Annotated in this window: 48 protein-coding genes and 2 pseudogenes (2 of these 50 cut by a window edge); 14 read left to right on the top strand and 36 right to left on the bottom strand. The window is 46.1% G+C overall.

Annotated features, from left to right (window positions below; translation table 11 throughout):
* Together ACFSVM_RS00525 and ACFSVM_RS00520 are read right to left on the bottom strand one after the other, a co-directional pair.
* On the bottom strand, positions 1 to 277 hold the beginning of the coding sequence (locus ACFSVM_RS00525; RefSeq protein WP_379259817.1) for a HupE/UreJ family protein. It extends 929 nt beyond the left edge of the window; the window shows 277 of its 1,206 coding nt (coding positions 1-277); the start codon lies at positions 275 to 277; its stop codon lies beyond the left edge, outside the window.
* Positions 278 to 436: 159 nt separating this feature from the next.
* On the bottom strand, positions 437 to 8,353 hold the full coding sequence (locus ACFSVM_RS00520; RefSeq protein WP_379259815.1) for a lamin tail domain-containing protein: 7,917 nt from the start codon (positions 8,351 to 8,353) through the stop codon (positions 437 to 439).
* 272 nt (positions 8,354 to 8,625) lie between these two features.
* On the opposite strand from ACFSVM_RS00520, the gene ACFSVM_RS00515 reads away from it, so the two are divergent.
* From ACFSVM_RS00515 to ACFSVM_RS00505, 3 genes are all read left to right on the top strand, one after another.
* A complete protein-coding gene (locus ACFSVM_RS00515; protein ID WP_379259813.1) occupies positions 8,626 to 10,239 on the top strand; it encodes a helix-turn-helix domain-containing protein in 1,614 nt (537 codons plus the stop codon).
* A 223-nt stretch (positions 10,240 to 10,462) separates the two neighbouring features.
* Complete coding sequence (locus tag ACFSVM_RS00510; protein WP_090726541.1) at positions 10,463 to 10,732, top strand: hypothetical protein; 270 nt, start codon at positions 10,463 to 10,465, stop codon at positions 10,730 to 10,732.
* Positions 10,733 to 10,903: 171 nt separating this feature from the next.
* Positions 10,904 to 11,653 carry a GNAT family N-acetyltransferase gene (locus ACFSVM_RS00505; protein ID WP_379259810.1) on the top strand — a complete coding sequence of 250 codons (750 nt, stop codon included), beginning with the start codon at positions 10,904 to 10,906 and terminating at the stop codon, positions 11,651 to 11,653.
* An 84-nt stretch (positions 11,654 to 11,737) separates the two neighbouring features.
* Here ACFSVM_RS00505 and ACFSVM_RS00500 read toward each other — a convergent pair whose 3' ends face one another.
* The 15 genes from ACFSVM_RS00500 to ACFSVM_RS00430 all read right to left on the bottom strand — a co-directional run bounded on the left by ACFSVM_RS00500 (position 11,738) and on the right by ACFSVM_RS00430 (position 31,081).
* Positions 11,738 to 12,319 carry an LOG family protein gene (locus tag ACFSVM_RS00500; RefSeq protein ID WP_076312409.1) on the bottom strand — a complete coding sequence of 194 codons (582 nt, stop codon included), beginning with the start codon at positions 12,317 to 12,319 and terminating at the stop codon, positions 11,738 to 11,740.
* 215 nt (positions 12,320 to 12,534) lie between these two features.
* Complete coding sequence (locus tag ACFSVM_RS00495; protein WP_379262813.1) at positions 12,535 to 13,278, bottom strand: SDR family NAD(P)-dependent oxidoreductase; 744 nt, start codon at positions 13,276 to 13,278, stop codon at positions 12,535 to 12,537.
* A 152-nt stretch (positions 13,279 to 13,430) separates the two neighbouring features.
* The gene (locus ACFSVM_RS00490) at positions 13,431 to 14,183 is read right to left on the bottom strand and encodes a superoxide dismutase family protein (protein WP_090726538.1); all 753 of its coding nucleotides are present in this window, start codon (positions 14,181 to 14,183) and stop codon (positions 13,431 to 13,433) included.
* A gap of 147 nt (positions 14,184 to 14,330) precedes the next feature.
* Entirely contained in the window at positions 14,331 to 15,038 is a 708-nt protein-coding gene (locus ACFSVM_RS00485) for a DNA alkylation repair protein (RefSeq protein WP_076312413.1), read from the bottom strand.
* Between the two features lie 25 nt (positions 15,039 to 15,063).
* The gene (locus ACFSVM_RS00480; protein ID WP_379259806.1) at positions 15,064 to 16,233 is read right to left on the bottom strand and encodes a DUF4317 domain-containing protein; all 1,170 of its coding nucleotides are present in this window, start codon (positions 16,231 to 16,233) and stop codon (positions 15,064 to 15,066) included.
* Between the two features lie 216 nt (positions 16,234 to 16,449).
* The gene (locus ACFSVM_RS00475; RefSeq protein WP_379259804.1) at positions 16,450 to 17,433 is read right to left on the bottom strand and encodes a tRNA dihydrouridine synthase; all 984 of its coding nucleotides are present in this window, start codon (positions 17,431 to 17,433) and stop codon (positions 16,450 to 16,452) included.
* Positions 17,434 to 17,719: 286 nt separating this feature from the next.
* On the bottom strand, positions 17,720 to 18,880 hold the full coding sequence (locus tag ACFSVM_RS00470; RefSeq protein WP_076312416.1) for a cobalamin-independent methionine synthase II family protein: 1,161 nt from the start codon (positions 18,878 to 18,880) through the stop codon (positions 17,720 to 17,722).
* 172 nt (positions 18,881 to 19,052) lie between these two features.
* Entirely contained in the window at positions 19,053 to 20,207 is a 1,155-nt protein-coding gene (locus ACFSVM_RS00465; RefSeq protein WP_379259801.1) for a DUF418 domain-containing protein, read from the bottom strand.
* A gap of 186 nt (positions 20,208 to 20,393) precedes the next feature.
* On the bottom strand, positions 20,394 to 20,984 hold the full coding sequence (locus tag ACFSVM_RS00460) for a TetR/AcrR family transcriptional regulator (RefSeq protein ID WP_076312418.1): 591 nt from the start codon (positions 20,982 to 20,984) through the stop codon (positions 20,394 to 20,396).
* 193 nt (positions 20,985 to 21,177) lie between these two features.
* A complete protein-coding gene (locus ACFSVM_RS00455) occupies positions 21,178 to 21,747 on the bottom strand; it encodes an SF0329 family protein (protein WP_076312419.1) in 570 nt (189 codons plus the stop codon).
* A gap of 163 nt (positions 21,748 to 21,910) precedes the next feature.
* Positions 21,911 to 23,968 (bottom strand): sugar-binding protein, encoded by a 2,058-nt coding sequence (locus tag ACFSVM_RS00450; RefSeq protein WP_379259798.1) that lies wholly within the window; start codon positions 23,966 to 23,968, stop codon positions 21,911 to 21,913.
* Between the two features lie 151 nt (positions 23,969 to 24,119).
* The gene (locus ACFSVM_RS00445; protein WP_379259796.1) at positions 24,120 to 28,580 is read right to left on the bottom strand and encodes an endo-1,4-beta-xylanase; all 4,461 of its coding nucleotides are present in this window, start codon (positions 28,578 to 28,580) and stop codon (positions 24,120 to 24,122) included.
* Positions 28,581 to 28,855: 275 nt separating this feature from the next.
* Entirely contained in the window at positions 28,856 to 29,575 is a 720-nt protein-coding gene (locus ACFSVM_RS00440; protein WP_379259794.1) for an ABC transporter permease, read from the bottom strand.
* Positions 29,575 to 30,363 carry an ABC transporter permease gene (locus tag ACFSVM_RS00435; protein ID WP_379259792.1) on the bottom strand — a complete coding sequence of 263 codons (789 nt, stop codon included), beginning with the start codon at positions 30,361 to 30,363 and terminating at the stop codon, positions 29,575 to 29,577. Before ACFSVM_RS00435 ends, ACFSVM_RS00440 begins: the two co-directional genes overlap by 1 nt.
* 1 nt (position 30,364) lies before the next feature.
* Positions 30,365 to 31,081 (bottom strand): ABC transporter ATP-binding protein, encoded by a 717-nt coding sequence (locus ACFSVM_RS00430; protein ID WP_379259790.1) that lies wholly within the window; start codon positions 31,079 to 31,081, stop codon positions 30,365 to 30,367.
* Between the two features lie 210 nt (positions 31,082 to 31,291).
* Between ACFSVM_RS00430 and ACFSVM_RS00425 the strand changes: the two genes are divergently transcribed.
* The 4 genes and pseudogenes from ACFSVM_RS00425 to ACFSVM_RS00410 all read left to right on the top strand — a co-directional run.
* A complete protein-coding gene (locus tag ACFSVM_RS00425; protein ID WP_379259788.1) occupies positions 31,292 to 32,008 on the top strand; it encodes a LytR/AlgR family response regulator transcription factor in 717 nt (238 codons plus the stop codon).
* On the top strand, positions 32,005 to 33,297 hold the full coding sequence (locus ACFSVM_RS00420) for a sensor histidine kinase (protein ID WP_379259786.1): 1,293 nt from the start codon (positions 32,005 to 32,007) through the stop codon (positions 33,295 to 33,297). Before ACFSVM_RS00425 ends, ACFSVM_RS00420 begins: the two co-directional genes overlap by 4 nt.
* 63 nt (positions 33,298 to 33,360) lie before the next feature.
* Positions 33,361 to 33,654, top strand: coding sequence for a PQ-loop domain-containing transporter (locus ACFSVM_RS00415; RefSeq protein ID WP_379259784.1), 294 nt, complete (start codon positions 33,361 to 33,363; stop codon positions 33,652 to 33,654).
* A gap of 291 nt (positions 33,655 to 33,945) precedes the next feature.
* A pseudogene (locus ACFSVM_RS00410) lies at positions 33,946 to 34,113 on the top strand (methyltransferase domain-containing protein); the annotation flags it as partial.
* A gap of 163 nt (positions 34,114 to 34,276) precedes the next feature.
* Here the strand turns inward: ACFSVM_RS00410 and ACFSVM_RS00405 are convergent.
* Together ACFSVM_RS00405 and ACFSVM_RS00400 are read right to left on the bottom strand one after the other, a co-directional pair.
* On the bottom strand, positions 34,277 to 34,456 hold the full coding sequence (locus ACFSVM_RS00405; protein ID WP_379259782.1) for a hypothetical protein: 180 nt from the start codon (positions 34,454 to 34,456) through the stop codon (positions 34,277 to 34,279).
* Between the two features lie 311 nt (positions 34,457 to 34,767).
* Positions 34,768 to 34,878: pseudogene (locus ACFSVM_RS00400) on the bottom strand (phosphotransferase); the annotation flags it as partial.
* 180 nt (positions 34,879 to 35,058) lie between these two features.
* Here ACFSVM_RS00400 and ACFSVM_RS00395 point away from each other — a divergent pair.
* Together ACFSVM_RS00395 and ACFSVM_RS00390 are read left to right on the top strand one after the other, a co-directional pair.
* Positions 35,059 to 35,268 carry a YuzF family protein gene (locus ACFSVM_RS00395; protein WP_047912829.1) on the top strand — a complete coding sequence of 70 codons (210 nt, stop codon included), beginning with the start codon at positions 35,059 to 35,061 and terminating at the stop codon, positions 35,266 to 35,268.
* A 24-nt stretch (positions 35,269 to 35,292) separates the two neighbouring features.
* The gene (locus ACFSVM_RS00390) at positions 35,293 to 36,183 is read left to right on the top strand and encodes a manganese catalase family protein (RefSeq protein WP_076312422.1); all 891 of its coding nucleotides are present in this window, start codon (positions 35,293 to 35,295) and stop codon (positions 36,181 to 36,183) included.
* 73 nt (positions 36,184 to 36,256) lie between these two features.
* Here the strand turns inward: ACFSVM_RS00390 and ACFSVM_RS00385 are convergent, their stop codons facing one another.
* On the bottom strand, positions 36,257 to 36,706 hold the full coding sequence (locus ACFSVM_RS00385; RefSeq protein WP_379259779.1) for a VOC family protein: 450 nt from the start codon (positions 36,704 to 36,706) through the stop codon (positions 36,257 to 36,259).
* A gap of 109 nt (positions 36,707 to 36,815) precedes the next feature.
* Here ACFSVM_RS00385 and ACFSVM_RS00380 point away from each other — a divergent pair, with 109 nt between their 5' ends.
* Entirely contained in the window at positions 36,816 to 37,754 is a 939-nt protein-coding gene (locus ACFSVM_RS00380) for a helix-turn-helix transcriptional regulator (RefSeq protein ID WP_379259777.1), read from the top strand.
* A gap of 392 nt (positions 37,755 to 38,146) precedes the next feature.
* Here ACFSVM_RS00380 and ACFSVM_RS00375 read toward each other — a convergent pair whose 3' ends face one another.
* Positions 38,147 to 39,334, bottom strand: a complete 1,188-nt coding sequence (locus tag ACFSVM_RS00375) for an ornithine--oxo-acid transaminase (protein ID WP_379259775.1) — start codon at positions 39,332 to 39,334, stop codon at positions 38,147 to 38,149.
* A gap of 175 nt (positions 39,335 to 39,509) precedes the next feature.
* On the opposite strand from ACFSVM_RS00375, the gene rocF reads away from it, so the two are divergent.
* Positions 39,510 to 40,421 (top strand): arginase, encoded by a 912-nt coding sequence (gene rocF / locus ACFSVM_RS00370; RefSeq protein WP_076312426.1) that lies wholly within the window; start codon positions 39,510 to 39,512, stop codon positions 40,419 to 40,421.
* Positions 40,422 to 40,598: 177 nt separating this feature from the next.
* Here the strand turns inward: rocF and ACFSVM_RS00365 are convergent, their stop codons facing one another.
* From ACFSVM_RS00365 to ACFSVM_RS00355, 3 genes are read right to left on the bottom strand one after another with little or no spacing between them, the layout of a single operon-like run.
* Positions 40,599 to 41,321, bottom strand: a complete 723-nt coding sequence (locus ACFSVM_RS00365; RefSeq protein WP_076312427.1) for an amino acid ABC transporter ATP-binding protein — start codon at positions 41,319 to 41,321, stop codon at positions 40,599 to 40,601.
* Entirely contained in the window at positions 41,314 to 41,973 is a 660-nt protein-coding gene (locus tag ACFSVM_RS00360; RefSeq protein ID WP_076312428.1) for an amino acid ABC transporter permease, read from the bottom strand. The genes ACFSVM_RS00365 and ACFSVM_RS00360 overlap by 8 nt, the downstream gene beginning before the upstream one ends.
* A 40-nt stretch (positions 41,974 to 42,013) precedes the next feature.
* Positions 42,014 to 42,784 (bottom strand): transporter substrate-binding domain-containing protein, encoded by a 771-nt coding sequence (locus tag ACFSVM_RS00355; RefSeq protein ID WP_256209879.1) that lies wholly within the window; start codon positions 42,782 to 42,784, stop codon positions 42,014 to 42,016.
* Positions 42,785 to 42,957: 173 nt separating this feature from the next.
* On the opposite strand from ACFSVM_RS00355, the gene ACFSVM_RS00350 reads away from it, so the two are divergent.
* Complete coding sequence (locus ACFSVM_RS00350; RefSeq protein WP_379259773.1) at positions 42,958 to 43,839, top strand: LysR family transcriptional regulator; 882 nt, start codon at positions 42,958 to 42,960, stop codon at positions 43,837 to 43,839.
* Here the strand turns inward: ACFSVM_RS00350 and ACFSVM_RS00345 are convergent.
* Complete coding sequence (locus ACFSVM_RS00345) at positions 43,836 to 44,810, bottom strand: threonine ammonia-lyase (protein WP_256702771.1); 975 nt, start codon at positions 44,808 to 44,810, stop codon at positions 43,836 to 43,838. The genes ACFSVM_RS00350 and ACFSVM_RS00345 overlap by 4 nt on opposite strands.
* A gap of 374 nt (positions 44,811 to 45,184) precedes the next feature.
* Here ACFSVM_RS00345 and ACFSVM_RS00340 point away from each other — a divergent pair, with 374 nt between their 5' ends.
* Complete coding sequence (locus ACFSVM_RS00340) at positions 45,185 to 45,814, top strand: CatA-like O-acetyltransferase (RefSeq protein ID WP_379259771.1); 630 nt, start codon at positions 45,185 to 45,187, stop codon at positions 45,812 to 45,814.
* Between the two features lie 247 nt (positions 45,815 to 46,061).
* Here the strand turns inward: ACFSVM_RS00340 and rlmD are convergent, their stop codons facing one another.
* The 4 genes from rlmD to ACFSVM_RS00320 all read right to left on the bottom strand — a co-directional run bounded on the left by rlmD (position 46,062) and on the right by ACFSVM_RS00320 (position 50,391).
* Positions 46,062 to 47,900: a 23S rRNA (uracil(1939)-C(5))-methyltransferase RlmD gene (rlmD, locus tag ACFSVM_RS00335; RefSeq protein ID WP_379259769.1), complete on the bottom strand. Its 1,839-nt coding sequence runs from the start codon at positions 47,898 to 47,900 to the stop codon at positions 46,062 to 46,064.
* Positions 47,901 to 48,029: 129 nt separating this feature from the next.
* Positions 48,030 to 48,911, bottom strand: coding sequence for a diacylglycerol kinase (locus ACFSVM_RS00330; protein WP_047912947.1), 882 nt, complete (start codon positions 48,909 to 48,911; stop codon positions 48,030 to 48,032).
* A 412-nt stretch (positions 48,912 to 49,323) separates the two neighbouring features.
* A complete protein-coding gene (locus ACFSVM_RS00325; protein WP_076312658.1) occupies positions 49,324 to 50,097 on the bottom strand; it encodes a sirohydrochlorin chelatase in 774 nt (257 codons plus the stop codon).
* Between the two features lie 3 nt (positions 50,098 to 50,100).
* On the bottom strand, positions 50,101 to 50,391 hold the full coding sequence (locus ACFSVM_RS00320; protein ID WP_047912825.1) for a YerC/YecD family TrpR-related protein: 291 nt from the start codon (positions 50,389 to 50,391) through the stop codon (positions 50,101 to 50,103).
* A gap of 475 nt (positions 50,392 to 50,866) precedes the next feature.
* On the opposite strand from ACFSVM_RS00320, the gene ACFSVM_RS00315 reads away from it, so the two are divergent.
* On the top strand, positions 50,867 to 51,481 hold the full coding sequence (locus ACFSVM_RS00315) for a hypothetical protein (RefSeq protein ID WP_047912824.1): 615 nt from the start codon (positions 50,867 to 50,869) through the stop codon (positions 51,479 to 51,481).
* Between the two features lie 110 nt (positions 51,482 to 51,591).
* Here ACFSVM_RS00315 and corA read toward each other — a convergent pair whose 3' ends face one another.
* The 7 genes from corA to ACFSVM_RS00280 all read right to left on the bottom strand — a co-directional run.
* Positions 51,592 to 52,557, bottom strand: a complete 966-nt coding sequence (gene corA, locus ACFSVM_RS00310) for a magnesium/cobalt transporter CorA (RefSeq protein WP_076312433.1) — start codon at positions 52,555 to 52,557, stop codon at positions 51,592 to 51,594.
* 303 nt (positions 52,558 to 52,860) lie between these two features.
* Complete coding sequence (locus ACFSVM_RS00305) at positions 52,861 to 53,847, bottom strand: inorganic phosphate transporter (RefSeq protein WP_047912822.1); 987 nt, start codon at positions 53,845 to 53,847, stop codon at positions 52,861 to 52,863.
* A gap of 14 nt (positions 53,848 to 53,861) precedes the next feature.
* Complete coding sequence (locus ACFSVM_RS00300; RefSeq protein ID WP_047912821.1) at positions 53,862 to 54,479, bottom strand: DUF47 domain-containing protein; 618 nt, start codon at positions 54,477 to 54,479, stop codon at positions 53,862 to 53,864.
* 374 nt (positions 54,480 to 54,853) lie between these two features.
* Positions 54,854 to 56,719, bottom strand: a complete 1,866-nt coding sequence (locus tag ACFSVM_RS00295) for a heavy metal translocating P-type ATPase (protein ID WP_379259766.1) — start codon at positions 56,717 to 56,719, stop codon at positions 54,854 to 54,856.
* The gene (locus ACFSVM_RS00290) at positions 56,716 to 56,955 is read right to left on the bottom strand and encodes a hypothetical protein (protein WP_047912819.1); all 240 of its coding nucleotides are present in this window, start codon (positions 56,953 to 56,955) and stop codon (positions 56,716 to 56,718) included. Before ACFSVM_RS00290 ends, ACFSVM_RS00295 begins: the two co-directional genes overlap by 4 nt.
* 69 nt (positions 56,956 to 57,024) lie before the next feature.
* Positions 57,025 to 57,204 carry a hypothetical protein gene (locus ACFSVM_RS00285; protein ID WP_047912818.1) on the bottom strand — a complete coding sequence of 60 codons (180 nt, stop codon included), beginning with the start codon at positions 57,202 to 57,204 and terminating at the stop codon, positions 57,025 to 57,027.
* A gap of 19 nt (positions 57,205 to 57,223) precedes the next feature.
* A protein-coding gene (locus ACFSVM_RS00280; RefSeq protein ID WP_379259763.1) for an ABC transporter ATP-binding protein crosses the window boundary here: on the bottom strand, positions 57,224 to 57,671 show its 3' portion. The gene runs 161 nt beyond the window's last position; only the last 448 of its 609 coding nucleotides appear in the window; its start codon lies off the right edge, out of view; its stop codon occupies positions 57,224 to 57,226.

The following is a 57,671-nucleotide window of genomic DNA, read 5'->3' as shown; positions in this document are numbered from 1 at the left end:
CCCCGCCAGATCGGACATCCATCCACTGGGCTACCTCCTGCAGATCAAGCTCTATTTCGTATATCAATCCGCTCTGCTCCACCTGGATATTGGAATATCCCAATGTATTCATGTGTGCACTTGCCGGTTGAGCAAAAATAGTTGATGTCATTACAAAGAGGATGAGGGCCGCAAGCCACTTGGTATATCCTCTCAAATCAACGAAGGGCAAGCTTCTGCGCAAACTCGAAGCACCCGATTCATCCTCTGTCCTGCCGCATTGATCATATAATTGCATGCCATATCCTCCTGTAGCGATCTCTTGTACCTCAAATGCAATCAATATAGCATCCTATGTTTATCCGATGATGAAATCATTGTTTAACAATGTAAAATATTCACCTCTTAAAAATAGAAAGGGAGAAAGCCCTTCGTGCAGGCCTTCTCCCTAACCGTGTTATTGCATTTGCTCCAGCATCAGAGCGAGAACCTTCGCTGTCTCAGAACGCAATGCCATGCCTTTAGGATCAAAGCTGTTGTTTCCTTTACCTGCAATGAATCCCAATGCCGTTGCTTTCTTGACTGCTCCCTTGGCCCAATCGCTGATCTGATTGTCATCGGTATAGGCCGTTCCGTTTCCGGTCTCGAGCTCCTTGCCGCTCATATGCTCCAGGGCACGCACAATCATGACAACCATTTCTTCCCGGCTTATCGACTTGCCTGGTTCAAATTGGTCTGCACTTGTGCCATAAACAATGCCTGCCTCATAAGCTGCTTGTACAGCTTCTGCATACCAGCTTCCAGCCTTAACATCGCTGAAAGTATCGACGCCTGTGGATGCTGTAAGACCAAATGCTCTTGCCAGCAGCGTTACGAATTCGGCTCTTGTCGTCGATTTTGCAGCGCCAAATGTAGTGTCGTTAATGCCGTTCGCGATACCTTGGAAGCTGAGCAGTTGTACATAAGGGTGAGCCCAATGCCCCTCGGTTACGTCCGTATAGAGCTTGTTAAATTCCAGTACGACATACGTACCCGCCTCTTCTACTGATGCCGTATAGCTTCCGTCTGCATAACTTCCGCCAACCCATGTTACTGTACCGTCTGCCGCAATCTGATAAATACCGGCCAGAGCAGTATTCTTCACGTTATCGGCCGTAAGCTTAATCGTTACCGAAGCATCCAGCGGCTCCGCTGCGCCATTCACACCGCGTTTGCCAATCTCCACCTTAGCTGGATTGCCGACCACCTTAAAGCTTGCTTTTTGTTCTCTGCTGTAATCTCGGACTGCTCCGTCGACAGCTTCTTCCGAAGCTGATTCTGTAGAAACATACAGTTGTTCATTCGCACCAAGCTCAGCAGCCAATGCCGTTCGTTCTTCTGCACTCAAGGTGATCACGGCCCCGTCTGCAAGCGTAATCGTCAAGCTGCGGTTTCCAATACGGGTAAGCGCTGCTGAGGTGAAGATCAAGCCTGTCGTATCATCCTCTGCTCTCAGGCTTACACTGTCACCATCTGCTGAGATATCTTCCGGCGTAATTTCGGTCCACCCTCTGTCTGTCGATGTACCATCACCAGAGCCGTTGATATTATTACCCTTACCATTACCATTGCTATTTCCGTTACCGTTACCATTTCCGTTACCATTTCCGTTACCATTACCATTTCCGTTACCATTTCCGTTACCATTTCCGTTACCATTACCATTTCCGTTACCATTTCCGTTACCACCGGTTCCCGTGGAGAATTTCCAGATAGGCGAGAGTGTTGAGCTGCCGGATGGATCCGTTGCTTTGGCATACCAGAAATAATCCTGATTTGCGTCAAGTGAAGACCAGGTCGTGCTCGCCCTGCTTCCACTTTCGACGGCTTGCTGTGCCCCGATCTCGTTTGTACTATAGAGATTCACTCCGATATAATCCGTTGCTACCCGCTTGAGAGGATCCTGTGTCTCAAAAGGAATGTAGAAATCGTCGGAACCGTCCTCAAAATAATTCCAGTCATCGAGATAAGATGAATAGGTCTTCACATGAATTTGTTCTTCCGCTGGATCAAATTCCAGGAAGCGCATGTATCCTAAACCGCCCATCGGTCCGGATTGATAATCTGCCAGCATCTCTACGACAACGCGGCCGTCTTCCAAATGCTTGACGTTATAGCCTACGCCATGAATATGACCGCAAAGGACCATTTTTACATTCGGATTCTTCGCTACAATTTCATCCCAGATCATTTGACCTTGACCAGAGTAGGCCCCGGATGGAGAGATGTATTCATGCGTTCCGATAATAGCGTAACGATCCGGGTATTTCTTCAATACTTCATTTGCCCACTCCACTGTATCCTCCTGGATGCTCCAGCCCAGATACAAAATGATGAAATCCTGACCGTTGGCAGATACAAGATCATAGTGGTCACGGTTGTTGTTCAAATCGTCTCCGTAAGTCGGCTGATTCTCAAACCGATCACGTCCAAAATATTTCCAGTACTCCGTATAATCGGCAGCATTGAAGTTAACATCATGATTCCCTGCAACGACACCATATGGAAGACCGGCTTCTTCAATAATCTTAAAGCTCTCATCGGCTATCGCCCATTCGTCCGGTCGATACCAGTCGTCAACAATATCCCCGGTATGAATGAGATAGCGAATATCCATTTCTTCCTTCATATCAGCGATGTACTGCATCTGTGACCGGAAAATATCCGGATAGGAATCTGCATAGTACTGCGTATCTGTAGAGAAAGCAAAGGTGAATTTGCCATCCCCGTCCGGATCTTCGGAAGCGGAGGCATCTTCAGCTACAATCAAATCCTGAATAAGCACTTGAATCTTCTCGTCTCTTACCATGTCCGCAGCGTTTACGGCAGCTCTCAGTTCGAAGTCTTCAGCACCTACGCCTCTCGCTGCAGCTTCCCATTTGCCCGTGTTATAGTTCCACGTATACATGGTCACCTGACGGCCTTCAACCGAGTGCCCCTGCCACACGACTTCAACGGATTCAATTCCACTTGCATCTTCGTCCAGCTTGAATTCATAGCGCTGATAAGGGAACAGGCCGCTCGCATCTGTGACGTAATATTCCCCGTCCTGCTTCGAGACAAGTGCTTCTGCTTCCGCTGTAAATACTTCCTCACCTTCTGGATTCAGCTCAATTGGCGGCTCACGGTCAACGGCATTGGAATAGGCTTCAATATCCGACTGCTCGTTGAAATCATAACGATAGCCTTGACCAAAGGAAACATCCACTGCATCTCCATTCGGATCACTTGCAGTTACGCTGAGCACTGCATCACGGCTCACACCTGCTGCACCATCTGCTGGAGTCGGATCCTCAGGAGCGTTCGGTGCCGTTTCATCCGTAGTAAACACACCTTTACGCGTCACCGTATTTCCTGCTGCATCCGTTGCCACAACTTCGAAGATATGCTCTCCTACTGTAAGTTCTGAAGCATGGATGACAGATGGCAGCTCTATCGCTGAGCCGTCAAGAGCAGCTGTTACCGAAGCTACACCTGATACAGCATCCACAATATTCGCATTTAGCTCAAATTCACCAGTGTACAGCTTGCCGTCCTCAATAGAGAAGCTCTCAAATACAGGCGCGGTATTGTCAACAACAGCGGTTACCTCAGCTGAGTTACCCGAACCCGAAGACAATGTAAATAGATGATCTCCATCAGTTAATGCTGTTGTGTCTACCTCCGCGTAGATGCTGTGGAATACATCTGCCGGTATGTTAAATGTAATCTCGATATATTCGACATATCCGCCGCTATCACCAATCTTGTGGCGGTCAGCCGGATCAATATCGGTAAAGCTGTCTGCATTTAATGTCTTGGCACGTGCTGAGGTCCAATCGGCTGAAGTACCGTCTGGCAGCAGCAGCTCCACTCCTTCAATTCGATAGTCATCGTTGTTGTTCGAGGTACCGAACTCCAGCGGGTCATCTTTCGTTCCGGCCGTAATTTTAATCGTATTTTCTCCTGGCTGCAGAACGTGCTTCGGAATATCAACGTACTTTTGCTGATAGTAAGTACTCACTGGCAACAGCGTAACCAGCTCATCATTGATGAATAAACCATTCTGGAAGCCGCTGTTTATATCGTCAACCCGATAGGTTAGTGTTGGCGCTGTATGCATCGCCGGACTAGTGCTGAGCTCATTTCCATCGACCGAGAGGGTCAACGTCTCGCCCGCAGCTTCCGTATTGCCCTGAACAACAGCTGTTCCACTTAAAAATTCGACATTTGCAAAATCAATCCACAAAGGTCCATGATTCACAAAACCGAGGCTGTAGTTGTCAGATTGGACGATATTCTGCCCATCCGTTGCTTCAAAGTAATAATCAACATGCGCTGCCCCAAGCAGAAGTGCCTTGTTCACTTCAGCGGACATGAATACATCCGAGCCTTCCGCTGTGCGCTTCATATTGACTTCAGTATAATCCGTATCCATATCCCGTTTGAAGAACAAGGATACCCGTTTTGCCATTTCATCATCTGTCACCGTTGCTTCAAATGTCTGCGAGCCAAAAAGCGTATCTTCTACTTGTTCTTCATGAATAATGACCGGCTGGTTCGTATCATCCGGCACTTCGACAAGCTGTTCAGGTACCTGTGCCTCAATAAGCTGGCCTGGTGTAGCTGTCATGCGTGCAGAACGCTTCACCATTTTGGTAGAACCGTCCTTAGGATATTCATATACGACACTCGTACCGTCATTCTCTACCTCATCGATACCGACGCTGAACCAGGCTTGTACGATCGGATTACGGGCATGGTCGACTGCATAATGCGAATCCTCGGCAAGAATGATCCGCCCTTCATTCGTATTGTTCATACCGATGGAGTAGATCGACATGACCCGATCCTCCGGCAGGTTGACACCCCAGTGGCTGTTAAAGCTGCTCACCGGCTCGTCCTTGCTCAGATCAGACTGCACCCAGATGACTGCCGTTTCTCCAGCCGGAAGCTCCAGGTTATGCGGCAGATCCCAAGCGTCCGTTCCGCCATGATAATAGCCATAAACAATCTGATAATCTTTGAGATTCACCGTTTGGGTCGAATTGTTGTACACCTCAATGTACTCATACATGTCGTTTCCCGTACTGTCCGGCACGAGCTCTGTAATAAGCAGCTCTGGAACTACAGAGGATATGGACTCGAGCACTTTGATTTCAAAGGGCTCATTCTTCACATCCTTTTTCACTGTAGTATGAACTCCGTCCGTTGCTTCGAAATAATAGTATAGTCGGCTTGCGCCTGTCAGTACTTCTTCCGGAACAACAGCTTCGTATGAATTTCCTGTTTGCTGAGTCATCGCCACAGAAGTGAAGTCTGACATCACATCTGTCTTATAATAGAGCTGCGCTTCTGATACGACGGCATTATCCGTGATCTGAGCGGAGATTGTATAGTCGTGCATCCCGATACTTCCTGCCCCGCGAGTGTGTTCAATGACTGGAGGCAGATAATCATCCGGGAGTGTAACCGTTGTTGAAGGCTTCTGTTCATCCAGTACATAGCCTGGTGTCGGCGTTACTTTAACGCCCCATTTAACCATATCCTCGCTTACATAATTCGGTAAATACGTAACAGAGGTATCCGTCAAATTATCAGGCGCTGGATTATCTGGAGTTGCATTGTCGTTATAAGCCGCGGATACAACCTTATGTCCTGATTTGGTTACAACGTTAACAATTCTTGAGGATGTATTCGCAAGGCTGCTGTCCCCTCTGAGATTAACGAGATCCGCTTCCTCAATCTGCTGATCGCCTGTCAGCTTGTAAGCAGCGTTGAATTTGTCCACCGTGCCGTTCGCATCTGTCGGCTCCATCCGCAGCACCAGTGCTCTGCCTGGCTCCATCTGAACGTTGTCAGTGAACTGCCAAGTATATTGGGTAACACCGCTTAGATCTGTGTAATCAATGTAGTAATCCTGCAGAGAAATGACCTGATCACTGTTATTGTACAGTTCAATATATTCCCATGCAGGGACATCGGCACCGTTAATATTCGGTCCGTTGAACACCATTTCCGTAATCAGTAAATATGGAGGCTCTCCATCAAGCTCGACCTGAAGCTCATAGATTTCGTCTGCCACAGACGGACTCCGTGAAGTACCATATTCATTCTGAATCGTGAAATAATATTGAATTTGCTGTGTGCTTGCCATCGCCTTAGCCGGAATAACACCTGCTACGGAATAATTCCCTTCGGCGCCCTCTGTAATGGTCATCTCCACACTGCTGTACAAGGTCTCGTAGTCGGCCTTGTAATACAGCTTGGCAGCAATCACAGCCGTATCACTTGTCACCTCAGCTTCAATGGATACGTCCTGAGGATTCGTGGTCGTCACCGATGGCTCGTAGCTGATTTGAGGCAGCTGTTCAGGGTCCTCTACCTGTGGTAGAGGAACTTGTCCTTCCCGAATACTTCCCGGTGTAGGGATCTGCTTGGTTACCAGCTTGTCCATCAGAGCACCGCTCGCCGGATATTTATAGACGACGCTGGTTTTGTCTCCGCTATCCGTCACATCCTTCGGTCCAATGACAATATCGTTATATCTTGCAGATGATACAACCTGGTTATCACTGCTCTTTTTGATGGAAGCAGTATAAGTTCCTGTATTAACTAGGTTGCCTGAGGGTTGATTCATGATCAGAATTTGATCCTGGGTAAGGGATACTCCATATTCGCTGTTGACGAGCGCAAGGCTGCTGTCTTTTCTGAGCAGAACAACTGTTTCCCATGGCTGCAGCTCCTGATCGCCCAACGTCCAGTTATATGCGGTTGTACCATTGTAGTTCTCGTAAGATACGTAATAATCTGATAAATTAATCGTCTCGGAGCTGTTATTGTAAACTTCAATATATTCCGAGTATTCATCATTCGGAGCGTTAAACACAATCTCAGTGATCAGCAGCTCCGGAATTTCTCGGTCAACAGTAAGTCCATATATCTCTGTGCGGCTCAGCCCTTCTTCATTCCGGGCCGTTATGTAATAATCGATGCTGCCTGAATAGCCAATAGAGATAAGTCCAATCGTTCCTGAGAGGCTGTAATTCCCTGCTTCACCTGTTTCTACAGACATTTCAACAGCTGTATAAGTTGTCGCTGAGCTGTCTTTGAAATACAGCGTAGCCGATTCCAGAGGGGATGGGCTGTGTACGGTAGAGGTGACCACAACATCCTGCAGAGGCACCGTGCCGGCAGATTGATGGCTGATCACCGGAAGCAGAGACGGATTCTCAGCTGATGGATCCGGCACTTGACCATCCAGCAGTGTTCCTGGGGTAGGGATGCCGAAGCTAAACCATTTTTCCATCATGGCGCTGTTCGTGTTAAATTTATAAACCACGCTCGTTTTATCCTGATCGTCACCGTTCTCCGAGCTGTTCACTGCTGCATCGTTGTAACGAACCGATGATAAGGTCTCGTTATCTGCAACCGTCTTAATAGATGCGGTGTACGTACCTGTGTTCACCAGGTTGCCGCTAGGCTGGGTCATGACTGCAATCTGATGCTCGGCCAGTGAAACACCGTAATCACTGTTCACTTGGGATAGACTGCTGTTCTTGCCAAGCAAGACTACTGTCCCCCAGGCTCCTACTTCCTGGTCTGGAAGCGTCCAATCCCGAACTGTGCTTCCATCATGATTCTCGTAATGCACATAATAGTCGGATAAATTAATGCGCTGTGGACTGTTATTGTAAACTTCAATATATTCGGATACCTCTCCAGAGCCCGGAGCATTAAATACAATCTCCGTAATCAGAAGACTCGGCGTCTCTTCTGCAGGTGGCTGCTCAATCAAAAGATCATATACCGCCCCGTCTTCAGCTGGACTCCGAGTTGTTCCGTTCTCGCTTGTTACCTCAAAGTAATAATTCACCATTTCGGCATCGTGCATGACGGACTCGGGAATCATGCCGGATAATTCCGTGGATCCCTGAGCGGGATCGCCGATGTTCATGGGCGCAGCTTCGAATGTTTCATCATTGCTATCCTTATAGTATAGTGTCCCTGTAGTAATCGCAGTTTCACTATATACAGACAATGTAACCGACATGTCCATAGGTACTGTTGACTCCGCTTGCTGCTCATAAATAACCACCGGTGCTGCACCAGGAGCTTCAGTTGGAGCTTCAACTGGAGTCTCAGCAGGTGCTTCGGCAGGAGTCTCGGCAGGTGCTTCAGCTGGAGCATCAGCAGGGGTCTCGGCTGGTGCTTCGGCAGGAGTCTCAGCAAGGACTTCAGCATATGCTGACTGTACGCCAAGCCATGGGACCACTCCTCCAGCCGTGCCTGTCACAACCAATACGGCTGTCATACATACGGCTGTCCATCGCTTCATTTGGTTCAAACTAAACATTCCCTCATCTTCATCTCCTCATAATTGTATAATGATGAACCTTTTAAAGGGTATCCGAAGAGGAAGGAGTACGACAATAAACATTTGATTGGAACCTATGCATTTTTTTAGCTGTTTACCGCGAAAAAGCATGAAAAGAAAAAAATGCACAAATTCTGAAATATCGACAATAAATTTCTTAACATTCCCATTACATTTCATACACATATATGAAACAATTCTCTATTAGTATTTTGTAAGATACAGCTTGTTTTCGGGGGAGGTTCTTTGAGATGAGAATGAGGTGGGACGGCAAATCCATAATGACCATGGCGACGATATTTGCACTTATTGCTATCCTGCACCTGTTAACCACCTCCCTGCTGAATAGAGCAACGACTAATGAATCGATCAAAGAACACTTATTCCAGCTGGAGCATACCGCCGAACGGATAAGTGCCTCGCTATCTTCATCGACACATATAGACCCTTCTCATCAACTTACAGAAGCAGCCCGTCATGGATTTCTTCCTGATCACCTGATCGTGCTCGCTGCAGATGGAAAGGAACTGTACCGTTCAGACAATGCAGCACTCTCCCTGTCTATCCCTACATTCCAGCCTGGCCAAAATATAGCCCAAATGAATAACCAATACTATTTTTATACGGACACAATAAATGGATTGAAATGGATAAGTACCGTTGGTAATAAGGCAATACAAGGTTTATCCCTCTTTTTCAATGTGATCTTAGCCATTTTGTACTTTTTACTCGCTGTATGCATCTCAGGGCTGTTCCTGTTCTATACTCAAATTCGTAATCCGATCAAAGCGATCGGACAAGCAGTAGCTATTCATATGCCAATGAACAGGGATTCCCGGCTTCAACTCCATTCTGCTGCACTTGAAGTGACCCGCCTGCTAGAAGAACGCGACCATTATATGAAATGGAAAGCCAAGATCATGCCTTCCATCATCACCTTAGATCATATCAATGAAATCAAGCAGCTAAATCCTGATTTGGAAAGAGCCGGAGTCCATCCCTCTACCAGCAGCACTATTATGGTTGTGTATAACGTCCTCACGGATATAGAGGCAGAACCAAATGACAGAGACCGAATATGTAATGCTTCATACAGCGATACCGTGCACCATTTGATCCTTACGATGCGCCAATTCGCCGAAGCATGCGGTCCTTCTACCCATACGTTTCAGATCGAACCGATGCACATTATCTCGATATTCTATAACATAGATCGGGATGTCCTCATTGCCAATCTAGAAAAACAAATTCCTGCATGGGAGCAAGAGCTGCGTCATGACGGGAAACTGCAAATCGGTGTCAGTGAGCTGTATCCTGAACCGTTCCAGCTCAGCGAGATCTACGAGCAGACCCTGCACCGGATTGAGCATGCCTCCAGATCTCCGTTGGTTCGGTTGATTCAGTTGATCACCGAAACGGTCGAAGGCCCGTCAACCGATCTAATTCTGTCAGAGCAGCATTCAACGGTTCCTGTTCAAGCCTCAGATAAGGTAGACGAGCTGGGCGAACCAACGGTTGAAATTAAAGACACGCTTGCCGTATATGTGCTTGATATTATTCAGCAGAAGTATCACCAGGACCTGTCACTTAACTATCTGTCTGATCTGCTCAATATGTCGAGTACTTATTTATCAACCTATATCAAAGAAAAAACCGGCAGTACCTTCAGCGAGCATCTGCATCGTGTCCGAGTGGAAAAAGCACAGGAGCTGTTAATAACGACCGACATGACGATCAACCGGATTGCCGCTCAGGTGGGATATGTCAATTTCTCTTCCTTCAATCGAATGTTCAAGAAAGAAACCGGCATGACACCTGGACAATACCGCAAACAAGAGATTATATATATTCATAAAAGCATTTGAAGCAAATTCATAACTTAATAAAGGCAAGATAAGGTAATCTGAAGTGGGATCGTTTATGAAAATATTACCTAAGCCTAATTCGACATAAGGCGACAAAATTCTCGACTCTGAGAAGGTATGATGTATACGAGAATGTTAATTTCTGATTTATATGAAAAACCGATGAAGAACCCCTAAGCAATAACGAACTTAGAATAATGGACATCAACTGGAGGGCTTAGCGATGGTAGAACAAATGATGAAGGATGCTTTTGAAAAAAGATCACAGGATATGGTAGAGATCTGCGAGAAGGAACACAATAACCTTTATATGCTCTTCCGCGAGAATTTGGAAGCGATTAAAAATCAAACCCCCGATCAATTGGACAACAGCATCGGATTACTAGAGGATCTCTTCTTGCAGAGCAACACCCGTGTAATGAAGACCGCATATAAAATCGGATTCAAAGATGCTCAAGCGATAAATAAAGAGTTCATTAACTTTCAAGGATAATCCTATCCCCTAAGTGAAGAACGGACTTCACTACGGCCCATATTCCTGCATTGGAGTTTGGGCTGTTTTGTTATGTCATGCTTGATTCTATATTTCATTTCTTTATACCTCATTGTATATTTATACACTATTAATTATAATAATTCATTATACACATGAAAGGATTAGGACATGAATAATAAATATATTGAAGAGCTCTCTCTGAATCATTGGCCGTCCTTATCCACCCTTCTCTACGACGGCTGGCTGCTGCGCTTTGCGAACGGCTTCACGAAGCGGGCAAACTCCATTCATCCCCTATATCATTCAACGGGTGAAACACTCCACAAAATCACAGAATGCGAGAAGATATATTCAGCTAATGGTCTCCCTGCTGTTTTTAAAATCACACCCTTTATTCATCCTGAGGATCTGGATTCCGCATTAGATCAAGCCGGTTATTCCGTGGTTGATGCAACAAGTGTTCAAACCGTAGATCTGGCGCATATCCGTAAGCCTCGGCTAACTTCAGTCCAAATCTATGAACGTCCCCACGATGAATGGTTAAACAATTACTATAAGCTGAATCAGGTAAAGGCAGCAGATCGGATCACCATGGAACGCATGTTATCCAACATTAAAACCCGAACAGGATTCATATCCTTATATGACGATGAACAAGTGGTTGCCTGCGGACTTGGCGTGGTGGAGAGAGAATATATCGGGCTGTATGATATTGTGACGGATGCCAGATATCGCAATCGCGGCTTCGGTGAACAGATGATATTAAATCTTCTGAGTTGGGGTAAGGAGCATGGAGCCCGGTTCAGCTATTTGGCAGTTGTTGCGAACAATGCACCTGCACTGAGACTTTATTCTAAGATCGGTTATACGGAGAATTATAAGTATTGGTACCGGGTAAAAGCTTTGATCCCATCCTGACTGAAGACTAAAAGGCATGAACCGAAAAGGAGCATCGATCCATGCCTTACATATTTCATATTCGTAGTGGTCTGACTATAAAGACTAAGTCCGTTCTTCCGTAAGGTAAGTCTTAACTGACGGAGCCCTGTAGGCTGCGAACTGCTGGAGAATACCTTCCGGGGTATGGTCAGTAAGAACCATCGAGCGATATTTCGGCTGCATGAATTGCTCACGCTCCATCACATCAAACATAGATACCAGCGAATTGAAATATCCATTGATATTCAGCAACCCGCATGGCTTTTGGTGTAAACCAAGCTGTCCCCAAGTAAATATTTCAAAATATTCCTCCATCGTTCCGGGTCCACCCGGAAGAGCAATAAATCCGTCCGCCAATTCAGCCATCTTGGCTTTACGCTCATGCATGGAATCTACCATAATGAGCTCGGTTAATCCCTTATGTGCAATTTCACGAGCTTGCAGAAAATGAGGCAGTACACCAATTACCCGTCCGCCATGTTCCAAGACCGCATCAGCAACGGCTCCCATCAGACCTACATTAGAACCGCCGTAAATCAGAGTGATCTGTTGCTCGGCCAACACCTTACCCAGCTGTGCAGCACTTTCTTTGTATATCGAAGAGCTTCCTTCACTGGAGCCGCAGAATACAGCGATTGATTTCATTACCCCACTCTCCATTCCTATTATTAAGTTACGTAACGAGCTTGAAGCTTCTCTTCATGTGCTTCTAGCTCAGCAAACATTTCCTTAAAATTTTATCATACCCGCGATCCCCAATCCATGCACGATCACCATTTGCGTCTGAAAAACCATGCCAAAAACCTAGAGCTCTCTCTTAGGAGGTGTACTCTAGGTTTTTATTATTTTGCGATATCAAATTAATGCGCTGTATATCCTCCGTCCACAAGAAGGGTCGTACCATTAACGAAGCTGGCGTCTTCACTAGCCAGGAACAATACAGCCTTGGCAACCTCTTCCGGTCTTCCAAGTCTGCCCTGCGGATGAAGTGAGGCCAAATATTGTTTCGTCTTCGCATCCACTTCTTTTAGCAGAGGAGTTTCAATGTATCCGGGACATACAGCATTAATGCGAATACCCTCCTTGGCATATGCGGTACATAAATTTTGAGTTAACAGCTTAACTCCGCCTTTGGCAGAAGAATAGGCTGTTGGATTAGGTAGAGACACAAAGCTGTGAATAGATCCTGCGTTCACGATCGCTCCACCCCCGCCTTGTTTAAGAAACTGCTCAATTGCATATTTATCGGATAAGAAGACGCCTGATAAGTTAATATCAATGGTACGCTTCCATTTCTCGTAAGACAGCTCATGAGCAGGCGCATCGTCTGCCACACCGGCGTTGGCATACATAATATCCAGCCTGCCATACTTCTCCACCGTTTGGTTGATCATGTTCTGAATGTCTTCTTCCTTCGTTACATCCGTCTTCACGAAGAGCGTATCATACCCACTCGCATTCAATTCAGCAGACAATTCCCCGCCTCGCTCCGAGAAGTCTGCGATGACCACTTTCGCACCTTCTTCTACAAAAAGACGCACGGTCGCTTCACCAATTCCACTCGCACCACCTGTAATAATCGCTGCTTTATCCTTCAGCTTCATCATTGTCTCTCCATTCCATACTAGAATATGATGCTTTTCCGATCCATACAACAAAGCGCCTGCTTCCATTAGGAGAACGAGGCGCGAAATCTTCATGGCTCATCTTTATTATTGTTGCCTTAACTCTTGGAAAATTAACATCCCAGGAGATATTATTCCGGAATGTTTCCGCCAAGTACACGCCCGCCGGAATCCCCTGACGGATCAGTCATGTGATCATCTTCTCCTGCATGAATAATGAGGGAGCGTCCGAGTACAGAATGGGCATCCTCTTTTTCAAGCGTAGCCTCCGGCAGCAGCATCTCTGCTTCTACCATACCATCCTGTCCTACTTCAAGATTGTGCATATCTCCAACATGACTTCCTTCTGGATGCTCCAGGCCATGATGCTTGTCTGTTGGGTTAAAATGTCCGCCTGCCGTCTCAAAATCTGTTCCCTGTACGGGATTCTCATGTACATGGAATCCATGCTTTCCTGGCGTAAGCCCTGTTGCGGTCACATTTACGATGACTCCCTCATCCGTCTGCTCTAATGTGGCAAAGCCTGCCTCTTCTCCCTCCGCATTAAATAACGGAACGGCTGGCACGCCTAATGATATCGAATGAGACTCCTCGTCCCAATATACTGGCTGATTGACAAGCTCAGATACCATCCGAACGGGTACATAGGTTGTGTCGTTATGAAGGATGTACTCCGGTGCAGCTGTTCCTGCATTATCGTACTCTCCATTTGCAGAGGATTTGTCCTCTCCATTAACGTATACACTTAGCTTCGCTGCCGACTGCTTCAGGCTGTCCAAGGTAAGATCTGGACTTGCTGCGGCCAGAGAAAATCCCGAAAACAATACAGCTCCGGCTAGAAATGCCCCTGCCATATGCTTGGTTTCGTACTTTCTTTTTTTCATTTCAGCGCCTCCTGTCCCTGTAGTCTCACCACCCCTTACCCTTATTTTCCAGTTATTAAACTGTTCATCTATGAGCTGACATTACTCATCCGCACGAAAAAAAGACACCCGAGGGATACCCTCGAATGTCTTATGGTGATGGGATGGCTAACATCTCACATATTTGCGTTTGAAGCCAAGCTGATTCTTGTCCACCGCTTTTTGAATATTATCGGCTGCGAGCAAGATCGCCGGCTTCTTATTGTCCCGTTTCATTTCAACAGGGCCTATGGCCTGTGCAGTGAGGACTGCCTTATCGTGAAGCGCGACATAGGACACAGCCGTTGTGTAAACAAAATTGTTCATCGAGGACTTGGTCCGCTCAGGAGATTCGTGAATCGTCTCTTTCACCATGTCCAGCATGCGGGCAATCTTGCTCTCCTCAAACTGAACGTCTGGGCGACTGCCGAGCAGCCAGCAATAGCAGCTCCATCCTGCTGACATTCTCAGCTCATCTCCACTTGCGATCCACTTATCAGCCACCTCTTGTGCAATATCGGTCTCAGCGAGGGTGACTGCAACGACGTAATCAGACAGCATGTAAAAATAAGCTCCATCGATCCAGCGCTCAAAGTCCGCTTCTGTCATCGATTTTGCATCTGCAATGATGCCCGCAAAGTACATCGCGTCATAGTTTCCTGTCGCATACAGCTGCTCAGCCAAAGGCTGATCGATCTTGATCTTCTTCGCCATGGGCTTCATCGCGCCTGTCGCCACACCAAACAATGGTTCATGGGCGCCATTGGACATGTACATCTTCTTGAGCCTTTCCTTGCCGAGAGCTTCAAGCTCCTGCATGACAGATTCAAAATTCATCGTTTACACTGCCTTCCTGTTCATCTTACTCTATCAAATTCTCCGTAGCCAGGGTAAATCCTTCGATAACGGCATCTTCGTCAACTTCAATGAGGATGCATCTTTTTCCGCGATAACTCACCTGTTTCAAATACTTTAGATCCTGCGGGCTCACTGAAATGGTAGCTACCTTCGTATCAATCTTAATGGATTTCGAGGTGAATTTCGGCATGACACTGCTCGCTTTAAGCTCATAATTTTTATCGTCAACGACCGTTTCGAACGCCAGCTCTACCTTTTCTGCTGTCACATTCTCCACACCGCTCGAAGTCAACATCCGTTCCACATCTTTATAATCCAGCCTTGGCGGCTCTTCCTGATCGCTTGTCTCAATGACCTGATGAATCTCCTCATAGACATGAGCAATCGTGGCGGCATCGAGCTGTTCTCCTGCGACTTCCTTCACGATATCCTCAAAGATCGTACGTTCCTCTTGTGCCGTCACCGTTCTCTCCGCCTTCAAGACTTCCTCGATGAATTGGTAGTTTGGTTCGTTTGCTCTCCCTGAGGAATAGAGGACACGGTTCACGTCTGAATAATTATCGGTCACGCTTGGATAGAAAAAGCCTTGCTCCGGCGTGTTCAATTTGATGATGGGATCAACGAAGACATTATACTTATATTCCCGCTCGACATAATCAAACATGAGTGTTTTCTTTTGCTGCTCTGTGGAGTTCACACTGCATAAAATAAATGAATTCGCAAAGACCTCATTCTTCTCGCTCTCTTCGACCTCTTCATTTCTTTCCTTCGTCGGTCGATAGTACTGCCCCCGAACAAAAGTAATCACTGTATCTTGCTTATAATGGGTATCGGCCATCATTCTCTCCACGAGCAGGATCATCAGATCCGTCCATTCATCCGGATCCCCGGTCACCAGCGCTTGATGAAGGAGCTCACGTGTTGGTTCCTCCGCTTCCTCCTGGAACTTTAACTCGAACAGCTTCTGATCCAGTTCACCGGTCAGCAGCTTCTTGAAGTTAGCCATGTGCAGCTCCTGCTTCTCCCGATCCAGCATCTCAAACGGCTGACGCTCGTAATGGTAGATTTCATTGCTTTCCTTCATAATATACACATTAAGAATTTCGTATAGCTTCAGCATTTCGTGGTCCATTTTAAACTGCTTGCGTATGTGTGCGAGTTCTTTTTTTATCATAATTGATCAGACATCTCCTATAATAGATTACCCCTGCCAAAATAAACGTTACAGAAGCCCTTCATCCAGAAGGGCTCCTCACTTGATATATCTAAATACGTTTGTTGTTCAACTAACTTATCATACCATAATACCTTGTATAGGGGGCCCGTAATCATCGTATCGTTCTAGTCACCAACAGCCACTGATTACGGCAAAATATTCATCAGGGAAGTCCTACTCTTGCTCGGCTTCATCATGCTGCTTGCTTGCAAAATCATCGAGCAAAGCACGCGCTTCATTCGTTGACCTGGTGTTCATTAAGTTATTTCTTAGTTCACTTGCCCCGCGAAATCCACGAACATAAATCTTAAAGAAACGAGGAAGGGGCTTGAACGAACGGGGTTCCATAGCAGAATACTGATCATGGAGATCCAGATGCAGCCGCAACAGGTTAAGCAGCTCCTCACTGCTATGCTCTCTTGGTTCCTTCTCAAAGGCAAATGGATTGTGGAAAATACCACGTCCGATCATAATACCATCCACCCCATATTGCTCAGCAAGCTTCAGACCAGTCTGACGGTCAGGAATATCTCCGTTAATTGTCAGAAGCGTATCCGGTGCCACTTCATCACGAAGCTTTTTAATCTCTGGAATGAGCTCCCAGTGGGCGTCTACTTTGCTCATTTCCTCTCTTGTCCGCAGATGAATGGATAGATTAACAATGTCTTGCTTCAGGATGTGAGTCAGCCAATCACGCCATTCGTCAACCTTACTGAAACCGAGCCTTGTTTTTACAGATACGGGCAGTCCCCCGGCTTTGGCCGCCTGAATGATGTCAGCTGCAATTTCGGGACGGCAGATCAGTCCGCTCCCCTTCCCATTCTCGGCTACATTCGCTACAGGACAACCCATATTAATATCGATCCCCTTAAAGCCTTCTTGCGCCATACCGATACTCATTTGACGGAAATATTCCGGTTTATCTCCCCAAATATGGGCTACAATCGGCTGTTCATCCTCTGTAAAAGTAAGCCGCCCACGCACACTGTGGTTCCCTTCCGGGTGACAATAGCTCTCGGTGTTCGCAAACTCTGTAAAAAATACATCCGGTCTTGCCGCTTCACTTACGACATGGCGGAAAACAACATCCGTCACATCCTCCATCGGTGCCAGAATAAAAAAAGGACGTGGCAAATCACGCCAAAAATTCGTTGTCATATCTAAAACCTCTCTATAGTAACAGGACAAATCTTTATCCCTATATTAAAAAGCAAGCTGTTCGTGCTTCTTCTACACTTATAGCATGTTTGAGCACTTTTTATCAAACGATCGCATCCATTGATTTTACAGTAAATGTTTAACAAATCAAATGATCAGGTCCTGGAAGTTCCACAGCAGAATAATCGCAGACCTCTGATCACAAGAAAAAGACTGCCTGCAATTACCTCGCCGACAGTCTGAATGGGATCTTCGCTTCCCTCTTTGCTTAATATTATTTCAAATATTAATTCGCCCAATATTGCTCCGCTATACGCTGACCTTGCTTAATCTTCGCCCATTGCTCATCTTCAGTCAATTCATTTCCTCCATCGCAGGACGCAAATCCGCATTGGTGAGATAAGAGCAGTCTGTCCTTATCAATAATTTTGGACGCTTCATCCAGCATTCTCAAGACACGCTCTTCATCATCGAGCGTATTCGTCTTGGAGGACAACAGGCCAAGTACAATCTCCGTATTCGGCTTATCTTGGAACACCGCAAGCGCCTCAAGGGAGCCAGCACGCTCATCATCCCACTCCAGGAAGAAACGGTCGTATTTGAGCTGCTTCAAGAACAGATTCGCAATCTTAGCATAGGAGCCGCCGCCCATATTACGGGAGTCATAGTTACCACGGCAGTTATGCGTCCACATTTTGAGGCCCAGGCTATGACCGAAGTCAATAACCGTGTTGTTAATATCAATGAATTCAGCAGCGAGAGCCTGCACTTCCTCTTGATTGATGTTCTCGCCCGTGTATGGGGAGTTCGGGTTATCATCAGCGAAGAGCTCCCACAAGCAATCGTCGAATTGCAGAATTTTACCGCCCGCCGCAGCAAACTCCTCAACAAATTCCTTATAAGCCTTAACCAATCCGTTCTTAAGCTCCTGTCTGTCTTTATACACGGATTCAGTACCGCCAATGTTATCCGACCAGGACAGCTCACCAAAGATATGAGATGGAGAGGGTACGCACAGCTTCGTTTCTCGATCGCCAGCCTGCGCTTGAAGCTTCTTATAAATATCAATAAAATGATGGTTCTTAGCGCTCAGTTCACCCGTAATGCGGAGTCCAATATCTCTGCGTGTCTCATATTTCGAAGATCCATCGGTATCTCTGAAGAAATACCCGTGATCTGCGATGTAACGTTTGATGCCTTGGAAGCCCCAGACGAAATCCAGATGCCACATCGATTTGGAGTATTCTCCATCCGTAATAACAGAAATATTGTTAGCAATCTCCTTATCGACTACAGCTTGAATCGCTGCGGACTCAGACTGCTCATATCCCTCGAAGTCTTGGTAAAAGGGATACGTTATATCATCGCGATGCTCGATTTGATGCTTATATTCTAATAAGTCCTTCGGACGAAGCAAACTGCCTACGATTTGAAATCTATTGCACATGATAAAAGTCCCCCTCTAGATCGCCTATGTCGTTTTTGATTCCTTTGATTCTAGCATGGAGGTTTACATCCTGTATAAGACTTAAAAGCAATATCTAGTTATAGCTAAAAGCTATAGCGAACTCAGAAATTTATCTTTTGGTTATTATGGAGGGAAGAGCTGCTCCGATTCGTCAGCTTCTGTCTAATCCTTTTCGTTCTCGATAGATGAGTCTTCTCATTAAAGCATCGATAGGGCCGTTCCACCCCCGTTTTTCCAGCCAGACTGCAAGACAGACACCCGAGAACCAGATCAACACTGCAATAACAAACACCCCCGCACTATCCAGCACACCTCCTAGTCCCAGAGCGACTGGGGATAGCAAGAGGACAAGCAGCGCTTCCTGGTAGATGTAAAATGTAAGCGATCGTCGGCCTACGGATGCAAGTGCCTGCGTTATCCTAGGAGCAGTGCCGCGGGCTGATATGCTGAACAGCGCAATAAGAGCGGTATATCCTAACCCTCCTGCAACACCCGTCATGATGTGAACGATTACAAACCAGCTGATTAGTCCAGATTCCGGATGCCACATGTTCGCGCCAGTCAGAGCGTAAGGAAGTGCCCCGATCAGCGATATACTGATTCCTCCGATGGTGATTCGTTTCAACTGGGTACGGAAGCGCTCAGGATGATCCAGCCACCGTTTGTGGGCAGACCAAACTCCTATGGTGATGATGAACAGCATCGGATAGAGCAGCAGATTGATCCATATCATCACGGGAAAAGCAATGAAGTGCTCCGAGACGAGAAGCAGATAAGTATGGGAAGGCGTGTATCCCATGCCCAGCTCTTCCCCCGTCAATATCGGATATACCGTTACCCAGGCAATCGGAATGATAACCATATACACTAGACCGATCACGATTATAGCCGTGCGTTGTATCCGCTTCGGCTTAAACAGCAGCCATCCTAGAATAAGACCAGATATGCCATACGCGGCAAGGATATCCGCTCCTCCAATAAAGACAAGATGTATAAATCCAAAAACAATGAGCAGCCACGAACGACGTCGTAACAAGCGCTTCACTTCTGTTACAGGTACACCCTTATCCTGTTGGCGTGCTGCCATAGCAGCCAATCCGTAACCAAACAATGCGGCAAACATCGGATATGCACGGTTATCCACGAACAGCAATCCAACGAAATTGACGAGGTCATCCAGCCAATGCTCTCCGAGTGGACGAGTCAGCGTAAATGGCTTCGCCATAAATAAAAATACGGGGGCATGAGCAATCACGATCAGCAGCAGCATAAATCCTCGGCCTAAATCTGGAGCAAGCGATCTCAATCCGTCAAACACCTCACTTTTGGAGTGTATAATTATTGATTGACTTGATCAGTCAATAATTATACTAAGATGTATTCCAATAATTGTCAATCGAATTTTCTGAAGGAACAAAAAGACCCTTCCGCTTTCCTCTCGGATCGCAGAAGGGCTTCGTTCGTTTATAATCAGGTTATGTAGCAAATATTGTTATTTTTGAATCACTCTGAGCAGCATACGTATATTCCAGTCCAAATTTTGATGAAGCCAATTCACATCGTCAGCAATCAGTCCAGACAATATGGTCAAATAAAGATTAGCCAGCATCTCAGGATCTTCTTTAATCATCTCTTCACGATTCTGTCCTTCAATAACGATAGGTACTAATAACGATACATATTTCTCACTCGTCTGGCTGATCAGATTCTTTGTCTCTTCATCAAGATCAGGATGCTTCATACAGCTTTGGATCATACGAAATACATCATGACTTCCTGCGGAGATGGCTGAACGGGTAAAATGCGCTATTTTGTCCAGCGGATTCGCTGACGAAGCCCGGACCTCCTCGATCAATTGATCAGCACCTTCCATTGCCCAGAGGAGGCTATGTGTAAGCAGTTCTTCTTTAGACTCGAAATAATGATACATCAGACCGTGACTTAGATCAGCAGCCTTAGCGATCATGCTCATCTTCGTGCCCTCTACCCCGTACTCCGCAAAAACCCTCAGCGCGGCATTCAGGATTTGAATCCTGCGCGCTTCCCGAATATGCTTGGATTGCTCTTCCTTGTAACGTGCCATGATTGGGACCTCTTTTTTTGAATTATGATCCAGTATAGCATATATTACAGGCAGGTTAATCTGGCAGTGATAAAAAAACAGCCAAGTGTTATTGAACTGCACCCCATTTGTTAGACACGGCTAACAATGGGGATCCTGTCCATATCATTGGCTGCTCTTCGTGTTACGAAGCTGACTAGCTATCTTTCTTTTCTTATAACGTACTGCGCCGCAGCTCATAAAAATACTGAACTATAGGATGCTTTAACTTGATCTTCTCGGCCATGTTTAAGATTCGTTTCTTGCCAAGACGCCGATCCACTAAGGCTAGTACATTCAATAAGATATCATTACTCTCCAGGCTGTCTTCAATAGAAGTAGATAAGAACTTATTCGCTGTAACGACAAAATTGGATTTACTTAATGAGGTCTGTGCTGACAATAGCTCTTTCGCAAGCACCGTGATTTTTCTGCTTCGTGCAATGACGACGAGACGATCCTCCGGGACGGTTCCTTTGGTATCTGTTCTTACTCCTTCAATTTCTTCATTGCTGATTGGAATTTGCACTTCTGGGTCACTCTTTATTTCCTGCTCTGTTTGATACCATCGGATGGAGCTGGTTGTATCACTCATATTGAAGACATTCTTTTTATCTACAGCGATATAGCAATCTCCAGATTTATTAGATGAATAACGGTAGCTGGTCGCACGGTACTCCACTCTTCCAACTAACGCAGGTGAGAGGAAACTTTCCAGCTGCTGCTTCAATTTACTCCAGGACATGTCCATGTTCCTCCTATATTCTCTTAACAAAAGCATCCCATCAATAGGCGGCCTTGATTCTGCTCTTAGGCTTCAATCATACCGTAATGTGATGAAGTCTTCAAAGCATCAAATAACCCGTACATGAACTACTCCTGGAGGGTTCTTTTTTCAATGAATCTATTTATTCAAACAAATCCGGTAAGATGTTATAAATATACTGGTTCACCCAATACCAAGCATGCGTGCCGCCGTCAGCTGCGATAAAGTAGAAATTCCCCTTTTCCTTATCCGAGGAATAGATGAAGGTATCGGTTAACTGCTTCATGGCATCGATCTGAGGCTTCAAGTTTGGATACGCCGTATCTGCACTGCCTGTAGCGCTGAATACGTAGAAATCCTTCGGTCCATATCCAGCATCTGTCGCAGCCTTCGCCAAATATTCTGCCGTTTCCATGGGTTTAATGCCCCCGCCTCTCTGTTCCACGACCCAGCTGTCACCACTTAAAGGCATGAAATATTTGAAATAATCAAGCGCATGCACAAAAGTATTCCAGGTCGTCACAGAACCCATGGAGAATCCACCGAATGCCCGGTGCGCTCTGGAAGCTTTTAAATCATCCAAACTGGCTGATTCCGAATAGGTATTATACTCGGTCTCCACCAAAGGAAGCACAATGTTAATCAATTCCTCGTGGAATGTAGCCGTGTCATTGGTCCCGCCATAGAAGGAAGGTGTCACTACAATAAGAGGCTCAATATCTCCTTTGGCAATCATGTTATCGATAATAATCTTCAGCTCTTTCGTCTGGCCAGGTCCTCCAAAGATCGTATCTACATTCTCCCCGCCGCCGTGCATTAAATATAGGACGTTATATTTCTTCGTTGTATTCGCAGGATCGTAACCATGAGGAAGGTATACATTCACTCGCTTGTCGTCTGTGCCGTTCTCTACATTAGGTGCTTTGTACGTTAAACTTTGAATCGTTCCCGGTTCTTCACTCTGCATCCGATATTCATCTGGAACTCTTTCGAAATATTTCTCGTTTGCCGCTTCTTCTGTCATTTCCAATTTACTGATTGCATGCTTGAGAGCAGCATACTGATCATCGATTTGATCTTGATTTAGCTTACTGTTGTCTAGAACATTTTCTGAAACGACCTTCATTATGGCATCTTGTACGACACTAGCATTTCTATATCGTTTAAAATCCATCTCTATCGTGCTCTTCACCAAATTCAGGAGGTCATACGGATTCACACCGCTGATATCCTCCTTGGTCTTGCCAGTAAGCAAAACTTCTCCAAACCTTCCTGTATCATTCCATGCGTTGCCTGATGAATCAAAGACATTGATGCTGCCGATTCGTTCGGATCCTTTAGCATCATTCACTTGCAGTTCAATGCCCATCACGGTTCCATTTTCCGGTTTCGATCGGAGTGCAATTCTTGTTTCGACTATATATCCGCCTTCCACCTTTTTCGCAGAAGAATAAATCTGCTCGCGATTGCCATTATCAATAGACTGAAAATTTTCATAATTCACCCGATAGTGCAAATCGTCCATACCATACTCTTGTGTCTTATTGTTGTACTCATCAAGGAATACCTCTACGGAATCCTGCATATAATGTGTTTCCGATTGTACCGATAAATCTTTGTCCTTCACTTCAGCAAGAATATACAGCGCATGATCATCCCATAACGCCTTAAACTCGGCAGAAGTGTCGAGATTGTCTGATACATGTTTTGGCGTAATCGCTTGCGCTCTGCTCCATACTTTATCCATATTGCTGCCGTCAATAACAGGCGATCCGAAATAAGCTACCATTCTTCCGTTAGAATCGAATCCATTCTCGTCAACAGTGACCTTTCCCGGTTCTGGAGATGGTTTCTTGGATGCGTTATTCACCACAATCTTGGTTTGTAGAACCGTCGTTTTCCCATTATTAGTAATTAAGCAAGTAATCGTTGCCGAACCAGGTGAGAGTGCTGTAACAACTCCGTTTTGATCGACGGATGCCACAGCACTACGGTCACTGCTCCATTGATAACTTGCACCTGATTGTTTGTCCCCCATCTTCACAGTATAGGTTTCTCCAACATACATCACTTTATGGCCCTCCTTTTGAGTTAGAGCTGCAGAAACATCCGACCACGAACCGAAACCACTTGTAAATACGACAGGCAGAACAGCCATTGTCACCAAAACAGGCTTTAATAACATTCTTGCTCTTGTCATCTGAATATCCCCTCCTCAGTACCTATAGCAAGGCGAATTTAGATATGGCCTGGCAGCGGTTCGCCTGACTTAAATAGAAGAACTCCCCCGTCAGATCATCTACGGGGGAAATCTCCTTTTGAAAATCAACTGAAATTATTCAACTTCATATTTACATGTTCCAAATCCGGTAGAGAACCACCGCTGCTTCAGCACGCGTCAAGGTTTCGGATGGTGCAATCTTGCCATCTTTGCCGTTGATAATTCCACTGCCTACAAGGGAAGCTACACTATCCATGGCGTAACCGGAAATAATAGCTGTATCAGAATAAGGAGCGAGATTTCCGTTGCTCGTAACCGGCTTACCTACTGCTTTCAGGGCTTTTGCTGTAAGCACCATCATATCTTGACGGGAAATGCTGCTGCTTGGTTTGAATGTGTTATCTTCAAATCCAGCTGTGATACCCAGTTCTTTGGCAATAGCCACGGCCTGGGCATAATATGCGGCAGGCTGTACATCGCTGAAGGATGCCGTGTTGGTACCCGGACTCTTCAATTCAAGTGCTCTAACGAGCAAGGTGATAAAATCTGCTCTCGTGATCGAAGCTGCAGGAGCGAAGCTGTCATCAGAGATTCCTTTAATCATATCGCGTGCAGCCATCGCTTCAACGGCTTGTTTTGCCCACAGGACCTTTTGCATATCGGCAAAAGATTTGGTTACATTGGCTGCAGCATAGGTTCCGAATTGTGCTGTTTTAAACACAACGGAGCCGGATTTAGCATCATACCGTCCACTCGGTACGACAGCTGCCTGTCCTTGATTGTCAATGTTTAGAATAACGATTTGATGTGCATTGACAAGTTCCTGTGCGGCAGGTGTGTACGGGATAGATACTGTTACTGGCGCAGCAGGATTGTTCCAGGCAAGGACACGATTACCAGCTGTTACGCTTAGGTCGATCACCGGACGGCTGCCTACATTAGCACGATCACCTGCACTCAAGCGATCTGCTGAGCCTTTGTTTATTTGAATAGCGACTTGTTCTGCTTGTTCTGTGGTATTCGACAGCATGTTGGACGGAATTTGAAGTGTTGCATGGTCCGTCTTAAGGACATACTCCACATTTTTGCTGCTGTGCAGGTGTGAAGTCGGGAATTGTACAACATAAGATTGTACATTTGCCTGCTTCGGCACTTCGATCGTCACCTGCTTCTTGCCATTTGCACCTGAAGAGGCATTTTCAATAGCTTTATTCAGGCTGTCGCTTGAAAGGATTGCTGTGGCTGTTCCATTCTCGACTTTGATTACCGGTACAACAACAGAGCCATTCCCTGGTTGAGGCTGTGGCTGCGGCTGCGGAGTGGTACCTGAGTTGGATCCACCGTTGCCCCCGTCACTGTTGCCTCCGCCATTGTTACCTCCTCCATTGTTACCTCCGCCATTGTCGCCGCCGGGAGAAGGCTTCCCTGTCAGTGTCAACTCACCGAATACGGACGTATCCTGGTAACCTTGCCCGGATGGGTCATTCCATGCGTTCACGCTGATTCTATTGCCGTCTTTTGCATCATTGATCTGCGCATCGAAGCCAATTTTAGCATTGTTCGCAGGCGTTACCTTTTTGAATGGAATCTTCATTTCAACCGTGTAGTTGGTACCCGATACAGAGACTTCGGATTCAAAACCTTCAGCGATCTCCGCAGGATTAAAGGAGGCTAAGTTCTCGAAGTTCACTCTGTATTGTCCATCATCCTCTTGGTAGCTCGCTGTTTTGCCGTTATTCTCATCGACGAATATTTCTACAGAGTCCTGCTCCCATACATTCGGGTTCGACTTGTTCAGTTGATCGTCTTTGACCTGAACAAGCACATACAGGTTGTTGTCATCCCAGAGTGCCTTGGCTGTGCCTGTAGCACCTGACCATGCCATTTGCTTCGTATCCAGCTTCAATTCTGGAGCATTGCTCCATACGCTGTCTACGGAACCATCCATCACGGGTGTTCCATAAGAAGCACTTGATTTCTTGTATTCAATCTCTTCCGGTGCATTGTCCGCCAAGTACTTTTCAGGATCATTTACTGCGTAGTAAGCCTCTTTGGCTTGAAAGTCCTTGTCGAACAAGGTTGGATTCTGCTCAGCTCTCCAGCTCGTACTGTCATTCAATCCCCAGAAGGTAACACGTGGAATATGCTCACTGTTCTTCTTGTAGAGATCCATCAATTGAGCATACAAATAGGCCTGCTGCTTCTCCTCGCTTTCAGTCATGACTGAGTTGGTGCCTGCCATAATGTCCAGCTCGGTGACACTCACTTCTACACCCAAAGAACTGAAACGCTCAAGTGACATTCTGACATTGTCGATCCGAGTACCCAAATTGTAGTGGGCTTGCATGCCGATGCCATCAATCAGTTTCTCACCAGGGTGATCTGCCGCGTACTTCTCATTCAGCTCTTTAACCATGCTGTAGATGGCGGTAGATTTATTCTGGTTGTCATCATTGTAGTCATTGTAGTAGAGCTTGATATCCCAGCCATTTTCGTCAATGACTTCTTTTGCCGCAAGGAATGCCTCCTCAATAAAGTCAGGGCCGATGGCTTGAAGCCAGCCGGAATTACGTAGTGCATTCTTCCAGTCGGTTGGATTTGCTGGGTTATCGTTCATCGCTTCGTTGACAACGTCCCAGGAAATCACTTGGTCCCCAAAATGCTCAACGACCGTCTCCACATGTGTTCTTAGATTCGTTAGCGCCTCTTCACGGCTTAACGGCTCACCACTCGCTGCCGTATGCAGCCATGTAGGTGACTGTGCATGCCATACAAGCACGTGACCATGGATATCAAGGCCTGCATCTTGTACTCGCTTAACAAGCGCATCTTCAGCGGTGAAATCGAATGCTCTGTTTGTATCATAGGCATAATCCGGCTTCATATCATTCTCGAACGTGACGACATTGTAATGCTTCGTCAGAAGCTTGAGCCGAGTCTCGTCGAAGGTAGCAGGATTCACAATGTTGCCCATCAGGAATTCATCGGTGTAGGTATCTTTGAGGTTAGGGAGATTTTCTTGAATCGGAGGTGCAGCAGCTACAGGCCCCAAATATTTTAGAGAAAAGTCATCTAAATAGAAGGTCCGGTTGCCGCCGTCGTCGTTTGCTGTTTCGATATAAGCATTGAGTACGCTTGGGGTCGTGGTGAGCGTATACTTACCTGTTAAGTGTACCCATTCTTGATCGGTAACGGTTGCATCTTGTGATACATTCGCATAGCCGCTGTCGGCATATTGAACACTGATACGAAGTGTTGTGGGTGCCTCACCAGGGGCCATTTTCACCCAAGCAGACAGCTCGTATTCGTGATTCTTTGCCATTTTGCCAGCCGCATCAACTAAGGCTGCGTCATATTGTGTCGTCGTCGTAACAAGCAGGCTTTGCTTGCCATCCGGTGTATGATTATCATCCTGAGAGAGAACTACCGTTTCACGGCCGTTCCGTGCTTTGAATCCATCCAAACCATTCTCAAAGTCAGCGGAAATACCCGTTTGATCGACAACCTCAGGTGCAGTTTGACCCGGGGTCACATCCGTAATCAGGACTTCATCAATGTAAATATCCGAGGTTAAAGTATTGCTGGAGGGTTCAACATAGATGATGACCTCATTTGTTCTAGAAGGAACTTCATAGCCCTTGGTTTCAAACAGTGTCCAATCGGAAGCGGTTACAAGCTTGTTTCCGATAATCCAAGGATATTTATCATTATCCGCTAAGATTTCAGAATCAATCTTGGAAGCCAGATGGAACTGACCTTCTCCTGAACCGAGTCTAACCTTGAGGGATATATCATACTTACGATCGGATTTCATCATGTCCGTAAGTACGAGCGCAGGAACCGCCTTCTCATCAACTCGGTTAAAGAATTTCAGAGATTTCGTACCTTCAGAGGCTGCATCTTCTACGACCGCAGTATCCCCGTTCGATCCCCAGGACAGCTTGCCCCAGCCTCCCGTATTTCCATCTTCAAAGCTTTGGTTAAGGACTACTGTAGGCTCGGCAGGTGTTTCTTCTTGGGTGATCGTGATATCCCCAATATAGAATGAAACTTCCTTACCGGCTTCATCAGACTTGATTCGCAGAGCAGTCTTGTCCACACTAGTAACGGAGAGATCGGCAGATAGTGTAATGCCTTGTCCTTCCTTAAAGTTGGAAGAATTAATCCCTGTGTATCCTTCTCCTTCAGCGCCCTTATTGCTTACAACCTCCAGAACAGCCTGCCCCGCCGCCGGTGGGTTAGCATCCGCATCCACATAGACGGAAGCAGTTACCGTATATTCTTCGCCAACTTCCAAGCCAAGGTCACCGAATGCAAGGTCCACGCCATCCCAGTTATTGGATCGGGCACTAACTTTCAGAGCTGCTCCATCCTCATTGCCATCAAACGGCTTGCCTGTTACAGCTTCCAGCTGGGCACCACCTGATTGAGTTGCCTTGCCTTGACCATTCTGGAATGTTTCTTGATATACAACTGGTGAATCAGATGCCGCTAGTTCCGCCGCATTGACTGCTGGAGTAAACAAGCCGACCGGAAGAAGCAGAGCCGCTGCGAGTAACCCGGAAATGCTCTGCTTTAATGATTTTTTCATTCGAAGCCTTCCCCCCACAATAAATTTTTATCATTCATGTGAAGCGCTTACATAGTTAGATGTGATCAACCTCCTTCCAACCCAGATAATACCATTTTGTGACAAGGAATTCTTACTCCAAATTAAAGGTGAAACTTAGTTTTTTTCAGATATACTTCAAAGTAACACAAGCCTTACTTTTCATTGGCTGAAAATGAACGAATACATTCGCAGAAAGACGAAGTATATGCTATGGTTCTGACTAGCGGTATAAGACACTCTAGATTTTTACGGGATTAACGAACATCACGATATGAAAACATCGAAGCAGAAATAGTCACTAATAATACGACCCAAGAAAATTGAACCATGAGTCCTGACCATTTGTCTAAATAAATACTTACCGCAGGTATGGAAAACAGATTCATAGTAGCAAGAGTAGGTAGAAATTTGGCCAGCAGAGAAATTGTAAACAGCATGTGGCTAAGCCCCAAGAAAAGTGGGAGCATGATAGCGATCGGTACTATAAGCGATTTGGTCAGAATAGATAAGGCAGAGGTAATCCAAGCCAATTGAATCCAACTAAGTATGCTGAGAGAAATACTTCCAAGTAACCGTACCATGAAAGAACCTGTCCATTCGAGATCATGTTGAACAAATAGTACGATGAAACAAAGCACACTTGAAGCTAACCCTGTGAACACGACAATGATGAACATATTACAAATTTTTGCACATAATAATTTTAATCTTGAGGGTTGTGTGAGGAGTGTGGTTCTTAGAGCAGAGTTCGAATATTCCTGTCCAACATAGCCTCCACTGGCAACAATTATTCCTGGATGACCTAAATAGAGTGCTTGCAAGCAAAGAGAAAGGATTTCCTCTTCTCCCCCTAGCTTTGGTGTATCAGAAGTTAATAAGTAGAGCAAGGGAACGATTATAGCTCCGATTACACCTAGAACACACCAGCCATAAGAAAAAAATTTCGTGTTCTCACTACGTAGTGCTGCGTACATCAATATTTCCCTCCTACATCACTTCGAATGAAAGCATAATACGATATAATCAAAGCTAATAGCACCCATACCAACAGTATGATACCGCCTTTTAAAGGATCATGTTCAAAAGGGTCTGTTGGTGTCGCAAAGAGAAGATTACCTGCTGCCACCGGGAGATACTCCCCCCATTCCCACCTTTGTGCTAAATAGCTTCCTAGATTGTAGATCTGAGGAACCAAGAAAGCTAAAGGCACTATCGCATTTCTAAAGAGCATCCCGCCACCAAAAGAAAATAGGGTTAGTAAGATCCAATCCAGCACTATGTAGCCAATAAACTGCCAAGCCGTTGTACTTAAATAAAATGGATGAAGTCCTTGCTCCCCCAAACCAAAATGCATGATAAAAATTGTAGTATAAACTGCCAAGAATGATACGAATGCACTACATATTAATAGTGCGAGTACTTTCGCACAAAACAACTTAATTCGACTACTTTGACATAGTAATCCCGTACGTAATTGATGATGTTTATATTCATTTGCCCCGATCATTCCTCCATAGACAACCATTGCTAATAATCCAAATGGCACTATCTCAACTCCGAAATAATCCAAAGGAGGTAAGGCTGAGGCTAAACTCGGGTGAGTTTCTGGTGTCGCGTCCAAACCAATCTGAAGATAGCTTCTTGCTGTGATAAGTGCGATTAAGGGCTGAATAACGACAACTAAGGTACAAATAATCCACCACACTCTGCTTGAACACATCTTTATCAGTTCAAATCGAATGGTTCCAAAAAAGTTTTTCATCTTATGCCTCACCCTCTGTAAGAGAAAAGAACACATCCTCTAATGATTCTAGATTTTTCATAACATGCTGAAGCTCACCAGTTGCTATTATTTTCCCATGATTAATAATGACTACATCGTCTGCCACAGCCTCCACTTCAGAAAGAAGATGGGATGACAACAAAATAGTCCTTCCCATGTCTGATTGCTGACGAATAAACTTTCGAAACCACCGAATTCCGATTGGATCAAGTCCATTGGTGGGTTCATCAAGAACAAGATATTGTGGATCTCCCAACAGAGCCACGGCAAGTCCAAGGCGTTGTCCTTCGCCCAATGATAAAGTTCCCAGCCTCGCTTTGCTCTTTTCGGATAAACCTACTATTTCCAACACCTCGGGTACACGACGGACAGAGATGTTATTGCTTTGCGCTATGATTTTCAGATGAGTGTTCACCTTTCTGGAAGGAGCCCCCCCTACACCATCAAATGCTGCTCCGACTACTTTTAAAGGAGTGCCAAATGCTGCATAGTTACGCCCGCCAAAAGTTGCCGTTCCTGTTGAACGATCAAGTCCTAACAAAATACGAAGTGTTGAGCTTTTCCCTGCACCATTTGGTCCAAGAAATGCGGTAATCCTCCCTTGCTTTGCTTCGAATGATACATCTTTTAAGATCTCTTTTTCTCCGTGTCGCTTACATAATTTAGATATAACAATATCGTTTGTTGTATTCGTCAACTGAAAGGTCTCCTTTGAGAGAGAACAAGCTGCAGCTAAACACTAGTATTCTCCCGTTACAGATTAATTTTGATTTGTTTTCATCATAATCATTCCTTCTCTCTCTTTTCATTGCGTGTAACAAACGGCATTTTCAATGTAATTATTGACATTATTTTTACTCAAATGTAATAATTGACGATGAATTTAGTATGGGGATGGGAGTATGGGATGGTACTAAAAGTGGCTATTTGTGATGATGTTCCTGTTGTAGCAAGAACGATCGAAGAATTAATGTTAGAATATGACTCCTCGTTATTCGAAATAGATCTGTTCCATAATCCGCTGCGTTTAATTGAATTACTTAAAGAACATACATATGATTTGTTCATATTAGATATTGAGCTTCCTAATCTATCAGGAATAGAGATTGCCGAGACCATTAGAAAGAACAATCAGACCTGCCCGATTATTTTTCTTACAAGTTTCAAGGAGTATATGGAGAAGGTGTTTAAGGTCAACACTTTTGATTACATTCTAAAACCAGTAACTATGGACAAACTGTACCCTACCTTAGATCGAGCTATAAAATATTTAGACTTAGATGACTCAAAATTTACGTTTACATTTAACAAAGCTCTGTACAGTCTTTCTTTTAGTGAAATTATTTACTTTGAGAAAAATAAAAGGAGCGTGCTTATCCACACCCCCTCTGATACTTATGAAACGATTCTTCAGACCAAAGCTCTTTTATCCAAAATCAATGATCACTTTGTACAGGTACACACCTCGTTTATCGTTAACGTCAGATATGTGAAACAAATTAAAGGAAATGTGATCACTTTGATTTTAGATGATAAGCAAACGGTTGAAATCCCAATGAGTCGTAAATTTATAGATACGGCTAGAACACAAATTTTAATGAAATTAAGAGACTTCATATCATGACTGATACGATCATGGCACTATTCACCTTTGTTGTTAATTTAGTGCTGGCTAATTCCTATTTTTCGAATAACTCGATCCGAAAACTGGCTGCCAAAGAATACTTAATTATGGCTCTCTTCTCTTCCTTTGTAGCCGCATTTTATCTAATTTTTAATCAGCATTCATACATTCTGTTCAATATCGTCTTTACTACTTTATCGTTCTTCATGATTGCACTAAGGAGTCGGCTTGATATAAAAAAAGAGTTCTTTCGTCTATATTTCTTACTATTTATGTTTTTAATTTACGATACCATTTGGTTATTCATTATGAAGGCAATGTCGCAAGCTGAAGACTATGAATTAAATGTAATGTTCATGGCTGGATCAGGAGGTATGGCGATTGTTTTAAAACTCATGGCTGTCGCAGTTCTTAAGATTATCGTTCTGCAAAATCGTAAAGTAAAAGGACTCACACACACCCTTCTAATCATGACACTTCTGTCAACACCCGTGATTTCGGCATTTCTGCTAATTATTACGCTTATATCTGATATCAATTTTATTAGTTATCCTAATTTCATATATGTATTGATCACTTGCTGCATTATCTATATGAATTTTTGCATACTGTATCTTTATTTGACTCTCGGAAGGTATTATGAACAGCTCGAAAATACGACTATGCAAAAAATAGTGTTCGAATCCGAATTAAACTTTTTCAAAAAACTCAAGCATTCGCAAGCTCAGCTCTATTCCATGAAACATGACTTAAAAAACCAACACATTGTTCTCATGGGAATGTTACAACAGGGAGATATTGCTGGAGCAGAAAAGTACCTTCAAAATTCGATACAGAAGATAGAGCAAAACGATTATTTCTATACACATAACTATGTGCTTAATTACCTGTTGAACGAAAAGAAGTCGGTCGCTGAAAGCAATGGAGTTACGTTTAACATTAAATCTCTCCTTCCTGAGAAGGTTAATCTGGATACGGATATTTTGGCAGTTGTGCTCGGCAATCTAATAGATAATTCCTTAAATGCAGTCTTACGCCTATCTAATACGAGGAAAAAAGAGATTTCACTCCTGATCAAACAATTTGATCATAACCTGCTTATAGAAATTTCAAATGTATTTGAACCTGTGGAGCTTCATACTCGAAAGAATAGGCAGCTCAAGGGAATGGGTATTAAGAATGTGAAAAGAATTGTAGAGGAGAATGGTGGAATCTATAATCAGTGGGTTCAATCTAATCAGTATATTGTAAGTATCCTCTTACTCAATGTTTATGAAGAGGAAGGGTAGCATAAGTCTTGTAATTTCAAAGAAAAATACTACATACATTCCTGTATAGGGTGGTGAATAGATGTGGTATTTGAGTTTCTACAATTAATCGGTGGGTTCATTCTGGCATCCGGTTGGATTCCGCAAATCATGAAGATCGTTAAAACCAAGTCAGTAAAAGATTTAAGTGTAAATAGCTTTTGGTTGGTGTTTCTAGGAATCGCCCTTATGGAGACATATGCAATCCATTTGGTGGTGCAAGGTGTTGGAGTTGCTTTTCTGATCACCAATTCACTATCCTTGATCCTCATTGGACTTATTTTGATATTCATTTACTTGTTTAAAGATAATAAGAGCAAAGACACAAAGCCTCAGTAAATGGGGATTTGTGTTTTTTTTGTATGCACTTTAAATGAACCGTGATTTTGTATAGTGAAACAAGATGGTAAGAGGAGAATTTTGCATATGCCAATTAACTTTCATGCAGAAGAAAAAAGTCAGACGTATACAACAAGATGAATCTTAGGAATCTTTGACCCTCATGATGATGGGCGCAGCTCACGTGGTAGGTGTGGATTCTCAGAAGAGATGTTGCTAGGGGCAGCTACTCACTGCAAGGACATTCCAAACGTTACATTTTTGAAGGGATAAGCTTATCAAACCAAGCTACCTCCAAATGAGATAAACATTGTACTCGAACGAGCATTAATTCATTATCTGAACGACTTAGATGCTTCTTTCAAGGAAGCCTATCGCGTTATAAAAGCGAGCGGTGTTTTCATTATTCTGGATCGAACCCTTTTGAAAAGGATTGGTGGACAGTATGATTTGCTGTAAAAGAGTAATCTTGAGTAACTAAATTCTCATAAAAAGGAACATTAGAAAAAAGAGAGGAGGCCCCCTCTTCTCTATCTTTAGCTGCATTTTACGAAAAAAAAGACAGCCCGCATAAATGCAGTACTGTCTTCTCAGATCCGTATCTTATATTATCCATTAACAACTATGCCTTAATAACTTCAACCTTTTTATCTCCTGCGCTCTTTGCTAATTCTACCTGATTCGCATCCGATTTCGTCGGTGATGAACCTTGCGCAATCCATGTGCTGCCTGTAACCAAAATAGACAAGACTAGAGCTGTACTGAGGACTGTGGAAATCACTTTTTTACTGTAATTAACCATGATCATACCTCCAATATCTATTCTTTAAAAAGTGGCTTAAGCTATCTGGTGATTGCATTATATCGCACGGATACGAGTTGTAAAAGGGATTTATTCTTAACAAAGTTCCCTTTCACAAACTCTTTTCTTCTGTTCTATATCCAATCTTCATAATGTTCTTTTATAAATTGAATCTCATTCTCATAGTGTGCCAAATACCCCTCATCCAACATTTTTTGAAAGGCTTAATTACCGTTAGCTGCAAAGTTTTCACGCTGATACCGTATTACCTCCATCGTCCCGGAAGAAAAGTCAGGTGTAAAACGACCCAGCGGTACGGATGTGTAAAGGGTATATGCAATATCCCACAAGCGTGGACCTGGGCCAGCCATGTCAAAATCAATGAGTGCTGCGGCCTTCCCATTCTGAAAGACAAGGTTATACGAACGATATGATTTACGTTTCCGCCGCTTAATACCTCTTCTTGAGTCATAAGGTTTCACTCCTCGCTTTTATCATGTGCTATTCCCCAACAAAAAGAGTCAAATAAACTGTTTTTCAGTCTTATTTCAAATGTATAAACGTATACTCACTATGAAGCACACTGGAAAAGGAGGATCTAAATGACAAATAACAACCTGTTAAGCTTTTATGATCCCTATGTTTATCAGACCTTATCAACGATCGTTGGTAATGTGGTTACCGTTCAAACCATAAGAGGCAGCGTTCGTGGGTTATTGAAAAATGTATTGCCAGATCACATTGTCGTCGAATCTAACGGAACTCCCTTTTTTATTCGTACCCAGCAAATTATTTGGGTTTTTCCTGGTTAACAAAAGGAAAGTGGAGGGGAAATCATGTTTAAAAGAATCAATAAATTAGCAATTGAACTTCCTGTACCCGCACACGGCGATATGAATGCTGCAGCCGCAGTACAAGAGCTCTTGGGCGGCAAGTTTGGGGAGATGTCCACCTTAAATAACTATATGTTTCAGTCTTTTAACTTCAGAAATAAAAAAAAGCTAAAACCCTTCTATGATTTAGTGGCAAGCATTACAGCCGAAGAATTTGGTCATGTAGAGCTTGTCTCTAATGCGATTAATTTGTTATCGGTAGGCAATACTTTTCCAGGTGATCCGGATATCACTCCACTTCAAAATGGGAAGGATGCAAGAAACACCTACCATTTTATTTCTACAGCTCAGACCGCAATACCTGGTGATTCCATGGGAAGACCTTGGACGGGTGATAATGTTTTTAACAGTGGAAATCTGGTTTTAGATTTAACACATAACTTTTTTCTTGAGGTTGGTGCACGTACACATAAAATGAGAGTTTATGAGATGACGGATCATCCAGTGGCTAGAACCATGATTGGGTATTTACTCGTTCGTGGAGGGACACATATCCTCGCCTATGCGAAAGCGATCGAAATTGCTACAGGGGTAGATTTGACGAAAATGCTTCCCGTTCCTAATCTCGATAACTCTAAATTCGATTATTCCAAACCATTCATTGAAAAAGGCTTGAGCAATGTGCTATACACATGGAGCGAAACAGATTATAGGGATATCGGAATGATCTGGAAAGGAACAAATCCCGAAAACGGGCAGCCGCTTGAAGTGAAGATTGGTACTCCGGAAGGCGCACCCATTCCAGACTTAGAGGAATTACCTGAAGAATTTGCTCCTGGTATTACTAAGGATGATTATGAATTAATTAAAAAGCGTCTCATGGCAAATTTATAGCCTAAAATAGGAGGACACTAAATCGCAATGGATTTAGCGTCCTTTTTTTGTTGAGATCTAACCAACAAATGTTTTATTTTAGTCTATCATCGTACATGAATTGAATGTGAATACCGAACGGATCCTCAATAATGCCATATGCTTTGCTAAATACATTGCTGGACAAAGGAACAATGATTCTTACCCTATCATCTGTAGTCAGACTCTTATAAAAGTGTTCAATTTCTTCTAAATCAGCACTTTGAATACACAATGAGGTGTTGTTGCCAACTACATATTTCTCTGTGGCATCCATCGGATCTTCTGCGATCATGACTTTTGTTTTTCCAATGGATAAGACGGAGTGACTAATATAATGCTTATTTTCATCCGTAAGCTGCATCGAGCTGTCGCGTTTTGCTAGGTCTTCATAGGTTACCAGCAACAATTCCTCTGCATTTAAATGTTGTTTGTAAAACTCAATCGCTTCTTTTGCCCTTCCATTCATAGATAAGAAAGTAGCTACTTCTAGCGTTGAACTCATGGTACCATCTCCTTTTTAGATCATAACGTAAGGCCATTTGATGTTTACCTCGAGCTTATTATAAAATATAAAGGTATCAACGATTGACACCTTTATAAGGAGATTTACGGTGAATAAATCAGAAAGATTAAATGACATGATTAGATACTTGAATGGCCGAGAGTTCTTTAATCTAAGTGACTTAATGAATCAATACGATATCTCAAAAAGTACGGCATTGCGTGATATTAGCTCATTAGAGCAATTGGGTATGCCCATTTATTCGGAGCAAGGCAGACATGGACGATATGGTATTTTAAAAAACAGATTATTATCCCCTATTCTTTTTACGATGGATGAAGTGTATGCTCTGTATTTTGCCATGCTGACGTTAGAAGCGTATGAATCTACTCCATTTCATTTAAGTATCAATCAACTAAACGAAAAGTTTGAGAATTGTCTTTCTAGTGAACAAATCAAGCAGATTCACAAAATGAAAAAAATCCTGCAATTTGAGATGTATAGGCATCATCATGAGAGTCGTTTCTTAGACAAAATACTAAAAAGCATACTTCACGAGAACAGCTGCCGTATTCAGTACACAAAAAACAATCAGGAAAAAAGTTACCATGTTCAGTTTTTCAAAATTTCCGCCAAGTTTGGTCAATGGTATGCTGCTGGTATAGAGTTAGAGACGAATCAATATAGAGTATTCAGATGCGACAGAATAACTTCTATTGAAGAAGAGGACATCGAAACTCCCTTTTCCATAGAAGAGCTCGTCAGTCGCTCATTAGAAATTTATCGTGCGGAGAACAGTATTGAATTCGAAGTCGAGATTTCAGAAGAAGCTCGAGATATCTTTTATAAAGAACATTATCCTTCGATGAGAATAGAGAGTGACAATAACACAGTTATACGGGGTTTCTATCAACCAGGAGAAGAGTCATTTATAGCCGACTATTTTATGAGATTTGGACCTTATGTAAGATCCATACAGCCTGTTTCATTGAAACAAATGATCCAAGATCGAATCGAGAATCTTTCAAATCACTATAAAAAAATATAGAATTAATTATCCCTTCAAGAACTAACACCGCTACACTCTCCACATGTGTGGGTTATGTTAGCATTGTTTCCTCAACTTCGGGGAAAACCAGTCAATTTATAAATTTCACTCACTGATAAAATTAAGGAAAACTCTGCCGCGAGCAGGAGATGGGGTCTATGGAACACCCGTGTAACTAAAGCTAAGAGCTTCTAACCAATCAGGACCACCCGCCCAACGGGTGGTCCTGATTTTGCGCGTTTCACGCACTCAATTGACGAAAGCCATAAATAAACCAACCAGGTTGAACTTCATCAATTCAGAACTGCTCATTTCCACAATCAGACCACCACGAGGGTGAGAATCCGCTCCGAGAATGAAACTGCGCTATCCAGTTGCAGAGGCTGCAGCTATTAAAATACGCTTCTAATCCTTTCAATCGCCCAATCCAGCTGCTCCTTCGTGATGTTGAGCGGAGGAGCCAGGCGGATCGTCGTCTCGTGCGTTTCCTTGCAGAGCAGCCCCAGCTCCTTCAGTCTCTCGCAGTAGGGCCGGGCGAGCTCCGTCAATTCGATTCCGATAAACAACCCTCGGCCCCGAACCTCCTTGATAACCGGATTCCGAATCTCTCTCAATACCTCAAGCAAGTAGCTTCCCATCGCCTCCGAATGATCAGCCAGATTCTCTTCCTGGAGAACGTCTATCGCGGCGACGGCAACCGCGCAAGCGAGCGGGTTCCCTCCGAAGGTGGATCCGTGCGAACCCGGATTGAATACCCCGAGGACAGAACGGTCCGCTACGACCGCCGAGATCGGCATAACGCCGCCTCCCAGCGCTTTGCCCAGAATATAGACGTCCGGCGTTACTTCTTCCCAGTCACAGGCGAACAGCTTACCGGTTCTTCCCAAGCCGGTCTGGATCTCGTCCGCGATGAACAGCACCTCGTTATCCTGGCATAACCGGAAAGCTTCTTGCAGAAAACCGTCCCGCGGCATAACGATTCCCGCTTCTCCTTGAATTGGTTCCACCAGGAACGCGGCCGTGTAAGGCGTAATCGCCTTCCTTAGCGCCTCCTCGTCGCCATAAGGGATGATCCTGAAGCCCGGAGTGAATGGACCGAACCCGGCTTTATATTCGTCGGAGGAGGAGAATGAGGTAATGCTGATGGTGCGGCCGTGGAAATTGTTCTCGCAGACGATGATCTCCGCTTGGTCCATCGGCACCTGCTTCGCTTCGTAAGCCCAGCGGCGTGCTGCCTTTAAGGCGGTTTCGACCGCTTCGGCCCCCGTGTTCATCGGCAGCACCGTGTTCTTGCCGGTTAACGCAGACAGCTTCTCGTAAAATTCCCCCAGCCGGTCATTGTGGAACGCTCTCGAGGTCAGCGTCACCCGGTCTGCCTGATCCTTAAGCGCCTGGATGATTCTCGGATGTCGGTGCCCGTGATTGAGCGCAGAGTAGGCGCTTAGCATATCCATATAACGATTGCCTTCCGGATCGGTTACCCAGACCCCTTCGGCGCTAGAGATGACGATCGGAAGCGGCTTATAATTGGCGGCCCCATAGCGCTCTGTCCGTTCGATGATTGGATTCGTCAGGCTCATAGCTAGTCTCCTTTGTACTTTATGATCGGTTACGTCCATTGTAACATGGCCGCTGCCGGCTCAATCATTGGGATGGATAATAGTAATGATTGCAACTCCTAATGACTTTGGAAAGTCGGCATGTGCTATATTTTATCTTAACGAAGTCCAGTACAGATCATAAGGAGGAACTCTCATGTCATCTTTCCTTACCTTGACACAAACTATCGATTTGATTAGCGTCCCGTTTGATTTAGGGGCATCGCGGCAAGGCGCACGATCCGCGCCTCATATGATCAGCTCCATGCTTGCCCGCAAGCTTAACGCTCAAGGACTTCTATTTACAGAACAAGCTATCGCCTGTCCGGAGTCGTTGACAACCCAAATTCATGATCTCAAGCTGAAGTATCTCGATGAGGTCGTCGCCGTAAATGAGGGCTTGGCCTCCGTCGCGGCGAACAGCGTGCGGAACGGTCATTTCCCGCTAGTTCTCGGAGGCGATCACAGCATCGCCATCGGCTCGATCGCCGGCATTGCGTCTCATCGCCCTAATCTGGGAGTCATCTGGTTCGACGCGCACGCGGATCTGAACACGAACGTGACGACGCCAAGCGGCAATATCCACGGCATGTCCCTCGCCGCCTCGCTTGGTCACGGCGATAGAAGGCTAACAGAAATCGGCGGCTTAGTCGGCAAAATCAAACCCGAGAACGTCGTCATTATCGGAGCCCGGGATCTAGACCCGGGAGAGAAAAGCTTTATCCGCGACCAAGGGATCAAATGCTATACGATGTACGATATCGACCGCAAGGGCATGATGACCGTCATTCAAGAGGCGATCCGCATCGTCACGAAGGGAACCGACGGCGTTCATTTAAGCTTTGACCTGGACAGCCTCGATCCGTCCGAGGCTCCGGGAATCAGCACTCCCGTTCGAGGAGGAGTTACGTATCGGGAAGCTCATCTTGCGGTCGAACTTCTGAGCGAGGCGGGTATCGTCACTTCAGCGGACATCGTGGAGTTGAACCCAAGGATGGACAAGAACAACAAAACAGTGACGCTTGCGGTCGAACTGATCTGCTCCTTGTTCGGCAGCCGGATCTTATAACACGCCAATACAAGTCATCACAGGAATTAAGCAGGCCCATACGCATATGTATGGGTCTCTCTCCTATCTGGAGGCGCGGTCGATTGCGCCGCCAATCGCACACGAAGCGGCCCCTGGAACAAGTCAATCGACTTGTTCCAGGGGCCGCAGTTCATCGCTATTTCTAAGGTTCGGCTATTAGAGCACCTTCTCCAGAAAGCTTCTCGCCCGTTCGCTCTTCGGGTTAGAGAAAAATTGCTGTGGCGACGCCTCCTCGATTAACCGCCCATCCTCCAGGAAGCAGATCCTGTCCGCGACCTCGCGAGCGAAGCCCATCTCATGCGTGACGATCATCATCGTTATCTTCGTCTGCGCCAACGACTTGATAACTTCGAGTACCTCCTTGACCATCTCCGGGTCCAGAGCCGACGTCGGTTCGTCGAACAGCATGATATCCGGCTCCATCGCCAGCGACCTCGCAATTGCCACCCGCTGCTTCTGTCCTCCCGACAGCTTCGAAGGATAGATATCTTTCTTGTCCGTTAACCCGACTCTCTCAAGCAGTTCCATTGCCTTACGCGCAGCTTCAGCTGTCGGAATTCCCTTCACCGTTATCGGGGCATAGGTAATATTCTCAAAGACCGTCTTGTTGGGGAAGAGATGAAAATGCTGGAACACCATTCCGATATTTTGCCGCATCTTCATAATATCCGTGCGAGGCGAAGTCATGTCTTGGCTTCCGATATAGATTCGTCCATCCGTTGGCATCTCCAGGCAATTGATACAACGCAGCAAGGTGGATTTCCCCGAGCCCGAGGGCCCGATTAGAGCAACGACCTCTCCCTGCTGAACTTCCATCGATATGTCCTTCAGCACTTCAAGCTTCCCGAACGACTTATGTACATTCTCGATTCTAATCACTGCTGCGAAGCCTCCTCTCCAGCCGGCGTGCCAGCCACGTCATGGTCATCACCATTGTGTAGTAGATGAGACCGACGATGATCAATGGCTCAAAATACAAATATTTCTCCGCTGCTACAATGTTCGCCCGACGCATCAGATCGGCCGCGCCGATGATGGAGACAAGAGCCGAATCCTTAAGCAGGGCGATCCCTTCATTAACAAGGGCGGGCAAAATATTTTTCAAGGCTTGCGGAAGTATGATGTCCTGCATCATCTTTCGATAGGGGATTCCAAGTGACAAGGCGGCTTCTCTTTGCCCTTTGTCGACCGCCATGATGCCGGCACGAATAATCTCTGAGGTATATGCTGCCGAATTCAGCGAGAACGCGATAACTCCCGCCTGCAGCGCGGAAATGTCATATCCCAGCAGTTGCGGGGTGGCGAAGTAGATCATCGTTAGCTGCAAGATTAGCGGAGTTCCCCGGAAGATGGACGTATAGAAGTCCGCAAATATCTTCAAAGCTTTAATTGAGGATATTTTGAGCAAGGAAAGCACGGTTCCCCCGATAAATCCAAATAGAATCGACAACAAAGAAAACTTGATCGTTACACCAATCCCCTGCAAGAGATATGGAAGGGAAGGAATAATTCTATCAAACTGCAAATCCATGCTAGTACCTACCCCCTTTGGAGCAACGAATTTGTATGTGTTATTTCAGCTTCAACCACTTATCCTTCAGCTTATCAACCTCTCCGTTATCGATCAGCGTCTTGATTGCTTCATTGATCTCGCCGGTCAATTCCGAATCCTTCGGAAGCGCGACCGCTATATCAAGTCCCGCGATTTCGGGCACAATCTTGTAATCCAGAGCTGTATCCGATCCGATGGACTCCGCCGCAACGGTATCTTCAACCAATACGGCATCGATACGGCCCGACTTTAATTCCTGGATCAAGTCCGGATATTTATCCAGAGACACCGTTTCAAGACCGGCATCCTTCGCCGCCTGCTCCTGGGTTGTGCCGAGCTGCACCCCTATCTTCTTTCCCTTAAGGTCTGCGAACTGTGTAACCGGCTTCTCCTTCATGTACACGGCGGCGAATTCTGTCGTCAGGTATTTGTCGGAGAAGTCCACGCTCTGCTTCCGTTCATCCGTGGGGTTCATCCCTGCGAGGACGATATCCACGCGCTTGGACTGTAGGGCTGGAATCAAGCCTGAAAAGCCGATATCTTGAATTTCCAGCTCCCTGCCCATTTCCTTCGCAATCGCTTTCGCCAAATCGATGTCGAATCCGACGATTTCGTCATTGCCGTTGGACGTCTCGTGATACTCGAAAGGCGGGTAGTCAGCGGAAGTGCCCATAACCAGTTTATTGCCCGAGCCTGCCTTGTCTTCTTCAGTCCCCGCTTCTGTGCTCGCTTCGTTATTGCCGCATCCGAATACAAACGCTAGACTAATAATAGTAAGAACGAACAGCATCTTTTTCAATTGGTTTTCCTCCCCATTACAATTATATAATAGTCATGTTAGTATTTATAACATTAATTCTAGCATTTAAGCTATCTATCGAATCATTACGGTTTTTAATGATTACCATAAAATTAAACTATGATTCGCGTAAAGCAATAGCAGACAGGAGAAAGAGGGATATAATGGAGCTTCGAAATTTAAAAACCTTTCACGTGGTGGCAGAAGAACTTAATTTAACGAAAGCGGCAGCGATTCTTAGCTATACTCAGCCGACTATTACGTTGCAGATCCAGGTGCTGGAGAGAGAAATCGGACATGCGCTGTTCAATCGGGTAGGCAAGAAAACTTTCCTCACATCAGCGGGCAAACAGTTGAAGCATCATACGGACAAATTGTTCGCGGTTATGGAGGAGCTGGAGAATACGGTCCGACGCTTGAACCATCCACAAGGCATCTTGAATATCGCGGCTCCCGAATATTATTGGACTCATCATCTCTCGCTCTTCATCGGATCTTTCCTCCGGCTGCATCCCGGCGTGAACATGCAGCTGATCTCGTCGGACAGCAAGGAGACGATCCGCTTGATCTGCGAAAACCAGGCCGACGTGGGCGTCATTGCGGGCGGTTGCAGCAACTCCGTCTTGGAGGTCGTTCCGTTAGACAAGGAGAGAATGGTTCTGGTAGCGGCAAGCGAGAGCCTGGAGAGCAGCAGCCGGGAACAACTATTCGTGAATTATCCCTTTATTACCTATAAGGACAGCGGTATCTTCGGCGAAGAAGTGAAATACTGCCTGTCCCAGATCGACTACACGCCGAAATCCATTATCGAGAGCGAGAGCGAAGAGTTAATACGCCGCGCCGTCTTGCATAAGACGGGCATCGGTCTGATCAGCGAAAGTTTTATTAAGGAAGATCTGGAGAATGGCGATATGATTCCGCTCTATTATTCCGATCACGATATTCAAACCTCGCTGATCTTCCTGAAGCAGCGGGTGTCGGAGGTTACGCTCCAGTCCTTCTGCCAACAGCTGCAGCAATCCTGGAATTCGCGCAGTCCTTCCTAGAACGCGTACTCGTGCTTATGCATGATGTCCGTGAACAGCTTGCTGTCCACGTTGCTTCCGGTCACCACGGTCAAAATCTTCTTGCCTCTAAGGTTCGGCACGGCATCCGACAGCAGCGCAGCGATGCCGACCGCCGCCGCGCCTTCTATCATGGCATGGTGCTCTCGCGCCATCCAATAAATCGCCTTTGACAGCTGATCTTCCTGAACAAGAGCGAAATCATCCACCAGCTGCAGCGCCATCTCCAGATTTGCCTGCGTGATTCCGCCGTACAGACCGTCCGCGATGCTCGTACCGAATTCGACATTGATCATTTGTTTAGCCTTAAAGGAATGATAGAACGGTGCAGAGGTGTCGGTTTGCACTCCGATAACTTGAATGCGGGGGTTGATCGCTTTGGCAGCAGCCGCCGTCCCACACAAAATCCCCCCTCCGCCTGCGGGAACCAGGATCGCGTCGAAGTCCTGCATCTGCATTAATGCCTCCAACGCGACCGTCCCTTGCCCGGCAATAATCTCGTTATCCTCGGAGCCGTGGATGAGCGTTCTTCCCGTCGTACGCGATAATTCCAATGCATACGCTTCGGCATCGTCATATTTGTCGCCATATACGATCAATTCCCCGCCGTATCGAAGGATGCCGGCTTTCTTCGTCTCCGGTGTAATCCCGGGCACAATAATTAAAGCCGATATATTCAGCCTGGAAGCCACATAGGCAATCGCTTGAGCATGATTCCCGGAGGAAGCCGTAACGACCCCCCGTCTCCTCTCTTCATTCGTTAACGACAGTATTTTGTTGTACGCTCCGCGCAGCTTGAAAGAGCCTGTCGTCTGCAGCCCTTCCATTTTGAGCCATATATCGGCTCCCGCATGAGCAGATAACACCTCCGAACGGATCAACGGAGTTTCCCTCACCAGGTCGCGAATTCGACGATGGGCTTGAAGGATATCGAGTAAGGAAACCTGAAGCAAGATAACACCACCCTTGTTGGATTACGCTTAAATGTTGCTTCAAGCGTAACACACTCCCGAATCCGGAATTCATTGCAAAGATTAATGATATCCATTAGATACCTTAATCATCGCATGACCGTTCGCTACATGACAGATTTTGCGGATCGGAGGGATCCAGGGTAGAAACAACATCGTTTATCACACCTCTGAGGACTATGGGCTGAGAGAGAGATTTAAGATTAGGGCTACTTTCTAAGTAGTTTATCTAACGGCTCTGTAAAACTTTATTGTTAGACTTACTTTTTGAACGAACGGACAGGATAGCGAAAGAAGATTTATTTGTATAGACTAAAAGGAGAGCAAGTATACGGTATAAAAAGGAGAGCATCATTATGACCCAACAAAAAAATCCATACCAAATAATAGATACATCCAATTGGAAAAGACGGCTTCATTGTGAAATTTTTAGGAATGCACTTCAACCGCAATATAATGTTTGTTTAGAATTGGATATTACGAACTTTTTATCAAAAGTAAAAGAAAATGAATGGTCGTTTTCATTGGCTTTTATACATACTGTCACTAGGTGTGCAAATGATATTGAAGAATTTCGGTATCGATTTTTAGATAATGAAGTTGTTCTCTACGACACCATTCATACATCTTTTACTTACTTGAATGCTGAGACAGAACTGTTTAAGGTAGTAAATGTTCCTATGACGGCTGATATTGAAGAATATATTGCGATTGCAAAAGAAGCTATCCAGAATCAAAAAGAGTATATTACAGGGCCCGTTGCAAATGATGTTTATCAATTTTCATCTTTACCGTGGGTCCAATTCACACATTTTTCGCATACACTTGCTGGTAAAAGCGATAAATCCAATCCGATGTTTGATTGGGGAAAATATCATGAAAAAGACGGAAAAGTTTATATACCATTTTCCATTCAAGTGCATCACTCTTTTATAGATGGTTTTCATGTGGGAAAATTTGTTGAGTATTTACAGAAAAATCTTTAACAGAGTAGAGAACTAAGTATCGTAGCAGACATCATGTTAATAATAGAATCATCACGCTACTTACTTTGCCCCGCCGATCTGGTTGGGGCTTTCTTTGTGCGTACAGATGATATTCGCAAAAATTTCAGGCACTCGTTGGGGTACGACAAAGGGCGACTATCAATAGCCGCCCCAAATCGAACTTATAGTCAAAAAAAGAAGCGGGAATTCTCCCGCTCCGTCTGTATACGCCAATACACCTCAATTATTAGTGTTTCCGAACCAACACCGCCACACTCTCCACATGCACTGTATGCGGGAACATGTCCACCGGCGTAACCTCCACCGTCTTGAATCCGCCGTCCTCCAGGACGCGCAGATCACGAGCCAGAGTGGATGGATTACAGGACACATACACCACACGCTCTGGTCGCATCTCCAGAATCGTATCCAGGAGTCTTGGATCACAGCCCTTGCGCGGGGGATCGACGACGATGACGTCAGGCGTGATTCCTTGCTCCTTCCACTTCGGAATGACATCCTCGGATGGGCCGGCCTCGAAGGTGGCGTTCGTGATCTCGTTCAGATCTGCATTCTTCTTCGCATCCTCAATCGCTTCCTTCACGATCTCGACGCCATAGACATGCTCGGCATGCTGAGCAAGGAACAGTGAGATCGTCCCAATTCCGCAGTAGGCGTCGATGACGGTCTCTTTCCCCGTCAACCCGGCATACTCTACCGTCTTGCCATACAGCACCTCAGTTTGTACCGGATTGACTTGATAGAAAGAACGGGCAGAGATGGCAAACTTGATGTCTCCGATATAGTCATAGATGACCTCACTGCCCCATAACACGCGGGTAACGTCACCGAAGATAACGTTGGTCTTCTTCGTATTCACGTTCTGACAAATGCTCGTCACCTGAGGCATTTGCTCTCGGATTCCATGAATCCAAGCTTCCACATGGGGAATACTGTCTCCATTCGTGACGAGCACAAGCATGATCTCGCCGGTGCGGAACGCCTTCTTTACGACCACATGGCGAAGCAGTCCTTTGCCTGTTTCTTCATTATATGCTCTAATTCCGACACTGCGGCCAATCTGCTTAACCTGCTCAACGACCTCGTCATTGTGCTCATGCTGAATCATACAGCGCTCCATGTCCACGATGCGGTGGCTGCCCTTGGCATAGAAGCCGCCGATCAGGCCACCGTCGATTTCACCCATCGGCACCTGTGCCTTGTTCCGGTAACGCCATGGCTCCTGCATCCCTAATGTCTCAAGCACTTGAATGCCTTCATACACAGGTTTGTCCCCAGCACTGTGAGTATCTTCCATAACTGCAGCGGAGTTATCCACTTGTGGATAATCGGGTTGTCCAGTGATCACATTCAGCTTGCCAATCCGCGTCAAGTTATCCACGACGATCTGGCGCTTCCATGCCAGCTGTCCTTCGTAGCTCATATGCTGCAGCTGGCAGCCGCCGCATTGATCATAGATCGGACACGGTGCAGCGACGCGGTCCTTGCTCTCGGTAATAATCTCAAGCAGCTTCGCATAACCATACTGCTTCTTCGTCTTAAGTACCTTTACACGGACCTTCTCACCCGGGAGTGCTCCCGCAACGAATAAGGTATAACCGTCTGCACGACCGACACCTTCACCATCATGATTCATCCCGATGATATCAATAACCGTTTCACCGTTCTTAGCGACGGGCAGTCCAAGCTCTGCGGCAATATCTCGTGATGCCTGCTGATGTCTTCCCGAGCCGCGGTCGCTGTTCTTCCCTCTGCTTCTTCTAGAAGTACCGCTTCCGTTCTTCTCCGAACTTCGAGAGCTACCTGCAGCTTCTCCGCGTCCCATCTCCGATCTCCGTGAACTCTCTCCTGCCAGTCCATAACCAGCAGAAAAAGATGCCTCGCCTTGCGGCCGCATCCCTGTTCTTGACATTACTTCAGTCTGCTTGTTACCTGTCTTCCCGGCACCATGATCCTTCCCTTGAAGACGTCCTCCACTTGCCTTACCTGCTCCTGCACTCGCTGCTCCAGCCTTTACTTCACTGCTCCGGCGGTTTTTTCCACGACCGCTGCGGTTGTTGTTCATCTTTGCGTAATTCCTCTCATTTGTTGATTTTCTTGATTTAAAATGTAATTGACTTCCAGTTATTACTCCATTAACAATTCAGCCGTATACTGAATCAGATTTCACATTACTCGAAGTACCTGCCTCCGTCTATCTGTAGATTTGGATATGATGGGGCATATTTCTGAAGCTTGCCGGAAGGGACCCGCCCAGCTCTCCGTCCAGATTAAGCAGCACTTCACCCGGTGAGGTAACCTCCATATAGTCTGTTTGGAAGTGAATGACCTTCTTGTCACCCAGATGCTCTCCGCGGAGCGCCATCGTTACAAGGCGAATCATCTCCGCTAGATTACATTTCTTCAGTGCGATGACATCGAACAAGCCGTCATCAATCGTCGCACCCGGTGCCAGCTTCTCGAATCCACCGACCGAGTTCGTATTGGCGATCAGGAACAGCATGAATTCATCATGAATGTCCTCCTGCCCCCTGGCCTTGATGTAGAGCTCCTGCGGGGTAAGATTAATCATCTTCTCCATGCCCTTCATGTAATAGGCGAGCTGACCAATCATGGTCTTCAGGCGGCTTGGTACCTCATAGGTCAGCTCTGTCAGCGTTCCACCACCGGCAATGTTGATAAAATAACGATTATTCACAAGACCCAGATCGACAGGACGTGTCTCCTGGCGGATCACCATATCACAGTAATCCTCCCAATGCCTTGGAATTCCGAGCGCTCTTGCAAAATCATTGGTCGTCCCCAGCGGAAAAATGCCCAGTGGCGGCCGATTTTCTTTACCTGCCATCCCATTAATGACTTCATACAGCGTTCCGTCTCCACCGGCAGCAATGATCATATCGTATCCGCGATCAATCGCTTCCGATGCTTCCCTAGTCGCATCCCCTTCGCCCGTCGTTGCGTGACAGGATGCTTCAATTCCGCCCTCATCCAAACGCTGCAATATTGACGCGAGTCTTCGCTTCGCCTCTTCCCGACCTGACGTCGGATTATAGATTAATCTCGCCTTTTTCATAGTCATGATCCTTACGCCACCCACTTTTAGCAAATATCCCAATGATCCCATACAACCAGCCTTGGGCACTTATCTTATAATTTCACTCCAGTTCGTAATACCCTGAATACCGCGTTATAAAATGAATCCGAGCAAACGATAGAAATAGTATCATAGCGACAGCGATTATGAAATGAATTCATCTTCTTACTATTCCCAAAAACACGGCCGCTTAATGTCTAACTCAACCTGTTTCTTACATCCAATAGTTTATTATACAACAAAAAACCGGCCGTCGTCTTTATTTCAGTTCGCATCATACCACTGTTTTTAGGACAAACGGCCAGGCCTCTATTCCTTATTCTATTGTATTCCATATGCATTTCCAATAATAACCGAATATAAATAACAATCACGATAGAATTATGTCCTGCTATGCGTCCGCCAAGGCTCTCAGCATATCGTCCACTTGCTCCTCAATCCACTGATGCAGCAAAGGATGCGGCAAGAGCGTACGATCCCCACTGTACTCGACATGAATTCCATCCAGCCGCTTCGGTATCTCTACATTCGTAAAATACCCTGCACTCAAAAACAGCGGCATCGCCAGAACCCGGTACCCTTGTTCTATGTAGCCAGCAGCCGTATCCTTGATATGATCTGGATTCAATAGTGCGTAATCCGCTTGAGAAACTCCACTGATGTCCTTAACCAGACGAGCGAGCGTAGAGAAGCCCTGCTCCCATCGCTGCCGAAATCCGTCGTGACGGCTGCCGTGTCCAATCAGCAGAATAACTTCCTCAGAAGGCTCCTGCGAATAGGGTTTCAGCTTGTCCCAGATCATCGTAGCAAGCAGCGGATCATCATGCAGCGGATGTCCATAATGGACACGTGACTTCACCCGAAAAGGTTCAAGATCCGTTTCCTTCTCTGGAACAGGCTTGGCTCCAAGGGCATATTCAATCTCATCTACATGCGTACTTCCCGCTGAAATAAACAAAGGAACAGCGAGTATATCTGTTACACCCTTCTGTTCAAGTTCATCAATTCCATCCTGAATAAGCCTTCCCTCTACATTCTCCAGAAAAGAAGCATATACAGGCACTCCTTCAGGCAGTGACAGCTGCATGACGGCATGATCCACAAGCTCAGTCCAGCCCGAATCCTTGGATCCATGGCTGATGATCAGAACTCCCGGCTTCATCATCATTTAGCGTCCCAGGCGCTCCAGCGCCATCTTATAGCCGTCATTTCCGTAATTTAAGCAGCGCTTAACACGAGAAATGGTGGCCGTACTTGCCCCCGTCTCCGACTCAATCTGATTGTACGTATTGCCTTTACCCAGCATACGGGCCACTTCCAGACGCTGAGACAAGGATTGAATCTCGTTCACCGTGCACAGGTCGTCAAAGAATACATAGCACTCCTCGATGTCCTTAAGTGTCAAAATGGCTTCAAATAATTGATCTATACTTTTATCATTTAGCTTCTTCAGCTGCATGTTATCATCCCCTAAGGTTACTATGAATACTATTTCATTGTAACTACACGTTATTGGTATTTCAAGCATTACCGTTTTCACGCGATGCAGAATAAAATCATCCCGAGCCTTCATCGTTATACACAGCGGGTAAGATCAGCACACCGACGCCAAACTACATTATACCATAATGCACAGGTTTGCAATGAATTGTGATACCTTTTGCTCCTGTTATATGAGAAGTCATGGACATATCGATACCCCGACTTCATGTTAATTCGTTCCCCTGTGGATCGAATCCTGTTGACTCACTCTATTTATCGGTAAATATCCGTACTTTTTTATCCGTAGGTTTTCTCTGTTCTTATGTGGTACAACCGCTTGGGCCGGAGCCCAAATCCGCCAATATCCCGTAAAATCTCGCATTTTCTTAAACGCAGAGCACCTCATCAACATACACTATACTAAACCATGCGCAAAGGAATGTGATCTACCGATGTCTCAACAACACTACAGAAGACGCAGCCGGCAAGCTCGGGCATTCACGGACCCTAATCAGTATTCACCCTATCCTGGGATTCCACACTATAACCAGCCGTCTGCGCCTGCGCCGGCTCCCACTGCACAACCCTATGCATTAGTACCTGCTCAGCCGCAAGCACCTTATGCAATGCCTCAGCAGCAGGCTCCTGTATATCCTGCGAATCAGGTGACACAGCAGGCAGCCGAAACCGAGGCAGCGGCCACAACGGGAGGTCTGCTCGGCAATTTAGGCGGAATTGGGAATAACCTGAGCAATCTGAAAGGTCTGTTTGACCGAATTGGCGGCATTGATGGGATCGTTAATGGGATGGGGAAGGTTCAGCAGGTTGTCAACGGAGTCCAGCAGATGGCCCCGATGATGAAGCTGTTTGCAGGGCTACTCCCCTTTGGAGCTGCTGCAGCAGCAAATAAAGCAGCAGAGTCCACATCACCCACTTACGACGATTCTTACTACCGTCCGAGGAAGAAGCGTAAACGCAGGAAGACGACTTCCACGGGCAAAAAACGCCGCAAAACTTCGTCCTCCAAGCCCTACTCTCCCTCATCCTCCAAAAAGAGAAGGAGATAATTCAAGCCGGCTGATGCAGAACACCTCATAAAGCACCCTTCGCAGCTGGATCTTCAGCGCGGGGTGCTTCTATTTAGGTTAAGGCGACTTTTGAATGGAGCAAGATTTACTTATTTAAACCAGCCTCTCTTCTTAAACCAAATCATCATTCCACTGCCCAGCAGGAGCATCACCACGATGACCGCTGTATATCCATATCGATAGCCGAGCTCCGGCATATAATGAAAATTCATCCCATAGATGCCGGCAATCAGTGTAAGGGGCATGAACAAGGTCGTAATGACCGTCAGCGTCTTCATAATGCTGTTCATTCGATTCGAGTTCAGCGAAATGTAGCTGTCCCGCAGATCTGCCGTCATCTCCCGGTCAGCGTCCAGCATATCTGTCAGCTTCAGCAGATGATCGTAGATATCAATAAAATACAGCTTATGATCACTTCGGCTCTGCCCCTGTATATGCTGTGAGTTGACAATTCGATACAAGAGATCTCGCATGGGCACGATCGTATTGCGCAAACGAAGCAGCTTGCTTCGAATGAGAAATACGTGATTGACCAGCTCATCCATCGGGGCGTTACCGCTCCTTCCTTCCAGCTCGGCCAGCTCATCCTCAATGGCAAACAAGACCGGGAAGTAACCATCGACCAGCTTATCCATCACTGTATAGGCGGCCGCAATGGGCGCTCTGCTCCAGATGGTACGCCTCTCCGCCTCTCCCCCGATACGCTCCCAGGCCTGATTCAGTTCGTCAAGCGGCTCATGATGATAGGATACCAGCAGGTTCGGGCCAAGAAACAGATCCACCTCGTGCGGTTTCTCCTCCTGCTGACGGATCGCATGAAGCACCATGAATTGAATATCCCCATAGTAATCCAGCTTAGGGCGCTGAAGGACGTGCAGGCAATCCTCAACAGCCAGTGGATGAAAATGAAAATAATCCTGTAGCAGCCGGGACTCCTCTTCTGTCGGAGCACTGAAATCTGTCCACACAAAATCATAATCCTCAATCCGAATATCGAGCAGATGTAACTCTTTGATCACTTTATGATCATGGGTTATTGCCATCGTCCGAATAATGGGGCATCACGCCTTTCACAAATATTACGGAACAAAAAAGCCCTGCTTCCTCATCTCTGTTCAAACCCACATCGTTGAAAGAGAAGCAAGCACGGACTGTATAATTATAGCTGATTTATCTATCCACAAGTGGATAACTTTTTTATATGACTTTTATTACCCTTAGATGTCCCCATATTCACAGAGTTATAAACATTTTCCACATGGAGCAAACGGAAAACCCGGCAACAACGCGAAATGAATCCACAGCTTCGCGGTGATCCGGGTTCTGTTTATTGTACATCTATTTAAAAAACGAAGTGCTTAGAAGAATAACCACATAATCAGGCCGGCAAGAAAACCGCAAATCGGAATGGTGATAAACCAGGTTACCACAATACGTCCTGCCAGCGACCATTTCACGGATTTGAAGCGTTTAGCTGAGCCTACACCGAGGATCGCCGAGGTGATCGCATGTGTGGTGCTGACCGGAAGGTGCAGCAGCGTTGCACCGAAGATGACGGATGCTGCCGAGAAATCCGCTGCAAAACCGTTGATCGGCTCAATTTTGAATATTTTAGTACCCATAGTCTTGATAATCTTCCAGCCGCCCACTGCTGTACCTGCGGCCATCGCTGTTGCTGCCGCGATCTTAACCCACAGTGGAACCTCCATTGTATCCTGCACTTTACCTGCAACGAGAGCGAATGTAATAATCCCCATCGCTTTCTGCGCATCATTCGTACCGTGTGTGAAGGATTGAAGTGCAGCTGTGAAGATCTGCATGGTACGGAAGCCCTTGTTGACTGTATGCGGACTGCGCTTGGCAAAGATCCACTTCAGTATCATCATGACAATATAACCGATAACGAAGGCGATGATTGGAGACAAGATCAGACCTTTTACAATATCAACAAATCCGCCCCAATTCAGCTCACTTCTTTCACCGATAAACACGGCACCCGCAAGCGCACCAATCAGTGCATGGGATGAAGAGGACGGGAGTCCGAACCACCAGGTGATCAAATTCCATGCAATCGCAGCGATAAGCGTCGCAATTACGATATTGATCCCGTTATCCAGCTTCGTGGGGTCAGCAACACTGCCCCCAATCGTTTTTGCAACGCCTGTGAACATCAGCGCCCCGATAAAGTTCATACTGGCCGCAAGAATAATAGCCCGGCGCGGTGTGAGGGCTCTCGTCGATACAGAGGTTGCAATGGCATTCGCCGTATCGTGGAACCCGTTAATGAAATCGAAGGCCAGCGCAAGGAAGATGACAATCCCTAATACCCATATCGTAGTTTCCATAATCAGTATGCTCCTTACGAGTTCCGCATGATGATCGATTCAAGACGGTTAGCCACATGCTCGCAAGCATCGGTTGTCGTCTCAAGACGCTCGTAAGTTTCTTTGCGTTTAATCAGTTCAATGGGATCTGTGACCGTGTCGAACAGGTTCTTGATACAAATACGAAGAAGCTCGTCCCCTTGATTCTCTAGATCGTTCAACCGAATTGTATGCTCACGAATAGCGAGCAGCTTTTTCTGAGAGAGCAAATGTACCGCTTTTTGAATTTCGTAGGCAGACTCGCGAATAATTTCAGCAAACTGCACAATATATTGATCCGGTTCTGTCAGATTGTACATGTAGAAACGGGATGCCGTTGCCTCAATACCGTCCATCACATCATCCAGCGTCGTAGCGAGCGCCATGATATCATCACGTTCAATCGGCGTAATAAACGTCTTGTTCAGTTCTTTGATGATCGTATGTGTGTAGTTGTCACACTCAGACTCATACTTCTTCAATTGATTCGTAAACTCGGCCATGTTGTTCAGGCTTCCGACATGCTGGGCAAAATAATCCGCAGCGTGTACGACCGTATCGGCCATACTCTCCAGTGACTCAAAAAATATATCCTTCTTCTTCTTCAAAGCCATTCTTATATCCCCTTCACAGAAAGATTGCGTGAAATGTAATGTAATGAAATGAAATGACAACATTTGATATCTTAACATACTTTACACCGCGTTTACACAAAAACCGAACAATTTTCATAATTCTACGTTGCCATCTTCATGTAGAGTGACCTGATCATGTCTCAATTATCCAAATGACTCACATTGCTTCCATCTATATCCTTGATATTCCTAGATATAACCATTAGATGTGTAAAAAGAATCATATTCTATCGAGCATGGATGAACTCTGAACTGTGTCATATGTACAACAAAAAAAGCCTCAGCTTGAATTCCGGTTATAACTAAACCATAAATTCAAGCCTCAGGCTCCTAATATGCATATTGAATTATACTTAAAACCCGGCTTTCTTGCGGATCAATCTTGCCGAATTCATCACTACGAATAGTGACGCAACATTATGAATGGCTGCACCCATAACCGGGTCAATCCATCCTGACGCTGCAAGCAGGATACCAATGACATTAAACGCCACGGCAAAGATCCAGATGTTCTGCCTTACGATAAACATCGTTGAACGGCTGATTCGCATGACCTCAGGCAGCTTCTCAAGCCGGTCGCCCATCAAGGCCACCTGTGACGACTGAATCGCCAGATCGGTCCCTGCCGCTCCCATCGCAATCCCTACATCGGCTGCGGCCAGGGCGGGCGCATCATTAATGCCTTCACCTACCATGGCTACAACGTAGCCCTCTCGCTGATAGCGGCGAATAACAGCCAGCTTGTCGTGCGGAAGCAGTCTTGTATGAACATCATCCAGCTTCAGCTCCCGCTGTAACGATGCGGCGGCTCCTTCACTGTCTCCGGTCAGAAGCACAATCCTTGAAACGCCAAGCTTTCGAATATGGGCAAGTGCTTGATCCGCCTCATCCCGCACTTGATCTCCAATGATGAGACCTCCCGCCAATTCTTCTTCTACTATAATGAGGAGGGCTGTCTCATGCTGATGCTCCGCCAGAAACTGCACAGCCGCCTCCGCGTCTGCAGCGCTGCCCGTCCACTGCTCTACGAGACGTTCATTCCCCACCCTAACCCGCTTGCCCGACACGACTGCACTGACACCCATGCCGATTTCCTGCTTGAAGTCCCTCGGCTCTTCGGCAATCCTGAGCTCACGTTCCTCCGCATATTCCCTGATCGCGAGACCGATCGGATGCTCGGAATATCGCTCTGCCCCTTCCACGCAGCATAGCAGCTCTGCTTCCGTCATGCTTCCAAATGACTTGATCTGCTTCAGCACGGGCTTGCCCTCCGTAAGCGTTCCGGTCTTGTCGAAGCAAACCAGATTAACCCGGGAGAGTGCCTCCATAGCACGCCCGCCTTTTACGAGCACACCCCGCTTGGCAACGTTGCCCACACTGGCAACCACAGCGGTAGGCGTAGCGAGTACAAGTGCACATGGACAGGCAATAACCAGCACGGTCATCGTACGTACAAGATCGTCCGTGAACAGCCAGGTAACTGCAGCAGTTCCGAGAATTATCGGTGTAAAATAACCGGCAATCCGGTCGGCAAGCCTTTGCATGGGGCCCTTCGTTTCCTGTGCATCCAGCACAGAGGCAATAATTCGGCCCATCGTTGTTTCTTCTCCGGTTTTTGCCACGGTCATCTCAATTGAGCCAAACTCAGCAACGGTCCCCTGGTATACTTGGCTGCCTGCGGCCTTGTCCTGTGGCATCGGTTCTCCCGTCAGAGCAGCTTCGCTGATGGAAGCCTTGCCTCTCGTCACGGTCCCATCGGCAGGTATACGTTCTCCCGGCCTTACCAGCACGCGGTCACCCGGAGCAAGCTCCGAGGTAGACACCCGCATCCATGATCCGTCTCGCCATACGGAGGCTTCCTCCGGCACAAGTGCCAGCAGCTCCTCGAAAGACTGCCGGGTCCGGTACAGTGTAATTTCCTCAAGCAGCTCACCCACAAGCATCATCAGTGCCACAAGTGCGGCAGCCTTGTAAAACCCGAGGTAGGCACAGCCTGCCATCGTAATAACGACCAGAGTGCCTGCAGTCAGCCTGTGTGTATCCAATACAGCCAGAAGGGCGCGGTATGCGATAACCCCGCCTCCAAGCAGCATGGCATAGAATGCGGGGGGAAATCCCGCGACTTCGTCCAGCATCGGAATATAAGAGACGAGTAAGGCGAGCCCGACAGCCAGCGGCAGAAACCAAATATACGCGTTCCTCAGCTGCACTGTATTCATAATTGACTAAACTCCCAAATGACGTAGGCCGTTAAGCCGGCGATAACTACACATGCCGAAATGAGCTTATGACGGGTATTTGCACGCTCTTTACTCAGCTGACGCTGCTCCGAATCCTGGGATTCATAGCTGTCTTCCTCGTCCGGGTCAGGGCCTCCGGTCCTGCTGTTCCGATTCCGGTTATGATGATGCCGGGTCAATATTCCGTGATAGCCTTCATGCATAACGACTTCCATCGTATAGACACACTCCTCTATTTATACTTGGAAGGGCTGCTGTACCATGCCAGCTCCCTCTAACCAAGACTAAAGTTCAGGCTGAATCTCATGCTGCGCTGTAGTCAGTGATCCGTTCCCTTCCATGGCAGCGGATTCATCCGGCTTCACCGTCTGGCCCGGACGCGGCTTGATGTCTTCACAGGAGGTGTGTCCGGCCAAGAGGGTATAAGCTGCGATAAGTGCAGCTATTCTTATCCATTTCTTCATCTCAGCTCACCGCCAATTCTTATTTTTGATAGGTTGTAAAATCTATCACCCGAGTACAGATCCGATTCAGAAGATGACGGTCATGGCTGACAATGACAAGCCCCATCTTCCGCTGTTCTGCCAAGCCAAGCACCGCCTTCCATATTCGTGCCTGCGTAATGGCATCCAGCATCGTTGTCATCTCATCTGCTATGAAAAACCGGGTCTGCGGAGCCAAAGCACGAGCAATGCAGATTCGCTGCAGCTCCCCTCCGGAGAGCTCCGCCGGCCACCTCTCCAGCCAAGCTGGATGGATATCGAGCGCTGCAAGCAGCTCCTCGTCGGGCTGCCAGCCTTCACTTAATATCCGGCCCACCTTCCAGCGAGGATTAACCGCACGTTCTGGATGCTGGAATATGAGCTGGATTGGTCTGTAGCCAGTGCTTGGCAACGGTCTTCCGTCCAGCAGAACCTTGCCCTCAAACTCC

This window comes from Paenibacillus shunpengii, from assembly GCF_042684905.1.
In the GTDB taxonomy this organism is placed as follows: Bacteria; Bacillota; Bacilli; order Paenibacillales; family Paenibacillaceae; genus Paenibacillus; species Paenibacillus shunpengii.
This window is presented reverse-complemented; position numbering and strand designations above follow the sequence as displayed.

Excerpts from the sequence above, each read along its gene's own strand:
- ACFSVM_RS00520 (WP_379259815.1), bottom strand. The coding sequence starts at position 8,353 with ATGTTTAGTTTGAACCAAATGAAGCGATGGACAGCCGTATGTATGACA.
- ACFSVM_RS00515 (WP_379259813.1), top strand. The coding sequence starts at position 8,626 with ATGAGAATGAGGTGGGACGGCAAATCCATAATGACCATGGCGACGATA.
- ACFSVM_RS00510 (WP_090726541.1), top strand. The coding sequence starts at position 10,463 with ATGGTAGAACAAATGATGAAGGATGCTTTTGAAAAAAGATCACAGGAT.
- ACFSVM_RS00505 (WP_379259810.1), top strand. The coding sequence starts at position 10,904 with ATGAATAATAAATATATTGAAGAGCTCTCTCTGAATCATTGGCCGTCC.
- ACFSVM_RS00500 (WP_076312409.1), bottom strand. The coding sequence starts at position 12,319 with ATGAAATCAATCGCTGTATTCTGCGGCTCCAGTGAAGGAAGCTCTTCG.
- ACFSVM_RS00495 (WP_379262813.1), bottom strand. The coding sequence starts at position 13,278 with ATGAAGCTGAAGGATAAAGCAGCGATTATTACAGGTGGTGCGAGTGGA.
- ACFSVM_RS00490 (WP_090726538.1), bottom strand. The coding sequence starts at position 14,183 with ATGAAAAAAAGAAAGTACGAAACCAAGCATATGGCAGGGGCATTTCTA.
- ACFSVM_RS00485 (WP_076312413.1), bottom strand. The coding sequence starts at position 15,038 with ATGAATTTTGAATCTGTCATGCAGGAGCTTGAAGCTCTCGGCAAGGAA.
- ACFSVM_RS00480 (WP_379259806.1), bottom strand. The coding sequence starts at position 16,233 with ATGATAAAAAAAGAACTCGCACACATACGCAAGCAGTTTAAAATGGAC.
- ACFSVM_RS00475 (WP_379259804.1), bottom strand. The coding sequence starts at position 17,433 with ATGACAACGAATTTTTGGCGTGATTTGCCACGTCCTTTTTTTATTCTG.
- ACFSVM_RS00470 (WP_076312416.1), bottom strand. The coding sequence starts at position 18,880 with ATGTGCAATAGATTTCAAATCGTAGGCAGTTTGCTTCGTCCGAAGGAC.
- ACFSVM_RS00460 (WP_076312418.1), bottom strand. The coding sequence starts at position 20,984 with ATGGCACGTTACAAGGAAGAGCAATCCAAGCATATTCGGGAAGCGCGC.
- ACFSVM_RS00455 (WP_076312419.1), bottom strand. The coding sequence starts at position 21,747 with ATGTCCTGGAGTAAATTGAAGCAGCAGCTGGAAAGTTTCCTCTCACCT.
- ACFSVM_RS00450 (WP_379259798.1), bottom strand. The coding sequence starts at position 23,968 with ATGACAAGAGCAAGAATGTTATTAAAGCCTGTTTTGGTGACAATGGCT.
- ACFSVM_RS00445 (WP_379259796.1), bottom strand. The coding sequence starts at position 28,580 with ATGAAAAAATCATTAAAGCAGAGCATTTCCGGGTTACTCGCAGCGGCT.
- ACFSVM_RS00440 (WP_379259794.1), bottom strand. The coding sequence starts at position 29,575 with ATGTACGCAGCACTACGTAGTGAGAACACGAAATTTTTTTCTTATGGC.
- ACFSVM_RS00435 (WP_379259792.1), bottom strand. The coding sequence starts at position 30,363 with ATGAAAAACTTTTTTGGAACCATTCGATTTGAACTGATAAAGATGTGT.
- ACFSVM_RS00425 (WP_379259788.1), top strand. The coding sequence starts at position 31,292 with ATGGTACTAAAAGTGGCTATTTGTGATGATGTTCCTGTTGTAGCAAGA.
- ACFSVM_RS00420 (WP_379259786.1), top strand. The coding sequence starts at position 32,005 with ATGACTGATACGATCATGGCACTATTCACCTTTGTTGTTAATTTAGTG.
- ACFSVM_RS00405 (WP_379259782.1), bottom strand. The coding sequence starts at position 34,456 with ATGGTTAATTACAGTAAAAAAGTGATTTCCACAGTCCTCAGTACAGCT.
- ACFSVM_RS00395 (WP_047912829.1), top strand. The coding sequence starts at position 35,059 with ATGACAAATAACAACCTGTTAAGCTTTTATGATCCCTATGTTTATCAG.
- ACFSVM_RS00390 (WP_076312422.1), top strand. The coding sequence starts at position 35,293 with ATGTTTAAAAGAATCAATAAATTAGCAATTGAACTTCCTGTACCCGCA.
- ACFSVM_RS00385 (WP_379259779.1), bottom strand. The coding sequence starts at position 36,706 with ATGAGTTCAACGCTAGAAGTAGCTACTTTCTTATCTATGAATGGAAGG.
- ACFSVM_RS00375 (WP_379259775.1), bottom strand. The coding sequence starts at position 39,334 with ATGAGCCTGACGAATCCAATCATCGAACGGACAGAGCGCTATGGGGCC.
- rocF (WP_076312426.1), top strand. The coding sequence starts at position 39,510 with ATGTCATCTTTCCTTACCTTGACACAAACTATCGATTTGATTAGCGTC.
- ACFSVM_RS00360 (WP_076312428.1), bottom strand. The coding sequence starts at position 41,973 with ATGGATTTGCAGTTTGATAGAATTATTCCTTCCCTTCCATATCTCTTG.
- ACFSVM_RS00355 (WP_256209879.1), bottom strand. The coding sequence starts at position 42,784 with ATGCTGTTCGTTCTTACTATTATTAGTCTAGCGTTTGTATTCGGATGC.
- ACFSVM_RS00350 (WP_379259773.1), top strand. The coding sequence starts at position 42,958 with ATGGAGCTTCGAAATTTAAAAACCTTTCACGTGGTGGCAGAAGAACTT.
- ACFSVM_RS00340 (WP_379259771.1), top strand. The coding sequence starts at position 45,185 with ATGACCCAACAAAAAAATCCATACCAAATAATAGATACATCCAATTGG.
- rlmD (WP_379259769.1), bottom strand. The coding sequence starts at position 47,900 with ATGAACAACAACCGCAGCGGTCGTGGAAAAAACCGCCGGAGCAGTGAA.
- ACFSVM_RS00330 (WP_047912947.1), bottom strand. The coding sequence starts at position 48,911 with ATGAAAAAGGCGAGATTAATCTATAATCCGACGTCAGGTCGGGAAGAG.
- ACFSVM_RS00325 (WP_076312658.1), bottom strand. The coding sequence starts at position 50,097 with ATGATGAAGCCGGGAGTTCTGATCATCAGCCATGGATCCAAGGATTCG.
- ACFSVM_RS00320 (WP_047912825.1), bottom strand. The coding sequence starts at position 50,391 with ATGCAGCTGAAGAAGCTAAATGATAAAAGTATAGATCAATTATTTGAA.
- ACFSVM_RS00315 (WP_047912824.1), top strand. The coding sequence starts at position 50,867 with ATGTCTCAACAACACTACAGAAGACGCAGCCGGCAAGCTCGGGCATTC.
- ACFSVM_RS00305 (WP_047912822.1), bottom strand. The coding sequence starts at position 53,847 with ATGGAAACTACGATATGGGTATTAGGGATTGTCATCTTCCTTGCGCTG.
- ACFSVM_RS00300 (WP_047912821.1), bottom strand. The coding sequence starts at position 54,479 with ATGGCTTTGAAGAAGAAGAAGGATATATTTTTTGAGTCACTGGAGAGT.
- ACFSVM_RS00295 (WP_379259766.1), bottom strand. The coding sequence starts at position 56,719 with ATGAATACAGTGCAGCTGAGGAACGCGTATATTTGGTTTCTGCCGCTG.
- ACFSVM_RS00290 (WP_047912819.1), bottom strand. The coding sequence starts at position 56,955 with ATGGAAGTCGTTATGCATGAAGGCTATCACGGAATATTGACCCGGCAT.
- ACFSVM_RS00285 (WP_047912818.1), bottom strand. The coding sequence starts at position 57,204 with ATGAAGAAATGGATAAGAATAGCTGCACTTATCGCAGCTTATACCCTC.